Source organism: Blastococcus sp. TF02A-30 (assembly GCF_003319185.1).
GTDB lineage: Bacteria > Actinomycetota > Actinomycetes > Mycobacteriales > Geodermatophilaceae > Blastococcus.
In genome coordinates, this window is sequence record NZ_QOHJ01000004.1 from 399,476 (window position 1) to 455,598 (window position 56,123).

Here is a 56,123-nt window from a genome sequence, read left to right on the forward strand (position 1 = left end):
CGGGGCGAGGAGGGCCCGTGCGTGGCGGCCGCGTCGACCGGCCGGCTGTCCCTCCTCCCGGACACGCACCGGCCCGACGCCTGGCAGGAGTTCGGCGCGCACGCCGCCGCGAGCGGCTGCAGCAGCGTGCTGTCGATGCCGCTGCCGGTGCAGGAGGGCGTCGGGGGCGCGCTGAACGTGTACGCCCGCGCCGCCGCACCCGCCGACCAGGCGACCCGCGACCTCGTGTCCCGGTTCGCCGCCTACGCCGTCGTCCCGGTCTCGAACATGTTCCTGTACCGGGCGGCGGTCGAGCGCGCGGAGCACCTCGAGGCGGCGCTGGACTCGCGCGCGGTCATCGACCAGGCCAAGGGCATCCTCATGGAGCGGCACAAGCTCACCGCGGACCAGGCCTTCCAGGTGCTGGCGCGGGTGTCGATGGAGACCAACACCAAGGTCCGCGAGGTCGCCGTCCGCTTCGTGGAGACCGGCGAGCTGCCGGCCGGCTGACCTCTGCGAATGACCGCGACCCGGCCGGGGCACTGGGACGCCACGGCCCGCCGTGCGGCCGGCAGCACGGGAGGTCGAGGTCCAGCGGTCGAATACGGCGGCCGCTGGGCCGCCCCCGTTTGCGCGGCGGCGTCGCGGCGCCCACGGTGACGGGGTGGATCCCTTCCGCGGGCTCGGCATGCCCCGCATCCCCGGCTTCGGCGACCTGCTCGCCCTGCTGCAGACCCAGACGGAGGCGCTGGCCCAGCTCCCCCGCACGCTGGCCGACCTCAACGGCACCGTGCGGCAGCTGACCGAGGCCACGACCAGCGCGAAGGAGACGATCGCCGCGGCGCAGCGCATGGCCGAGCGCCTCGAGGAGCTGGTCGAGGAGCTGGAGGAGCCGGTGCGCGCGCTCAAGCCCGGGCTGGAGCGGGTCGGACGCGTGCTCGACGACCCGGCCGTCGACACCGTGCCCGACACGCTGCGCCGGATCCACGACGACCTGCTGCCGCTGATCCACGGGCTGCGGCAGGCGCAGTCCCGCGTCGGCTCGGTGACCGGCCTGCTCCGCCGCCGACCCCGGGACGACGCGGACGACGACGGGGGCTGGTGACGGTCCGTCAGGCCACCGGCACACGGGCGCTCTGCGCCACCCCGTCGAGGCGGTAGCGCCGCTGCGAGAGCAGGGACAGCCCCATGACGGCGGCGGAGATCACCGTGAAGCCCAGGAGCACGGCCAGCCGCGCGCCGTCGGTCTGCACGACGTCCTCGTCGGCGGTGCTGCCCACGAACCCGCCGAGCGCCAACGCCGCCGAGTACAGGTAGGGCCCGGCCGCGGCACCGACGGCCTCGGTCGCCGTCCACACGCCGGTGTACGCGCCCGCGCGGGCGAGCTCCGCCTCTCCCCCGGCCCGCACGGTGTCGGGCACCATCGAGAACGGGAACAGCTGCAGGCCCGCGAACGCGATCCCGAGCGCGAAGGTGGCGAGCAGGACCACGGCCAGGTGCACCCGGCTGCCGACCAGCAGCACCAGGGAGCCGATCACGAAGATCGCCTGGGCCGCCAGCAGGCAGCGCTGCTTGCCGCGCCGGCGGGAGACCCGGAACCACAACGGCGTGGTGAGCAGCGCCGGGGCCATGAACAGGGCCATGAGAACCGTGGTGAAGGCCGGCCGGTCCAGCTCGTACTCCGCGAAGTAGGGCAGGCCGGCCAGCACCAGGTGCGTCGTCGTCGACATCAGCAGGTAGCTCGTGACCAGGATCCGGAAGGACGGGTTGGCCCTGAGCACGCTGATCGACTCGCCGAGCGCCTGCCGGGCCGGCGTGTGCTGCTGGACGCCGGCGGCCGGGGCGGTGGCCGGGGCCAGCCGGCGCACGCCACCGACGCCCACGACCTGGAACACGAGCATGAAGGCGCCCAGCGCGGCAGCCATCACCACGTAGCCGCCGATGCCGCTGTCCTCGTCGGCCAGCAGCGGGGCGAGCGCGCCGGAGAGGAGGATGCCGACGGTCAGCACGATCATCCGGAAGCTCATGATCCGGGTGCGCTCGTCGTAGCCGACCGCCACGTCGGTGGGGGTGGCCAGGTAGGGCACCTGGTAGCTGGCGAACAGCGTGTTGCCGAGCACGAACCAGCCACCCACCCAGAGCGCGGCGAGGTACTGGGAGCCGGCCACCACGCCGGGGACGGCGAAGGTGGCGAGGAACGCCGGACCGAGCAGGCAGCCGACGAGCAGCAGCCGGACGCGGGTGCCGCGGCGGCGCCGGTCGGTGTCGGACAGCGTCCCGATGACCGGGTGGAGCACGACGTCGACGACCTTGGGCACCAGCAGCGTGAGGCCGGCCAGCCACGGCGAGACGCCGAGCGTGTCGGTGAGGAAGTAGAGGAGCAGCAGCCCCGGCACGGTCACGTAGACGCCCATGCCGGCCGAGCCGAGCGCGTAGCGCACCAGGGTGGCGCGCTCGACGGCCGGAGCCGGCGCCGTGGCCACGGACGGGGAGACAGTCCTCATAAATCCTTCTCTCGCTTGATTGCGCGGCGTGATGGTAGCCACACTGGACGGCGTGAGGAAGACGTCTCCGGAAACTGCCGCCGCGACGCGACGGGGGCCCGGCCGGCCACGGCGCGACGCCGGCGCACCGCCGACCCGCGAGCGGATCCTCGTCGCGGCCACCGACCTGTTCGCCGAGCGGGGAGCCGACGGGGTGGCGATGCGCGACATCGCCGAGCGCGTGGGGATCGACGTGTCCAGCGTCCACCACCACTTCCCGACCAAGGCCGGGTTGCTCGACGCCTGCTTCGCCCGGGTCTTCGCCGCCGAACGGGACGCTCTGGACGCCGACGTCGATGCGCTCCGCTCGGCCCTGGTGACCGGCGACCGCGCTGACGCCCTCGCCGCGCTGCACCAGCTGGTGGAGACCTTCGTGACCTTCCTCGAGGACCACCCGCACACCACGTTCCTCTGGTTGCGCCGCTGGCTGGACCCGACCGCCGACACGCCGCTGGACGAGGCCTACGCGCTGCCCATCTACTCCCGCGTGGAGGACGCCCTCCTGGCCGCCGGTGGCCGGGGGCTGCTCGCCGAGCCGACGCCGCACGTCACCGTCCGCAGCCTCGTCTGGGCCACGCACGGCCACGTCACCAGCCTGGCCGCCGCGGGCAGGGACGGGGTCGGCGCGGCCCGGGAGCGCCGCGAGTTCCGCGCCTTCGTGCACCGCTTCATCGACCGCCTCTACCCGGACGCTTCCCCCTCCTGACGGCGCGTGGTTTTATTCCATCGCCCGATGGATTGAGGAGACCCGTCATGCCGCGCACCACCCCTCCACCCCGCACCGCCGTCGTCGGCGGGGGTGCCGCCGGCATCGCCGCGGTGAAGGCGCTCCTGGAGGCCGGCGTCCCCGTCGTCGGCTTCGAGCGCGCCGCCGAGCTCGGGGGGCTGTGGCGGATCGACGCGGGCACGGCCGCCTACGAGGGCCTGACGCTCAACACCAGCAAGCCGCGCACCCAGTTCGCCGACTTCCCGATGCCGGAGGAGTGGCCGGACTACCCCAGCCGGGCGCAGATGGTCGAGTACCTGCAGGGCTACGCCGACCGCTTCGGCGTGACCGGCGCCTACCGGCTGCGGACGACGGTGGACACCGCGCGCCGCTCGGGCTCCGGCTGGGAGATCACCGCGACCGGCCCGGACGGGACGACGACGGAGCGCTTCGACCACCTCGTCGTCGCCAACGGGCACAACATCGAGCCGAAGCTGCCCTCGCCGCCGTACCCGGGCGAGTTCGCCGGGGTGCAGGAGCACGCGCACGACTACCTCTCCCCCGCCCGGTACGCCGGCAAGCGGGTGCTCGTCGTGGGTACCGGCAACTCGGCGATGGACATCTCCGCCGAGCTGGCCGGAGTCGCCGACCGCGTGCTGCTCTCCGCCCGCCGCGGCGTGTGGATCGTGCCGAAGCGCCTGCTGGGCAAGCCGTCGGACCAGCTCAACGGCGCGCTCGCGGCGCTGCTGCCGTGGAAGGTCCGGCAGACGGTGTCGCAGACGATGCTGCGGTTCGCCGCCCCGCTGCCGGCCGGCCCGTCGCTGCCGCCGCCGGCGCAGGGGCTGCTGCAGGACCACCCGACGCTCAGCGACCGGGTGCCGGCGCTGGTCGCCGAGGGGAGGATCCTCGCCCGACCGGGCATCAGCCGCTTCGCCGGGGACCGGGTGGAGTTCGCCGACGGCAGCTCCGACGAGGTCGACGTCATCATCTGGGCGACCGGCTACCGCGCCGTCGTCCCGTTCCTGGACGACGACGTCGTCGGGGATCCGTCCTGCCTGCTGCTCTACCGGCACGTCTTCCCGATCGAGGACCGCTCGCACAGCTTCATCGGGCTCATGCAGTCCACCGGCTCGGCGCTGCCGGTGGTCGAGGCGCAGTCGCGGCTGCTCGCCGCGCACCTGACCGGGACCTACCCGGTGCCGGAGCCGGCCGAGGCGCGGGTCGCGGCCGAGGCGGAGCTGGCCGCCGCCCGGGAGCGTTGGGGCGACCGGCGCCCGCACATGCGGCTGGACATCGACGCCTACCTGCGCGCGGTCGGCCAGGAGCTGGCCGCGGCCGGTTCCGATGTCCTGGCCGGGCGGCGGATCGTGGTCACCGGCGGCGCCGGCACCTTCGGCCGGGCACTGGGCGCGCGGTTCACCGCGCACGGCGCCTCGGTCGTGGGGCTGGACCTGGTGGCCCGTGACGACCTGCCGTTCCCGGTCCTCGCCTGCGACCTCACCTCGGCGGAGTCGGTCGAGGCCGCGGTGAAGCAGGCAGCCGAGCTGCTCGGCGGCATCGACGCGCTGGTGAACAACGCCGGCCGCGGCGGACCCGCACCGGCCGAGTTCGCGCCGGACGAGGAGGTGCACGCCCAGCTGGAGCTGAACCTGCTCGGCGCGTGGCGGGTCACCGCCGCGGCGATGCCCCACCTGGAAGCAGCCCGGGGCCGGGTCGTGTTCATCGCTTCGCGCATGGCGGTGCTGCCGCTGCCGCTGGCCGCCGCGTACGGGGTGTCCAAGCGCGCGCTGGCCGCGTACGCCGACGCGCTGCGGCTGGAGGTCGGCACGCACGTCGGCGTCTCGACGGTCTACCCGAGCATGGTGCGCAGCCCGATCCACGACAGCACCCGCCAGGCCGGGCTCTCGCTGGACAAGGTCTCCCGGCCCGAGCCGCTGGAGGGCGTCGTCGACGCGGTGGAGAAGGCGCTGACCGCGGCGAAGGCCCCGCGGGACGTGGCGACGACGCGGCGCGGCCGGATCGAGATGGCGGTCGGACGGCACCTCCCGTCGCTGGCCGACCGGGTGGTGTCTCGCACCGTGGGCCAGCGGGTGGCGGCCGGCGACTTCGCCGGCGCCCGCCTGGCGTCGGGGCTGCTGCGCCGCCACGGTCGGTCGTCGTGAGCACTCGTCGGGTCGCCGTCGTCACCGGGGCGTCCAGCGGGATCGGCGCGGCCACCGCGCGGGCGCTGGCCGGGGACGGGTACGACGTCGTCCTCGGTGCCCGGCGGCTGTCCGCGCTGGAGGAGGTCGCGGCGTCCTGCGGCGGCCGGGCGCTGCCGCTGGGCGTGACCGATCCGCGGTCCGTCGCGGCGTTCGCCGCGGAGGTGCCCCGCTGCGACGTGCTGGTGAACAACGCCGGCGGGGCCAAGGGGGCCGATCCGGTGGCCACCGCCGACGAGGCCGCCTGGTACTGGATGCACGAGACCAACGTGATGGGCACGCTGCGGGTGACCAAGGCGCTGCTGCCCCGCCTGATCGCCTCGGGCGACGGGCTGGTGCTCAACGTCGGCTCGATCGCCGCGCGCGAGCCGTACTCCGGTGGCGCCGGCTACAACGCGGCGAAGCACGCGGTGGCGGCGATGACCCGGGTCCTGCGGATCGAGCTGCTCGGGCAGCCGGTGCGGGTGACCGAGATCGACCCCGGCCTGGTGCGCACCCAGTTCTCACTGGTGCGCTTCGACGGAGACACCGAACGGGCCGACGCGGTCTACCGCGGGATGACGCCGCTGACCGCCGAGGACGTCGCCGACTGCGTGCGCTGGGTGGCCTCGATGCCGGCGCACGTGAACGTCGACTCGATGCTCGTGCTCGCCCGCGACCAGGTGTCGGCGCAGGTCGTGCACCGGGTGTGACGCGTCAGGGGCGGTGCTGACCGTCGGTCCGGCGCTCGCCGCTGCGGACGAAGTCGCCGACGGCCTCCTCCAGGCGGGCCCAGGTGGCGCTCCACTCGACGAGCGGATCGAGGATCCGCTCGAGCACCTCGAGCTGCTGGTCGAAGGCGTCGAGCTGGGCTCGCATCGCGGCGATGGAGGTGCGCTGGGCACCGACCACGTCGGCGATGGCCTTGACCTGCGCAGCCGACAGCGCGCCGGGCGGGCTGGGCAGCGCCGGAAGGGGCAGCCGGGCCGTGGCGCTGCCCGCGAGGTGCCGGGCGCGGTCGGTGAAGGTGCGCAGCTGGTGGGCGAACTCGTCGATCGACCGGCCGACCAACCGTCCCGTGACCGTCCGCTCCCCCGCCTCCGGATGCTCGCTCATGCCCCCAACGTAGGGCCCGTCGACGAGCGGACGCGACAGCGGTCAGTCCTCCGTCGAGGGAAAGCGCGCCGGTGTGCCGGTGTAGTGCCGCCGCCGCTGGAAGTAGGCCCGTTCCAGCGCGGGCAGCTCGCCCAGGACCGACAGATCACCGTCCTGCACGTTCGTGGACCCGTAGAAGTGGAGCCGGCGGAGACGGCGGCACCGTTCGACCGGTCGGAGGCCTTCGACGGCGCCGCAGTCGCTCACGCCGAGGACCTCCAGCCGCGGCAGACCGCTCAGGAAGTCCAGATCCGTGACGTGCCGGCACGCCTCGAGGTCCAGTTCCACCAGCGAGTCGAACCGGGCGAGCGCCTCGAAGCCGGACAGGTGGGGGGCCAGCCGGATGGACAAGCTCCTGAGGCGGTCCGCGAGCCCCGCCAGCGCGGCCACCGACCGCAACCGCGCGGAGGTCAGGGTCAGCCGCTCCAGCGCCGGAAGTCCCGAGATGAGGGCAGCGACCTCGTCCGATACCTGGTGCACGTGCAGGTCCCGAAGCCGTTCGAGCGCGGCGATGCCCGGGGAGAGCCGATCCGCGTCGGTGAACACGTGCGTGAGCGAGCGGAGCGACTCCCACGGGGCCGCGCCCCGGCAGTCGGTGCCGAGGTTGAGCTCCTCCAGGTCGGCGCACGCCGCGACGTCGCTGTCGTCGTCGAAGGAACCGACGACCTCCAGGCCCACGAGGCGGTGGCCCACCTCGCGGAGGACCCGGCAGTCCTTCTCCTCGAATCCCAGTTCGCGGTTGAGCACGAGCAGCGGCCGGGGTGTCCCCACGATGCGCCGGACCAGCTGCTCGTCCGCTCGTCCCTTCGCGACGACGACGTTCCCGGGGACCCGGAAACGCGAGGGGTCGACGGGCTCCACCCTCGCTCCACCTCCGTCCCCGGTAGCCGCTCCACCCCGACGTGCCTCAGGCGACCGACATGTCGATCTCGGGCAGTCTGCCGTGCATCGCCGCAGCCCGGGGCAACGGCGCGAGGGTGGCCACTCCCCCTCGCCAGGCGACGGCGTGCAGGAGGCCGCGCAGATCGTGCCAGTTCCCGCGCAGGTCCACGCCGGCCTCTTCGAGCACCGCGCCCCCGGAAGCGTCGCGGACCCGGACCACCACGTGCAGGCCCGCGTCGCCGACGTGCCCCTCCGCTTCGACCGTCCACCGGCCGTCGGGGTGCGCTCGCGGGCCCGTCCGCCGGCGGGCCACGATCCCCTCGCGCAGCGCCGCGGCGCGCGCACCGTCCACCGCGCCCCGTCCCAGCCGTAGCGCCCGCACAGCGCCCGGAGCGCCTCGTGGTGCAGGTCGAGCAGCCGGCGTGCCCGGGTCTCCGCATCGAGGCTCGCCAGCTGTGCGGCGTCGATCCGCCGGCCGATCTCGAGCACGTCGTCGTCGCGGGTCAGCCGTCCCGGCAGCGACTCGTCACGGCGCGGAACGCGCTCGGCCCACAGCGCGACGACCACCTTGCGGACGGGCCCGGTGTCGAGGGCCGGCAGCCCCGCGTCGAACGCGCTGGCCACGCGGATCCCCGAGGCCCGCAGCACCCGCCGCTCGTCGACGTCGCGGAGGTCCACGGGCAGGATCGCGGTCTCACGCAGCACGGTCGTCAGGCGGGAGCCGGAGCCGCGTCGCTGGCTCCCGACCGGACGACCTGCGGCTCGTCGCGCCGGCCGGGGCGCTCGCGGTGGTCGCCGAGCTCGTGCCGCACCCGGGCCAGGCCCTCGGCGGTGCGGACGTCGGCGCTCGCACGCATCCGTGCGGTCATGGCTCTCGCCCTCCCTGCCGCCCACCAGCCGGTTCAGGGCGACCCTACGTCGGTGGCTCGGATCGCCGGACGGTCTCGGCTCGTCCCGCGCTCCCCCGCTGTCGCATGCTTCCCGCGCCGGTTCTGCCGCCGGGCCGTCCGGTCGGCAGAGTGGTCGCCATGCGCTCCCCGGCCCTCCGCACCGTCGCTCTCCTCGGCCTCGTGGTCGGGGGTCTGCTCCCGGCGTGCGGCAACGGCTCCGAGCCGGCCCAGGGCTCGGGCGCGACGACCTCCTCCACGACGACGACCACCACTCCTCCGGCCGACGACCCGGAGTCCGCCGTCGCCGCGGCGCTGGAGAGCCTGGACCGGCGCGCCGAGATCGCCCAGCTCTTCGTCGTCGGCCTCGCCCCCGAGGAGCTCGACCGGGGCCCGGACCTCGCCGCCGAGGGCGTGGGCGGGCTGTTCCTCCGCGGCCGGCCGGAGCAGTCGGTGACCGACCTCGCCGGCATCACCGGCGGCTGGCAGGAGCAGGCACCAGGTCCGGGGCTGTGGATCGCCGCCGACCAGGAGGGCGGCAGCGTCCAGACGCTCAAGGGCGAGGGCTTCGAGCAGCTGCCGCCGGCCACCGAGCAGGGCGACCTGCCGGCCGACCAGCTGCGCGCGCTCGCCGACGGCATGGGCGCCGCCCTGAGCGCGGCCGGCGTCAACCTCAACCTGGCGCCGGTCGTCGACGTCGTCCCCGCGGGCACCGAGGCCGGCAACGAGCCGATCGGCTACTACGACCGGCAGTACGGCAGCACCGGCGGCGAGGTCACCGCCGCCGCGAGCACCGTCGTCGACGGGCTGGCCGCGGCCCGGGTGACCGCCACGCTCAAGCACTTCCCGGGGCTGGGCAGGGTCCGGGAGAACACCGACACGAGCGCCGACGTCGTCGACCCCGTCACGACCGCCGGCGACGACCAGGTGACCGCCTTCGCCGGCACGCTCACCCGGACGTCCGCGGCGCACCCCATGGTCATGATGTCCAGCGCCACGTACCCGCAGATCGACCCGTCCGCGCCGGCCGCCTTCTCCCCCGTGGTGATCGGCGACCTGCTGCGGGGCCGGCTGGCCTTCGCCGGGCCGGTCATCTCCGACGACCTCGGCGCGGCCGAGGCGCTGGCCGCCGTGCCGGTCGGCGAGCGCGCGGTCCGCTTCCTCGCCGCCGGGGGGACGCTGGTCCTCACCGTCGCGGTCGACACCTACGCCGAGATGCTCGACGCCGTCGAGGCGGAGGCGGAGAGCGACCCGGCCTTCGGCGAGCAGGTCGACGCCGCCGTGCGCACCGCGCTCCTGGCCAAGGCCCACGCCGGGCTGCTGGGCTGATCCAGCCGACGTCGAGCCCGACCGCCCGGGAAACGCCGGAGGCGCCGAGATCGCGGGATCTCGGCGCCTCCGGGGGCTGGTGCGCCGAGATCACGGGATCTCGGCGCGGCAAGGGCCCAGCGGGTCAGTACCAGCCCTTGGCCTGCGAGTGCGCCCACGCGCCGCAGGGCGAGCCGAAGCGGTTGTTGATGTAGATCAGCCCCGCGTCGATCTGCCGGTAGCCGTCCGAGGTCTTGGCGATGCCGGTGCCGGCCCAGGTGCTGTCGAGGAACTGCGCGATCCCGTACGCGGTGCTCGAGGGGTTCTGCGCGTTCGGGTTCCAGCCGCTCTCCTTGCCCCACAGGTTCTCGAGGCAGGTGAACTCCGACCCGGCGCCGCCCAGCTTCTGCATGGCGTAGTCCTTGTAGGACCCGGCCGGTGCGACGGCGGCGGTGGTGCCCCGGCCGGGGCGGGCGGCGGCGGCGGCGGCCTGGGCCTCGGCCTGGCGGGCGGCTTCCACGCGGGCGGCCTCCGCCCGGGCGGCCTCCTCGGCGGCGGCGCGGGCGGCGGCCTCCTCGGCGGCGATCCGGTCGCGCTCGGCCTGCTCGGCGACGGCCTGCGCCTCGGCGGCGGCGGCCTGCTGGGCGTCGCGCTCGCTGCGGCTGGCGGCCAGTTCCTCGAGCGGCGCGACGTCGTCGGCCGGGGCGGCCTGAGCGTCGACGCCGAGCGCCTGCGCGACGCTCGTCGTCTCGGTCGGCGCGTCGGCGTGGGCGGCGGGCTCGCCGGCGGTGAACGCGCTGGCGGCGATGGCGCCGGCAGCGGCCACGGCCAGGAGGGCGGCGGGACGGCGGCGCGCGGTCATGGTGGTGCGGAGGTTCATGGGGAGGGTCTGCTCCGGGGCTCAGGGCGCGGCAGAGCAGCCGCCCACCAGGGGGCGGCGACGCGCTGCAGCTGTCCAGTTCTTCCGTGAGCCGCCTACCGAGTTAGCTGACGGGTTCGGGCGGGAAGCAGCCCTACCGCCGGCGGACTGGTGGCCCGCGGGCGTGATTCACCCCAGTACTGCGGTGGGTCCCCGGCTCGCCCGTGCTGGGCGACTCGGCGGCGCCCGGGAGCCGGCCCTCGGTCGAGGACGGCGGCGCACCGGACCGGGCCAACGTAACCGCTGTTATCGATCCGTGACAACGTCGGAACCGGAATTCCGGCCGTGACGCATCTCCCCTTCCGGGGAACCCGCAGGTCGGCGAGCCGTCAGGGCATCCGCCAGACCGTGGTCCCGCGCACCCTGGCGGGCTGGGCGGGCGAGGACTCGGTGTCGGCGACGTCGTACGCGGCGGCCTCGGCGAGCCGGTGGTGCGGCAGGTAGGGCCGGCCGGGATCACCGATGTACACCTCGGCGCCCGCCGCGCGGGCGGCGTCGAGGAACGGCAGGACCCGCTCGGTCATCGTGCGGTCGTAGCAGACGTCACCGGCCAGGACGACGTCGACGGCCGGAGGCGTCTCCCCCAGCAGGTCACCCACGACCTGGATCCCGCCGACGCCGTTGAGCTCGGCGTTGAGCGGGACGGCGGCCAGCCCGAACGGGTCGACGTCGCTGGCGACGACCCGGGACGCCCCGGACATGAGCGCCGCGACCGACACCAGCCCGCTGCCCGCGCCCAGGTCGAGCACCGAGCGGCCGGCCACCACCTCCGGGTGGTCGAGCGCGAAGCGGGCCAGCGCCTGGCCGCCCGGCCAGGCCGCCGCCCAGAACGGCGGGTCCTGCTCGGTGCGGCCCTGCTCGGTCTCCATCGCCTCCCACAGGGCCACGACGTCGTCGGCGACCAGCAGCCGCACCTCCGGCACCAGCGAGCAGGCGACCGGCCGGGTGTGCCGGCGGATGAACTCGGCGGGCACGGTTCGGGAGGGCTGCACGGGCTCAGTCTCGCGCAGCGGCCTTCGGGCGCGCGCCGGCCCCGCGGGCGATCAGCCGCCAGTAGCGGCCGGGCGCCAGCCGGACGAGGCGGTCGGGCACCGTCGCGCTCCAGCCGATGAGCAGCCGCGGCCGCCGCTTCTCGATGGCGGTGACGATCTGCGCCGCCGCCTTCTCCGGCGGCATCCGCAGCAGCTTGGCGAACTGCTCCCGGCCCTCCTCGTACTCGGCGACCGACACCCCGGAACCGGTGCGCGCCGACTCGGCGATGCGGGTGCGGATGCCACCGGGGTGCACGACGGTCACCCCGACCTCGTTCTCGGCCAGCTCGTGCCGCAGCGACTCGCTGAAACCGCGGACGGCGAACTTGCTCGCCGCGTAGGCCGCCTGCCCCGGCGGGGCGAAGATGCCGAAGACGCTGGAGACGTTGACCAGGTGCGCGCCCGGGTGCGACTTCAGCGTCGGCAGCAGCGCGGCGGTGAGCCGGACGACGGCGCGGAAGTTGATCGCCAGCACCCAGTCGAACTCCTCGAGGGTGACCTGGTCGAAGCGGCCGCCCAGCGCCACGCCCGCGTTGTTCACCAGCAGCGTCGTGCCCGGGTGCTCGGTGGCCAGCCGCGCGCCCAGCGCGTCGGTCGCCGCCTCGTCGGAGAGGTCGACCACCTCGGTCGCCACGGCCAGCGCCGGGTGCGCGGTCCAGATCCGGTCGGCGACAGCGGCCAGCCGGTCGGCGTCGCGGTCGACGAGCACCAGGGAGCTGCCCCGGTCGGCGAGCTGCTCGGCCAGCGCCTCGCCGATCCCGCTGGCGGCGCCGGTGACGACCGCGGTTCCGCCCGCGAACGCGTACGGCCGCATCAGGCGGCCGCCTGCTCGGTGCGGGCGGGTGCGGCGGAGAACCGGATGCCCTCGTCCTCCACGGAGCCGTGCCGCATCAGCCGCACGTCGCGGATGTAGTTCTGGTGCAGCCGCCACGGCGTGCGGCGGCCCTGCTTCGGCAGGTCGGCCAGGCTGCGCTGCACGTAGCCGGCGGCCAGGTCGAGGAAGGGCTGGTCGGCCCCCTCGGGCGGGGCGACGGCGGTGGCCACGGCCAGGCCGCGGGCCTCCAGGTGCGCCAGCAGCCGGCACAGGTACCGGTTGACCAGGTCGGCCTTGAGCGTCCACGAGGCGTTCGTGTAGCCGATGACCATCGTGAAGTTCGGGACGCCGGAGACCATCATCCCCTTGTAGGAGACGGTGTCGGCGAGCTTCACCTCGCCGCCGTCGACGCTCAGCGTCATCCCGCCGACCGGCAGCAGGTTCAGGCCCGTGGCGGTGACGATGACGTCGGCGTCGAGCTGCTGCCCCGACTCCAGCGCGATCCCCCGCTCGGTGAAGGAGGCGATCCGGTCGGTGACGATCGAGGCCCTGCCCCGGCGCAGGCTGCGGAACAGGTCGCCGTCGGGCACCAGGCACAGCCGCTGGTCCCACGGGTCGTACGGCGGGTTGAAGTGCGTGTCGACGTCGACGCCGGCGGGCAGCTGCTTCTCGGTCAGCCGGCGGATGAGCTTCCGCGCGGCCGACGGCCAGCGCCGGCTGAACTGGTAGAGCGCGGTGGAGCCCAGGACGCTCTTCCACCGCACGATCGGGTAGGCCCAGCGCTGCGGCAGCCGGCTGCGCAGCTTCCTCGCGAGCGGGTCCTCCCCGGGCAGCGACAGCACGTAGCTCGGCGTGCGCTGCAGCATCGTGACGTGCTCGGCGTCGTCGGCGAGGTTGGGCACCAGGGTGACCGCGGTGGCCCCGCTGCCGATGACCACGATCCGCTTGCCGGTGGCGTCGAAGTCGGCCGGCCAGTGCTGCGGGTGGATCAGCTCGCCGGTGAACCGCTCCTCGCCCGCGAAGTGCGGCCGGAAGCCCTCGTCGTAGCGGTAGTAGCCCGAGCAGACGTGCAGCCATGAGCAGGTCAGCTGCCCGGTGGCCCCGGTGTCGGTGCGCTCGACGGTCACGGTCCAGCGGGCGTCGGCGCTGGACCAGTCGGCCGACAGCACCTTCGTGTGGAACCGGATCTTGTCCACGACGCCGTACTCGCGCGCGGTCTCCTCGATGTAGCGGCGGATCGAGGCGCCGTCGGCGATCGCCCGGTCCTCGTTCCACGGCCGGAAGGAGTAGCCGAGGGTGAACATGTCGGAGTCCGACCGGATCCCCGGGTAGCGGAACAGGTCCCAGGTGCCGCCGATGGCGCCCCGGGACTCCAGCACCGCGTACGTCGTGCCGGGGCGCTCGGTGGCCAGGTGGCAGGCCGCGCCGATGCCGGACAGGCCGGCGCCGACGACGAGCACGTCGAGGTGCTCCGGGAGCGCGGCGGAGCCGGGCGCGGGCGCGGGGGACGGGACCTCGGTGGCCATGCAGGCCCTCCAGGAACGGGCCGGCCGGAGCCGGCGGACGGGGATCGGCGCTGCCGCGGGACGATGCGGCAGCGACGCTATCGACGCACTGTCGAACGAGTCAACGCGGTGTTGAGATACGGCCCGCCGCGGGTAGTGTCCGGCCCGTGTCGGCAGCCCCGGACGACGCCCCGCCCCCGGCGCGCGGGCGGCGCGCACCGCGCCCCTCGGGGGACGACCGCGAGCTGGCCATCCTGGCCACCGCTGAGCGGCTCCTCGCCGACCGCCCGCTGAGCGCCATCTCGGTGGACGACCTGGCTCGTGGCGCGGGCATCAGCCGGCCCACGTTCTACTTCTACTTCCCGTCCAAGGACGCCGTCCTGCTCACGCTGCTCGACCGCGTGGTGGCCGAGGCCGACGCGGCGATGCGGGCGGCGTTCGAACACCCGGCCGCGAGCCCGCGCGAGGGCTGGGAGCGGGCGATCGGCGCCTACGCCGGCACCTTCCGCGCGCACCGGGCCCTCAGCGTCGCCTGGGCCGAGGCCCGGTCGACCAGCCCGGAGGTGCGCGCGCTGTGGGCCGAGGTGTTCGAACGCTGGGTGCAGCGCTGCGCCGTCGCCATCGAGGGCGAGCGGGCCAGGGGCGCGGCGCCGGCCGGGCCGGCGGCGCGCGACCTGGCGATCGCGCTCACCTCGATGAACGAGCGGGTGCTCTACGGCGCCTTCACCGGCGACGGCCCGGCCGTCGCCGAGGACGACGTCGTGCCGGTGCTGCTCCGGGTGTGGCTCACCGCCGTGTACGGCGACGAGCCGGCCTGAACTCAGGCGTCGACGGCGGCGTTCTCGCCGGTCACCGCGTCCAGCTCCCGGCCGGTGGCCCCGGTGCGGACGACCGTGACCGGGCACGGCGCGTGGTGCACCAGCTTGTCGCTGACCGAGCCGAGCAGCAGGCCGGAGAAGCCGCCTCGGCCGCGGGCGCCGACGACGACCAGGCTCGCGCCCTCGGCCGCCTGCATCAGCGCCTGCTCGGCCGGGCGGTGGACGACGTGGCAGGTCACGCGCACCTTCGGGTCGAGGCCGAGCGCGGCCACGTGCGCGGTGAGCTCGTCGTGCACCGCCTGCGCGAAGTCGGCCAGCGGCGGCACGTAGCCCGGCGACCAGCTCGGCGGCTGCGGGGCGGACGTGATCGACCAGGCGCGCACCACGTGCACGTCGATGTCGGCGCGGGCGGCCAGCTTGCCGGCCCAGGCCAGCGCCCCCTGCGCGCACTTGGAACCGTCGTGGCCGACGACGATCCCGCCGTCGATCCGCACGCTCGTGGCGACCTCGTCCACCGCTGACCTCCCTGTTCGGCTCCGGCGGCTCGCAACCGCCACCGGAAGACTCTCACCTCTCCGACGAACGGATCACGGCAGAGGTGCCCGGACCGCCCGGAGGGGTCAGGACGCCGACGACGCCATCGGCGAGGACCGAGCGGTTCCCACCCGGCTCCTCGTGACCCGGCCGTGACCGCAGGGAATGATCCGGGGCGCGACACGTTGGACCGACCAGTAGTTGCACTCTCAACTAGACGGAGACGGTCATGCAGTTCGGCATCTTCACGGTCAGCGACATCACGCAGGACCCCACCACCGGGCGCACGCCGAGCGAGGCGGAGCGGATCAAGGCGGTCCTCACCATCGCGCAGAAGGCCGAGGAGGTCGGGCTCGACGTCTTCGCCCTGGGCGAGCACCACAACCCGCCCTTCTTCTCCTCCTCCCCCACCACCACGCTGGCGTGGATCGCGGCGAACACGTCCACGCTCCAGCTCTCGACGTCCACGACGCTGATCACCACCAACGACCCGGTGAAGATCGCCGAGGACTACGCGATGCTGCAGCACCTCGCCGACGGCCGGGTCGACCTGATGATGGGCCGCGGCAACACCGGCCCGGTCTACCCGTGGTTCGGGCAGGACATCCGCAACGGCATCGAGCTCGCCGTCGAGAACTACGCGCTGCTGCGCCGGCTGTGGACCGAGGACGTCGTCAACTGGGAGGGCCGGTTCCGCACGCCGCTGCAGGGTTTCACCTCCACGCCCCGTCCGCTGGACGGCGTCCCGCCGTTCGTGTGGCACGGCTCGATCCGCTCCCCGCAGATCGCCGAGCAGGCCGCCTACTACGGCGACGGCTTCTTCCACAACCACATCTTCTGGCCGCCGGAGCACACCCAGCGGATGGTCGAGTTCTACCGCCGCCGGTACGAGCACTACGGCCACGGCAGCGCCGACCAGGCGATCGTCGGCCTCGGCGGGCAGGTGTTCATGCGCAAGCGGTCGCAGGACGCGGTGGACGAGTTCCGGCCGTACTTCGACAACGCCCCGGTCTACGGCCACGGCCCCTCGCTCGAGGACTTCAGCACCCAGACGCCGCTGACCGTGGGCAGCCCCCAGCAGGTCATCGAGCGCACCCTGGGCTTCCGCGACTACGTCGGCGACTACCAGCGCCAGCTGTTCCTCATCGACCACGCCGGCCTGCCGCTGAAGACGGTGCTGGAGCAGCTGGACCTGCTCGGCGAGGAGGTCGTGCCGGTGCTGCGCAAGGAGTTCGCCGCGCTGAAGCCCGCGCACGTGCCGGACGCGCCCACCCACGCCTCCCGCGTCGCCGCCGCCGGCGGGGCCAAGGACAGCACGGTCCACGCCCCCGCCGACGACGTCACCGGGCAGGCCCGCGAGGAGGTGGAGGCCTGATGAGCACCCGGACGATCGCCGTCGTCAGCGCCGGGCTGAGCAACCCGTCCTCGACCCGGTTGCTGGCCGACCGGCTGACCGCCGCCGCGCAGGCGGCGCTGGCCGAGCGCGGCATCACCGCGACCGTGGAGGTGGTCGAGCTGCGCGAGCACGCCCGCGACCTCGCCGACAACCTGCTGACCGGCTTAGCGAACAAGACGCTGCAGGCAGCCGTCGACACGGTCGCCGGCGCCGATGCGGTCATCGCCGTCACGCCGGTGTTCTCCGCCTCCTACAGCGGCCTGTTCAAGACGTTCTTCGACGTCCTGGACAAGGACGCGCTGGTGGGCAAGCCGGTGCTGCTCGGCGCCACCGCCGGCACCGCCCGGCACTCGCTGGTGCTCGAGCACGCGATGCGCCCGCTGTTCGCCTACCTCCGGGCCACCGTGGTGCCGACGGGGGTGTTCGCCGCCTCGGAGGACTGGGCCGGGGGGACCGAGGCCGGCCGCGGGCTGGCCGACCGGGTGGACCGCGCCGCCGGCGAGCTGGCCGACCTGGTCGCCGGCCGGCCGCCCGCCGCCCCGGCCGACCCGTTCGCCGACCCCACGACGTCCTTCGAGGACCTGCTCCGCGGCACCCCCTAGGGGGATCTCGCCCGTCCTGCCCGTGACGACGGCGCGCCTCGCCCTAGACTCGCCGGCCATGCCCGTGACGCAGATCGCCCGCCGGATCACCCAGCAGGCCCGCGACCGGGGGCCGGTCCCCGTGGTGGCCGACTGCGCCACCTGGGCGGCTCTGTGGGTCGCCGGCCGCCTCTCCGCGGGGCGTCCGGGCGGCCCCGCGTTCCGGCACGACGGCACCGAGCACGCCTACCTGCGGGCGCCCTACCACTACACCTGGCTCAACGAGCGCGCCGTCGAGGTGCCCCTGGCCGCGAGCGCGCTCGCCGAGTCCGGTCCCGACGCCCGCGTCCTGGAGGTGGGCAACGTGCTGGCCCACTACCTGCCGGTCACGCACGCGGTCGTCGACAAGTACGAGCGCGCCCCCGGCGTCCGGAACGTCGACGTGGTCGACGTCGACCTCCCGGGGCCGTTCGACCTGGTGCTCGCCATCAGCACGCTGGAGCACGTGGGGCTGGACGAGGAGGTGCAGGACCCCGGCAAGCCGGCCCGCGCGATCGCCCACCTGACCTCGCTCCTGGCACCCGGCGGGCGGCTCTGGTGCACCGTCCCCGTCGGCTACAACCCGGCGCTGGACGAGGGGCTGCGTACCGGCACCCTGGGCTTCACCCGGCTCACCGCGCTGCGCCGGACCGGTCGCCGCAACCGCTGGGTGGAGGTTCCGGTGGAGCAGGTGTGGGGCACCCGCTACGACTGGCTGCTCTACACCGCGCAGGCGATCGTCGTCGCCGAGCTGCGGCGCTGACCGCCCCGGCCCGCGCGGGCGCCGCCCTCAGCCGACGGCGTCCGGCGACGGCGGGGCGCTGCCGCCCTGCTCCGACTCGCCGGCCATGATCGCGGCGATCGCCGCCCGGTCGGACGGGGACGGCAGCCCCCAGCCGGGCTCGTAGCCGTACACCTCGTGCAGCGGACGGGACGCCGTCCGGCCGGTGAGCACCTCCACCGATCCGGTGCCGATCAGGCCGGGGTGCTCCACCCCGCACGCCTCGGCGACCTTGAGCAGGTCGCGGCGCAGGGTGCGCACGTAGTTGGCCAGCCGCACCGACTTCAGCGACGGGTCCAGCCCGTGGGCCAGCCACGGGTTCTGGGTGGCGACGCCGGTCGGGCAGGTGTCGGTGTGGCACTTCTGGGCCTGGATGCAGCCGATCGCGAGCATGGCCTCGCGGGCGATGCTCACCATGTCGCAACCGAGCGCGAACGCGACGACGGCGTTGTCGGGCAGCCCGAGCTTCCCGCCGCCCACGAAGACGACGTCGTCGGTGAGCCCGGCCCGCGCGAAGGTGCTGTAGACGCGGGCGAAGCCCAGCTGGAAGGGCAGGGACACCGAGTCGGTGAAGATCAGCGGGGCCGCGCCGGTGCCGCCCTCCCCGCCGTCGATCGTCACGAAGTCGACCCCGCGGCCGGTCGTGGACATCAGGCCGGTGAGCTCGTCCCAGAACGCCATGTCGCCGACCGCCGACTTGACGCCCACCGGCAGCCCGGTCTCCGCGGCCAGCAGCTCCACCCAGTCGAGCAGGCTGTCGACGTCGGAGAACTCCGCGTGCCGCGACGGGCTGATGCAGTCGACGCCGGCCGGCACGCCGCGGGCCTCGGCGATCTCCGCGGAAACCTTGGCGGCGGGCAGGACCCCGCCGAGCCCCGGCTTGGCCCCCTGGCTCAGCTTGATCTCCAACGCCCGCACCGGTGCGGAGGCGACCAGGTCCTTGAGCCGCTGGAGGTCGAACCGGCCGCGCTCGTCGCGGCACCCGAAGTACGCGGTGCCGATCTGGAAGACGAGCTCGCCACCGTGCCGGTGGTGGCGGGAGAGCCCGCCCTCCCCCGTGTTGTGCAGGCACCCGGCCATCGCCGCCCCGCGGTTGAGCGCCTCCACCGCGGCGGGCGACAGCGAGCCGAAGCTCATCGCGGAGACGTTGACGACCGACGCGGGCCGGAAGGCCGCCGCCCGGCCACGCGCGGCCCCCAGCACCTTGGCGCACGGCAGCCCGGCGCCCTCGCCGGTCTGGACCCGGGTGGCCGGCACCGCGCGGCCGAACGTGCGGTGCTTGATGACCGGGTAGCCGGCGGTGTACTCGAGGTCGTTGTCGGTGCCGAAGCCGAAGTAGTTGTTCTCGCCCTTCGCCGAGGCGTAGACCCAGCGCCGCTGGTCGCGGGTGAACGGCCGCTCCTCGTTGTTGCCGGCGACGAGGTACTGCCTCAGCTCCGGGCCGAGGGTCTCCAGCAGGTACCGGGCGTGCCCGACCACCGGGTAGTTGCGCAGCACCGTGTGCTCGCGCTGCAGCAGGTCGCGCGCGGCGACCGCCGCCAGCGCGGCCAGCCCCGCCACCGCCGTGCGCGTGGTGCGGGACATGCCCGCCTCCTCCCTCGGACCCGTCGTCCGGTCGCCGCCGGTCAGAAGATCAGGCTGAGCACCAGGGCCAGGGCGAAGCCGATCACGCCGAGCAGCGTCTCCATGACCGTCCAGGTCTTCAGCGTCGTCTTCTCGTCCATCTTGAAGAACCGGCTGACCAGCCAGAACCCCGAGTCGTTGACGTGCGAGAGCACCGTCGCGCCGGCCGCGATGGCGATGACGATCAGCGCCAGGTCCACGCTGGACAACCCGTCGGTGGCCTCCACGACGGGGGCGATCAGCCCCGCCGTCGTGGTCAGCGCGACGGTGGCCGACCCCTGTGCCACGCGCAGCAGGACCGAGATGACGAAGGCGGCCACGATGACCGGCAGGCCGATGTCGCCGAGCACGTCGGCGAGCGCCGCGCCGATCCCGCTCGCCCGCAGCACGCCGCCGAACATCCCGCCGGCGCCGGTGATCAGGATGATCGCGCAGACCGGGCCGAGCGCGCTGTTGACCACCGACTCCACCTCGGCGCCGGAGCTGCCGCGGTGCTTGCCGAGCACGTACATCGCGACCAGCACCGTGATGAGCAGCGCGACCGGCGTCGCGCCGACCAGCTGCGCCACCCGGACCGCGGTCGAGTCCTCGTCGACGGTGCCGTTGGTGGCCAGGGTGCTCATCCCGGTGTTCAGGAAGATCAGCACCAGCGGCAGCAGCAGCAGGCCGACGACGGTGCCGAACGCGGGCGGCCCCGGCCGGGTCCGCTCGGTCTCGGTGGCCGCCGCCGTGCCGCCCGACCGCCCGGCGACCTCGGGGGACGTGCCCGCCACCGGCGTCTCCCCCGGCGCGTCGCCGGCGGGGGCCGCGCCGCCGCCGCCCGGTCCGCCGCCGCCGGAGAGGATGTCGGGCACGGGCACGTCGTACCGGCGGCCGGCCCACAGGCCGAACAGGTAGCCGCCGAAGTACCACGTGGGCAGGCCGATGAGCAGCCCGAAGACCAGCACCAGCCCGATGTCGGCGCCGATCAGCTCGGCGGCGGCGACCGGGCCGGGGTGCGGGGGCACGAAGGCGTGCATGACCGCGAACGCCCCCGCGACCGGCAGCCCGTAGGTCAGCAGCGAGCCGCCGAGCCGCAGCGCCACCGTGAAGACGATCGGCAGGAAGACGACCAGCCCGGCGTCGAAGAAGATCGGGAAGCCGAACAGCAGCGCCGCCACCCCGAGCGCCAGCGGCGCCCGCTGCTCGCCGAAGCGGCGGATGAGGACGTCGGCGAGCACCTGGGCGCCGCCGCTGAACTCCAGCAGCCGGCCGAGCATGGCGCCGAGGCCGACCAGGAGGGCGACGCTGGCCAACGTGGCGCCGAAGCCCGTGGTCAACGTGGTCACCACGTCCTCCAGCGGCACCTGCGCGGCCAGCGCGGTCAGCAGGCTGACCAGGATCAGCGCGACGAACGCGTGCAGCTTCAGCCGGATGATGAGGAACAGCAGCAGGACCACGGCCGCTGCTGCGATCAGCAGCAGCGGCCCGGCGCCCAGCGTGGGCTCGACCTCGGTCATGGCACCTCCACGGCAGCTGCGGTCCGGCGGTGTCGCCACCCGCGATCATGCTCGCGGCGGCACCGCTCGGCGACCGGAGCGCCGGGTGGGGCCGGCTCGGCGGTGGGTGGGCCGGCTCAGCGGTAGGCGGAGCCGCCGCGCAGCCGTGCGCCGACCGCCACGTGCAGCGGGGCCAGGACGACGCCGTCCCGGGCCAGCCGCGCCCGCAGCTCCCGTCGGTGCCGGAGCACGCCGAACAGGCCGATCGCCCAGAACACGTACTGCACCGCGAACGCCGCGCGGAAGGCGTCCAGCGAGTAGTCCGTCGAGCCGCCGGGGGTGCGCAGGTCGAGCACCGCGCCGATGGCCAGGATGGTGAGCAGCGAGGCGACGAAGCCGCCGACGTTGACCACACCGCTGGCGCTGCCCATCCGCTCCACCGGGTTCTCCGTGCGGGCGTAGTCGAAGCCGATCATCGAGCCGGGACCGTTGGTCCCCAGGACGACGACGAGCGCGATCAGCAGGGCCAGCGGCGCCCGCCCGGGCCAGAGCAGCACGACGGTCCACGTGGTGGCGGTGAGCGCGAGAATGCCCAGCACCAGCACCGACCGGCGCAGCGGCCAGCGGCCGCACAACCGGCCGAGCAGCGGCCCGACGGCCATGCCCACGAGCACGAGCAGGGTGAGCAGCGCGGCCGCCGTCCCGGGCGAGAGCCCCTCCCCCACGGTCAGGAACGGGTAGCCCCACAGCAGGGCGAAGACCGTCCCGGAGAACTGGGTGACCAGGTGGGTGTACAGCCCGATCCGGGTGCCGGGCTCGCGCCAGGTCGCGGCCAGCGTGCGGCGCAGCTCGGCCAGGCCGACGGTGGCCGGCTCCGGCGTGCCGTCGGGGGCGTCCTGCAGCGCCACCAGCACCAGGACGGAGACGAGCAGCCCGGTGGCCGCCGCGCCGAGGAAGGTGGCCTGCCAGGAGGTGCCGTGCAGCAGCGCCACCAGCGGGTAGGCCGCGACGACCGACCCGATCTGGCCGAGGATGCCGGTCAGCTGGGTGACCAGCGGTGCGGTGCGGCCGGGGAACCACAGCGAGACCACCCGGAGGACGCTGATGAAGGTCATCGCGTCGCCGGCGCCCACCAGGACGCGGGCCGCGACGGCGGTCGGGACGTCGTCGGCCAGCGCGAGCACCAGCTGACCGGCGGCCATGGTCACCGCCCCGGCCAGGATCATCCGGCGGGACCCGAAGCGGTCCAGCGCGACGCCCACCGGGACCTGGAGCGCGGCGTAGACGGCCAGCTGCAGCACGAGGAACAGCGACACCGCCGAGGCGCCGGCGGAGAACCGCTCCTGCGCCTCCACGGCAGCCACCCCGAGGGAGCTGCGGTGGAAGACGGCCACGGCGTAGGCGAGGAGCCCGACCAGCCACACCGCGTAGGCGCGCCGGGTCGGCCGGTCGGTCATCGGCACGGTCACCTCCTGGACGACGCCCAGAGGGCGCCCGCGCCTTCCGGTGCCCGGCGGTGAGTTCGCTCACCCCTCCCCGCGCACGTGAGATCCTTCGGGGCGTGCACGAGCTCCTGGACCCGACCGGCGATCCGGCCGTCGACGACGGCCACCGGCGTGGCCGGATCCTGTGGGCGCTGGCCACCTGCATGGCCGAGAAGGGCTACCAGGCCACCACGATCGCCGACATCGCCCGCGAGGGCCGGGTGTCGAAGACGGTCGTCTACGCGCACTTCCGCGACAAGGAGCACTGCCTGCTGGAGCTCTACGCCCGGGCCAACGAGAAGGTCCTGGCCACGGTGCGCCAGGCCCAGGACGAGGCGCGCGCCGCCGGGCTGCCCTGGCGGGAACGGCTGCGGGCCGGCATCGCCGCCTACATGGCCACCCTGGCCCAGGGCCCGCCCGTGGCCTGGGCCGCGCTCGTCGAGGTGCAGGCGGCCGGCCGCACCGCGCTGGCGCTGCGCCGCCAGGTCTTCGACCGCTACGTCGACCTCATCACCGGAGTGGCCACCGAGCTGGCCGAGCAGCACCCCGACGAGATCCGCCCGGTCACCCGCCCCGCAGTGCTCGCGGCCGTGGGTGGCATCAACGAGCTGATGCTGGCCCGGGTCGAGCGGGGTGAGGCCGAGCGCTTCCTCGACGACGTCGACATCGCCACCGCCACCCTGGTCGACCTCCTGGAACGCCGGCGCTGAAGCCGGCTGCTCACCCCGCCGAGCGCTCCGTGCGATAGTTCCCCGCCATGTCCCTGCTGCAGAGCCTGCGCGTCTTCCACCAGCGCCGGATCGCGCTGCCCGTCGGCCCGGACGACCTGGTCCTCGACGTGGGAAGCGGCGACAAGCCGTCGTGGCGGGCCGACGTGCTCCTGGACCGCTACCTGGGCGCGGAGCACGCCGCGCAGCGCTCGGGTCGCGGCCGGGCGAGGGTGACCCGTCCGCTGTTCAACGCCGATGCTGCGCGGATGCCCTTCGCCGACGGCGTCTTCGACTACGCGATCTGCTCGAACCTGCTGGAGCACGTGCTCGACCCGGCCGCCGTCCTGCGCGAGCTGGTCCGGGTGGCGCGGGCGGGCTACATCGAGGTCCCCGAGGCGTCCAGCGCGAAGATCGTCGACTTCCCCAGCCACATCTGGTGGTGCCGCCTCGACGAGACCACCACCCCACCCACGCTGGTGCTGACCGCGAAGGACGAACCCGACTTCGACCGCGAGATCGCCGGGTACCTGCGGCGCTCCGGCACGCTGCGCGAGGTGGAGGCGGTGCTCAACAAGCGGTTCGAGCACCGCGTGATCATGCTGCACTGGCGGGGCAGCGTCCCGCACCGCGTTGAGGGCGCAGTGCCCGACGCGCTGGTCGCCCACGCCATGGCCCAGCCCGGGCACACCAAGGACCTGCAGGCGCGGCTCATCCAGCTGGTCACGGACGCGGTCACCTTCCGGGCGCAGCGCCGGCTGCGGCGGCGGCGCCTCCGGTACGACGACCTGGTGCTCCCCGAGTACCGCACGGGCGACGGCGCGGTGCTCGAGCGCCGCGTCTACTCAGACAGCCGGTGGACCCCCGACGCCGAGGCCGCTCAGTACGGGTCGTAGGGCGAGTCGTGGCCCAGCAACCGGGCCACCGGCCGCAGCCTGAGCCGCAGCAGCACCTTCAGGAGGACGTTGCGCGCCCACCACGGCAGCTCCGCGAGGATGCGGCGCCGGTCCCGGGCCGAGGGCGCGCCGACGCGGAGCAGGGCCAACGACCCCTCCCGGCGCTCGTAGCGCAGGTCGGCGGCGAAGAGGACGTGGCGCAGGATCCCGAGGGTCACCCCGATCGACGAGAAGCAGTCGTGGACCAGCACCGGCGCTCCCGCCGGGAGGTGCCCCCGCCATTTCAGGTCGTCGGAGAGCGTCCAGTAGTCGTGCTTTCCGTCGATGTACAGGAAGGAGAACGGACGGGTCCACTTCTTGCGCGCTTCGGTGGAGTAGTCGCACAGCAATTCGACCGTGCCCGAGACGCCTGCGGCCGCAATGTTGCGCTCGAATTCGATGCGCGTGCTGCTCCCCCCGAACAGGCGCCCGTCGACGAAGGGGTCGATGGCCACCAGACCACCGCCGCCTGCCGCCAGGGCCTGCGCGATGACCACGGTGGAGCGCCCCCGGTGGCTCCCGATCTCGACGGCGAGGGACCCGGCGGGGAGCGCGGCCGCCTCGGCGTGCAGCAGTTCCGCCTGGTCGCCGGTCAACCACCCGGGAATGCGGTCCGCGACGGCCCAGATATCGGAAAAGCGCCCGCCGGTGGACGGCATCGGGGAGTCCGGCACGCAATACCAATCACTCGACGGAGAACGGCTACACTCGCGCGGCACCCTACAGCAGCGGAACTGCGGATCGCGGAGGAAGCACATCAGCACAACCGTTCGGGGGAACGCGGGCGGCCGCCACGCGACACCGTTCCCCTCGCGGGCGTGGGGCAACGCCGGGGTCTGGCTGCTGCTGCTCCTGGGATCGGTGCTCCAGCAGCCGGGCCGGACGACCTTCGACACGAAGTTTGACCTCACGATCGACCCCGGCGGGTTCCTCGACCGGGCGCTGCACATGTGGATCCCCACCTCGCTGGGGCAGCTGCAGAACCAGGCGTACGGCTACCTCTTCCCGCAGGGCCCCTTCTTCCTGGGCGCCGACCTGCTGCACGTGCCGCCGTGGGTGGCGCAGCGCCTGTGGTCGGCCCTGCTGCTCGTCGCCGCGTACGAGGGCGTGCGGCGGATCGCGCTGGCCCTCGGGCTGCCCGGCCCGGCAGCACTCCTGGGCGGCCTGTGCTACGCCCTGGCACCCCGGCTGCTCGGCGCGGTCGGCGTCATCTCCGGCGAGGTGCTACCGACCGCCGTCCTGCCCTGGGTGGTGCTCCCCGTCGTGCTGGCCGTGGCCCGCCGGCTGACCCCCCGCCGCGCGGGCCTGCTGTCGGGCGTGGCCGTCCTGTTCATGAGCGGGGTGAACGCGGCCGGCACGATCGCGGCGCTGCCGATCGCCTTCTTCGTCGCCGCCAGCCGGTTCCGCGAGCGCGGAGGGCGCTCCTTGCTCGGGTGGTGGGCGCTGGGCACCGCCCTGGCCTGCGCCTGGTGGATCGGCCCCCTTCTGCTGCTGGGCCGGTACAGCCCGCCCTTCCTCGACTTCATCGAGACCGCCGCCGCGACCACCTCCCCGACCGGATGGGCCAACAGCCTGCGCGGGGCCGATCACTGGGTCGCCTACCACACCGTGGGCGGCCAGGGCTGGTGGCCGGGAGCGCACGCCCTGGTCACCTCCGACGTCGTCGCCGTCCTGGGTCCAGGCGTCGCCGCGCTCGCCCTCGTCGGCCTCGTCCACCCGCGCATGCCGCTGCGCGGTCCGCTGGCCACCTCTCTCGCCGTCGGCCTGCTCTGCCTCACCGTCGGCCACCCGTCCGCCGTCGGCTCGTTCGTCGACGGGCCGGTGCGCGCCCTGCTCGACGGCCCGTTGGCCCCGCTGCGCAACGTGCACAAGGTCGACCCGCTGGTCCGCCTCCCGCTTGCGCTGGGGCTGGCTCACGGAACCGTGCTGGCGGCCCGGTGGGCTCGGGCCCTCCTCCAGCGGCGTGGGCTGGCCGTCCACCAGCCGGCGGCACTGCGGGTCCTCGTCGGCGCGCTCGTCGCCGCGCTGCTGGTGAGTTCCTCGCCCCTGCTGACCAACGGGCTGCGGATGCCCGGGTGGACGCAGGTCCCCGGCGCGTGGACCTCGGCCGCGGGTTACCTGGAGGAGCGCCCGGGCAGCCGGGCGCTCGTGGTGCCGGGCGCCGGCTTCGGTGTCCAGACGTGGGGGTGGACGGTCGACGAGCCGCTCCAGGGGCTGACCGACGGCTCGTGGGCCACGCGCAGCCAGGTGCCGATGGTGCCGGGGGCCACCGCCCGCCTCCTGGACGCCGTCGAGAGCCGGCTGGCGAACGGGCAGGGTGGACCGGGGCTCGCGCAGACGCTGGCCCGCATGGGGGTCACCCACGTGGTGCTGCGCCGTGACCTCGACCGGCAGCTGACCGACACCGGCGGGCCCGACCGCATGGAACGCGCGCTGCGCGACAGCCCCGGGGTGCGGCGCGTCGCCGGGTACGGCAGCACCGGGTACGCCGACCAGAAGCTGGTCGAGGTCTTCGCCGTGGAGGGCGCCCAACGGGTGTCCGTCGTCGACGCGGACGACCTCGTCACGCTCGACGGCGGCCCCGAGGACGTGCTGACAGCCGCCGACGCCGGGCTGCTCTCCCCGGGCCAAGCAGCCCTCGTCGGCACCCCTGAGCAGCCGGCGGACGTGGTGGCCGACGGCCAGCGGTTGGTGGAGCGGCAGTTTGGTCGCATCCACGACGCCACCAGCGAGGTGATGACCGCCTCGGCGCCCTCGCGGGAGGACCGGCCGGCCACCGACTACGCGGGCGCCCCCACCCGCACGGCCGTCGCCGACTACCTCTCGCTCGACGGCATCACGGCGTCCTCTTCGCAGGGCTACACCGACGTCTTCGGGCCGGTGCTGCCGGCGCACGGGCCGGCCGCGGCGTTCGACGGCCGCCCGGAAACCTCGTGGCGCTCGGCCTCCCTCGCCCGCGCCCCGGGCCAGTGGCTCGACCTCGACCTCGCCGAGCCCGTCACCGGCGGCGTCCTCGCGGTCACCTTCGCCTCCGGGGCGGGCACCGCGGAGATCCGCGAGGCCGCCGTCGCCTTCGGGGGCGCCTCCAACGTGTACGGCGTCCCCAGCAGCGGCCGGCTGCTCGTCACCCTCCCCGAGGAACCGGTCGAGCGGGTGCGGATCACCGTCGTGTCGGTGGCGCCTGGGCTGGAGGAGAACTCCCCCGTCGCCATCTCGGAGGTGGAGCTGCCCGGGTTGCCGCCCGGGCGGACCCTGGACGTCCCCCGGAGGATCGGCGCCGGCACCAGCGTGGTCCTGCGGGCCGCCGAGCCGCGGCGGGCGTGCGTGGACGTCGGGTACGGCCCCCACTGCGAGACCTCGGAGATCCGGACCGGCGAGTGGGGTGGGCTGGACCGCCGGCTCACCGTGGCCGAGGGCGGCGCATGGGAGCTCAGCGGCACGGTGGTCGCGCAGCCCGGCGACGCGGCCGCCGCGCTGCTCGGTCCGCTCGGCGACGGCGCGGTCGTGACGGCCAGCTCGGTCCTGGGCGGAGATCCCTCGGTGTCCGGGGCGTTCGCCTTCGACGACCAGGAGGTCACCTCCTGGCTGGCCGACCCGGCGGCGGACGAGGTCACGCTGCGCGTCAGCTGGACCGGCGAGCGCACGATCACCCGGCTCACCACGGTTGCCCCGGCCGTCCCGGCCGCCGATCCGGTGCGGGCCCGGGTCGAGTCCTCCTCGGGGGTGCGGGAGGTCGATCTCACCGACGCCCTCGGCTTCTTCGAGCCGCTCCCGGCGGTCGACGGGGTCACGCTCACCTTCACGCGCTCGTCCGTCGACGCCGGCCTGCCGATCGGACTCGCCGAGGTCGGGCTGACCGGGGCGGAAGACCTCCGGCACCGGCCATGGGCGGAGAGCCCGACCGGCGCGGTGTGCGGCCTCGGACCGCAGGTGGTCGTCGACGGCACCGCCCACGCCACCGAGGTCACCGGCACCCTCGGCGACATCCTCACCGGCACGCCCCTCGCCTGGCGCGTGTGCGATGGGCCCGTCCAGCTCGCGTCAGGCACGCACCGCGTCGTCGCGCAGGGCACCCTGCAGTTCCAGCCGCTCTCGCTGGTCTGGTCACCGGTGCGCTCCGCCGCCAGCGGCGCCGGCGCGGACGGTCGCGGCGGCGACGTGGACGTCGGCGCCTGGACCGCGACCCGCCGGGTGCTCTCGGTGAGCGCCGAGCGTGACACGGTCCTGCGGATCGCCGAAAACGTGAACGACGGGTGGCGCGCGACGCTCGACGGCGCGGAGCTGGAGCCGGTCGTCCTGGACGGGTGGGCGCAGGGTTACCGGTTACCGGCGGGCACGAGCGGGGACGTCGTCGTCGAGTACACCCCCGACCGCGCGTACCGCCTCTCCCTCATGGTAGGGCTGTTGCTCGCCGGGGCGCTGGTCCTCCTCGCCGCCGACAGCGCACGGCCCCGGTACTCCGGCCGCGGGCTGCTCGCCGGGTCGCTGCGGTCCCCGCGCCGAGGGCTGCGGCCGGTGGCCGCGGCCGGTGCCGGTGCCCTCGCCCTGGTCATGGGCGGCATCCCGTTCGCCGCCGGCTGGGTCGCCGGGCTGCTGCCCCCGGTCCGCCGGCACGCCGCGCTCGTGGGGGCCGCGGCCGTCGCCGCTACCGGCGTCCTGGTCGCGCTGTCCCCGGGGACGGCCGGCGGACGGCCGGGCGTGTGGGCCGACACCGCCGCTGCCCTCGGGCTCGGCCTCCTGCTCTCCCGCCTGGTGCGGGTCCAGCCGCAGTCCGCGCACGAGCGAGCACGGGGAGAAGGATGAGCACACAGGACGGGTCGATCCGGACGCGTTCCCGCCTGCGCGCGGCGCTGCCGCCGGATGCCGCCCTCGTGGGCGGGCTCCTCCTCGTGGCGCTGCAGACGGTGGTCCGCACGGGCGTCGTGTTCGGGTCCTACTACTGGCACGACGACTTCCTGCACCTGGAGATGGCCCGCCGGATCGGGTTGTCGTCGGACTTCCTGGTGCGGGACTACGCGGGGCACCTGGAGGTCGGGCAATACGTCGTCTACTGGCTCTTCTCCCGTTCGCCCGGGATGTCGTTCGCCCCGGCCGCGCTGAGCCTGGTGATCATGCAGCTAGTGGCCTCGCTGCTGCTCCTCGCCGTGCTCAGGGAGCTCTTCGGGAGGTCGCCGTGGGTGCTCCTTCCCTTCGCCGGCTACCTTTTCACGCCCCTGGGACTGCCTGTGGCCACCTGGTGGGCCGCCGGGCTGCAGGCCATGCCCCTGCAGATCGCGATGCTGCTCACCGTCCTCGGGATCGTCCGCGCGGTCCGGCGCCGGTCGTGGCGGTGGGCGGTCGTCTCCGTTCTCGCTCAGGCGGTCGGCCTGGTCTTCTGGGAGAAGGCCGTGCTCGTGCTTCCGGCAGCCCTGGCCGTGCTCCTCCTCGTGGAGTGGGGGCAGCAACCGGTCCGCGAGCGGCTGCGGCTGCTGGCGCGTCACTGGCGGGTGCTCGTGCCGCACGTCGTGGTGCTGGCCGCCTACGGCGCGGTCTACCTGACCGTGGTCAACTCGTCCTCGGTGCTGGGCCAGGAGGCCCAGGACGTCGGCCGCAACACGGGTCAGACCGTCTTCCGCATGCTGCTGCCGGGCATCTTCGGCGGTCCCTGGAGCGAGACCGGCGCGGTCAGCACGGTGTACCCGTACGTCGGCGACGCCCTGGCCGTGTTCTTCGCGGTGCTCGTCGCCGCGATCGTGGCGGCGAGCGTCTGGCTGCGCGGCACCCGAGCGCTGCAGGCGTGGCTGCTCGTGGCGGGGTATGTCGCGGTCGACCTGCTGCTCCTCCAGATCGGCCGCGCCGACTTCATCGGCCTTCTCGCGCGCGACCCGCGGTACATCACCGACGCACTGCCGATCCTCGCCATCGGCTTCTGCGCCGCGTTTAGTGGCCGACGGGTGGCGCGTCGGACCCCGGCGTGGCTCACGCGCGCGACCGCCTCGGCCGACTCCCCCACCGCGGCCGTGGCCGTGCTGGTGGCCAGCTGCCTGCTCACGACGTTCCTGGTCGACGGCGTGCTGCAGCACGACTACGCACGGAACTACGTCCGCGGGGTGGTCCAGGCGCTGGAGGACAACCCGGACGCCTCGGTCCTCTCCACGCCCGTCCCGGCGACGGTCAGCGTCAGCACCGACCACGAGGGGCTGCTCCGGGCGGTCGGCGAGGACCGCGAGTTCGACCAGCCGGGGACCGATCTGAGGATGCTCGACGAGGCGGCTCAGCTCCGACGGATCACCGTCATCGAGCCCTCGCTGCGGACCGCAGGCCCGGTGCCCGACTGCGGGTGGGTGGTGACCCAGAGGTGGCAGTCCGTGGGCACGGTGCGCCAGGCCTCCCCCGGCGCGCAGGTCATCCGGCTCGGTTACCTCACCGGGCAAGAGGCCACGCTGCACCTGTCCATCGACGGGGAGGAGCAGGCGGTGGCCCTTCCGGTGGGCGTGGGCTACGCATACTTCGTCATCACCGGCCGAGAGGGCCGGGTCTCGCTCCGGATCTCCGACGTGGAGCTGGGCGGGCTGTGCGTGACCGACGCACTCGCCGGGATGCCGTGGCCCGCCGACTGAGCCCGACGGCTGCCCCGGGTCCCGGCGACGACCGGCGGGGGCAGGGACGACGGACGGCCGGCACGTGATCCGCGCCGGCCGTCCGGTCGAGCAGGTGGTGCAGGGCCCGCAGGCTCGGGATCAGCGGACCCCGATCTCCTCGGTCTGCTCGGCGTGGCGCGCGTCGCCCTCGTCCCGCGCAGCCCGGTCCGCCCGCAGCGAGAGGACCACGCCGCCGGCCAGCGCCAGGACGCCCAGCACGAGCAGCAGCAGCGGCAGCACGTTGGTGATCAGGTTGATTTTGCCCGCGGTGTCCTCGGCCCGCTCCACGCCGTCGGCGATGGTCTGCTCGTCACCGGCGAAGCTGCCCGCGAGCACGGTGGCGCCGGTCGCGCCGTCGGGGCCGCGAAGCACGGTCCGTGGCTTCTCCGAGGCGGTCACCTGGACACCGCTGCGCGGCTCGATCCACATGGTCCGCTCGTTGCTGTACACGACCTCCGCCTCGACGGTGGCCTCGTCGGAGCCAACCAGGTTGCCGGGCACCGCCGTCTCGCGGATGACGGTCTCGGGCACGACCTGCACGAACTTGTAGACCTCGAGCCCCTCGATCTCCTCGACCTCCTCGAAGCGGGCCGGGAAGGTCTCCCCCGTGGTGGGGTTGAAGACGTCGTAGTCCCTCTTCTCCGTGCCGAAGGGGAAGGTGAGGGTCAGGCCCTCCACCGACCGGTCCTCGTCGTTGTCGATGTGGTCGGACTCGCACTCCACGGCCACGGCCTCGCGCCGGTCGAGGCAGACGCGGTAGGTGTAGGCGTTCAGCAGCTCGCCGTCCTCGTCGACCATCGTCGACCCGAAGTTCCAGACGGCGACGTCGTCGCTGGCCTCCTCGGCGGCGGGCTCGCCGGCGACGCGCTGCTCGACGGTGGCCTCCAGGCCGCGCAGCTGGCGCATCTCGCTCAGGTCGAGGAAGCTGACATCCGTCCCCAGTGCCCGCGGGCTGGCCGTCTGGTCGAGGGGCAGGCGGACGAGGGTGTCGACGAGGACCAAGCGCACCAGCAGGGCTGCGACGAGCGCGAAGGCCCCCAGTCCGACCAGGCCCAGTCCGATGGCACGACGTCGCATAGCGGGTGGTCCTCCAGGTTCGGGCGTGACGGCTCCGGCGCCGCCGCGGCGCGCGTCACACTACTGGCCGGTAGGCACCGTTCCAACAGGGGTGGTACCTGCCAGTACCGCCGCAGGGGGTCTTTCTGCGGCGATCCGGCGATCACCAGCCGCGGCATTCACCCGAAAGGGACGGAAACGGCTCGGGCCCGGAACGCTGCACCGCGCCGCGGCCCTTCCGTCGCCCGACATCACGCTCACCGCCGGCGCATCACCAGGACCAAGTTCCACGACGCGACCTCCCGAACGAGCGGCACGCGGACCACCCAGCGAGCCCACCACGGGTGGTAGCGCGGGTAGGAGGCGAGGAGCTCCACATCGGGGCACCGCCGGGCCCAGCGCAGCGCCGAGCCCACCGAGACCGCGAAGAGGGACTCGCCGAACCGGTTCTTCGGCTCGTGCCCGTGCCGGCGCCGGTACCGCCGGCGCGCGCGGTACCCGCCCAGGTAGTGCCACGGACCGGTCTCGTGCCCTCCGTGAGGCGACCACCAGGGCGTGAAGGAGAGGTACACGGTCCCCCCGGGCTTCGTCACCCGCACCATCTCTGCCGCGAAGACCCACGGCCGGCGCACGTGCTCCAGCACGTTCGACGAGTAGCAGACGTCGACCGAGCCGCTCAGGACCGGCAGCGCCTCACCGCTCCCCCGCACCGTCCCCGGCTCCGGCACACCACGGGCCACCATCTCCCCCGCGTCCGGCTCCAGCCCGACGTAGGTGGCCCCGGCCTCGCGGAACCGCTGTGCGAAGTAGCCCGGGCCACCTCCGACGTCGAGGACCGTCGCCCCGGACAGCGGGACGTGGTCGGCGAGCTGCTCGACCGAGTCGCGGGCCAGTGCGTCGTAGAAGAGATCCGGCTCCGTCTGCTCGCGCAGGAATACCCGGAAGAGCGCGACCGATCGCGCCAGCGTGGCGGTGCGTGCCAATTCCTGGGCACCCCTTCCTACTGGTGAATGGCTGGTGGAAAGGCTGGTACCCGTAGGTACTCTCCCGCGGTGCCCATGCAATCAACGGCGATTGACGTCCTGTTCGTCAACTGGCGGGACGCGAGCCACCCCGAAGGCGGAGGCTCCGAACGCTACGTGCACCGGATGGCCGAGGGTCTGGCGGCCACCGGCCTGCGCGTCACGCTGTTCTGCGCGGCACACGGTCGCGCTCCGGCGGAGGAAACGGTGAAGGGCGTCCGGGTGGTCCGCCGGGGCGGCCGGCTGTCGGTCTACCCCCGCGCCCTGGCGTTCGTCCGCAGGCACCGGCCCGCCCTGGTCGTCGACGTCCAGAACGGCCTGCCGTTCGCCAGCACCCTGGCGACCGGCGCCCCGGTCGTGAACCTGGTCCACCACGTCCACCGGGAGCAGTGGCCGATCGTGTTCGGCCGGTTGGGCGGGGCGGTTGGCTGGTGGCTGGAGTCGAGGATCGCCCCGCGCCTCTACCGGCGCTCGCGCTACGTCACGGTCTCCGGCGCCACGGCCGCGGAGCTGACCACCCTCGGCGTGGATGCCGAGCGCATCACGATCGTGCCCAACGGCATCGAGCCGGCTCCCGCGGTCGCCGTCCTCCGCTCGGCGACCCCCCGGCTGGTCGTGCTCGGGCGGCTGGTGCCGCACAAGCGCGTGGAGCACGCCCTCGAGGTCGTGTCGCGGCTGCGCCCCCGCTGGCCGGGCATCCGGCTCTCGGTGGTCGGCGAGGGTTGGTGGCACGAGGAGCTGCAGGCGGCGGCCGAGCGGCTCGGCGTCACCGACGTGGTCGAGTTCCACGGCTTCCTCGACGAGCAGGCCAAGCACGAGGAGCTGGCCCGGGCCTGGGTGCACCTGTGCCCGTCGGTGAAGGAGGGCTGGGGCCTGGTCGTGAGCGAGGCCGGGCACCATGAGGTGCCGACCGTGGGCTACCGGTCGGCCGGGGGCCTGCGGGAGTCGGTCCTGGACGGGCGCAGCGGCGTGCTGGTGGAGGACCTCGACCAGTTCACCGCAGCGGTGGAGGGGCTGCTGGCCGACGGGGACGCCCGGCGGACCATGGGGCGGGCCGCGGCCCGCCACGCGGCGTCGTTCAGCTGGCCGGCGAGCGTCGCTGCGCTCGCCGGGGTGCTCTCCGGCGCCGCGGAGGGTTCAGCTGCGGTCGCCGTAGACCATGACGTTCGGCGTGCCCTGGCTGCTCTCCTCGACGACGCCGCGATCCGGGTCGGCGACGGCCTGGACGCCCACGACGACGGCGGCGCCGACGGCCGCCCCGCTGCCCAGGGACAGCATGATGGCGATGAGCGTCTTCATTCCAGGTCTCGCTTTCGTGACGGTGTGCGACGGAGCGGAACCGTAGACGCCCGGGCGATCATGCACAACACCGCCGCACCGACCAGACCGAGCGCGCAAGCGTGAGCCACCACCACCGCGATCACCCGGAAGAGGGGGACGTCGTGCTCCCCCGGGACCCCCGGCACCCGGTGCAGGGTGAGCTCCGGGGCATCCACGACGACCGGCAGACCACCCACGGCCCCGGGCGTGTCGGGACCCGGCGTGCCGTGCTCCACCAGCACCCAGCCAATGCCGAGCGCGGCGAGGCGCTCGGGGTCGGCCGACGCGGCGCCGGCCGCTCGGGCACGGGGGTCCTCACCCTCCACCGCCCGCCCGCCGACCACCAGCGTGTCGTCCACCACCGCCGGCCGGGGCAGCCACCGCGGTGCCGGGTCCAGCTGCGGGCGCCGGTCGTTCCAGTCGAAGGCCCGGTAGGCGCCGAACGGCAGGACCAGCACGTCGCCCGGGCGGTCGTCCTCCTCGAGGGCCTCCCGCACCTCCTGCCAGGCGGCCGGGTAGGACACCGGCTCGAGCCGGCCGGCGACACCCCACGCGAGGTCGGGGACGGCGAGCACGGGCAGCAGCAGCGCGGCCCCCGTCACCGGCACCGCGCCTGCGTCGCCCACCCGGGCGCCCAGCCACCGGCCGAGCCGGCGCACCCCCAGGCCGGCACCGAGCGCCAGGGGAAGCACCCACCAGGCCGCCCACTTCTGGGCGTCGCGGAGCAGACCCGCTCCGGGGACGACGTCGACCGTCAGCTCCAGCAGCTGGCGAAGCCCGGGGACGGTGCCGGCGACCGCCAGCAGGAGGCCCGCACCACCGAGGAGCAGCAGCCGCGACCCGGCTCGATCGCGCCACGCGTCCGCTGCGCGCCACCCCGCGACGGCGAGGGCGAGCAGCAGGGCGGTGAGCACCGGCACGAGCGCGGTGCCCCGGCTCCCGGGCACGGCGTCGCCGTTCCACAGGCCGCCGCCGCCGAGCACGGCCACGACGGGGCCGCCCCAGTTCTCACCCCGGGCGGCGAAAGCCGCCACACCCGCGACGTCGGAGCCCCCGCCACCGGGGTGCAGGGCGCCCGCCACGACCCAGGGCGAGGCGAGCACGGCGACGGCACCGACCACCGCGAGCAGGCGGTGCCGGCCGATCAGGACCAGCGCAGTCCCCGAGCCGAGCACCGCCCCGGTGGGGGTGAGCGACGCGGCCGCCACGGTGAGCAGCAGCGCGGGCAGCGCACTGCGCTCGCCGGCGCGCACGCGCAGTGCGTGCCGGGCGATCCACGGCAGGGCCGCGTACCCGACCAGCAGGCTCCAGTGCCCGATCAGCAGCCGCTCGGCGACGTAGGGGTTCCACCCGTAGACCAGCCCGGCGGCCAGTCCGGCCACACCCCGGCGGCCGTCGTCGTCGGCCGGCACGAGCCGCGCCGCGCCGAGCACGGCCGCGAACACGACGGCCAGCAGCACCACCTTCTGCACGACGTCGCCGGGCACCACGGCGGTCAGCAGCGCCATCGCGGGGTCGACCGGGACCGCGCGCGGCAGCGTCCCGCCGAGGCCGAGCGCATCGGCGTCCAGGTCCTGGCGGGGCACGAACACCATGTCGCGGAGCAGCACGAAGCCGGGTGCCAGCGCGGGTCCGGTCACCACGAGCGCGACGACGGCGGCGAGGACGCGGGCGGGCCAGGGCGAGCTCTCCGGGCACGTCCAGCGCTGCGTCCCGCTCACGATCCCCGTTCCCGTCGCCTGAGGCCGGGTTCCCGGCCGATGAGCGCAGGGTAGGGGCCGTGCCCGTGGAACCGGAGTCCCCACCGGTGGATCGCCCCGCGTCGCGGCGCGGCCGCCAGGAGGAGGGACGGCTGCTCGCGCCGGCCGCAGCCGTCTCCGCCGCCTTCCTCGGTGCCAACGCGCTGGCCTACGTGCTCACCGTGCTCGCCGCCCGCCTCCTGGCGCCGTCCACCTACGGCGAGCTCGCCTCGCTGCTGGGCCTGCTCCTGGTCGGCTCCGTTCCCGCGACCGGGGTGCAGACCGCGATCGCGCTCTTCCTCGGGGGCCGCCGCGGCACCCCGGAGGTCGTCGCCCGGCTGCACGCCGCAGCGCTGGTGGTGGCCGCCGTGGTCTGCCTGGTGGGGGCGCTCCTGGTGCTCCCGCTGCGCGGCCTCCTGCACCTCGACGGCGCAGCGGCGGTGGTGTGGCTGGTGGCGCTGCTGCTCCCGCACACCCTCGTCCAGTGCTACCAGGGCCTGCTGCAGGGGCAGAGCCGGTACGCCGGGCTCGCCGTGGTCACGGTCGCCTTCGCCGCGAGCAAGCTGGCCGGCGGCGTGGCGGGGCTGCTGCTGGGCGGCAGCACGGCCTCGACGCTGGCCGGGATGACCGCCGGCTGCAGCCTGGGCGCGCTCGCCGGGTGGCTCGGCGCGGGGCGCCCGGGGGTCGCCGGCCGGCTGCGCGCACCCCTCCGGGCGACCGCGCGCGCCTCCGGTGCCCTGCTCGGCCTCGTGGTGCTGGTCAACCTCGACCTGCTGCTGGCCCGCCACCACCTCCCCGCCCGGCTCGCCGGCGAGTACGCCGTCGCGGCGATCTTCGCCAAGGTCGCCTTCTGGCTGCCGCAGGGCGTGGGCGTGGTGCTGCTCCCCCGCCTGGCCGAGGCCGAGCGCCGGCACCGCGTGCTGCCCGTCGCGGTGGGGGTGGTCGGCGGCGTCGGCGCGCTGCTGGTCCTCGGCACCGCCGCGCTGGGCCGGCACGCCCTGCCGCTGGTCGGCGGCTCCTCCTACGGCGGCTCGATCGGCACCGCCGCCTGGATGTTCGCCCTGCTCGGCACGCTGATGGCCGTCGCCCAGCTGCTGCTGTACTCCGGCATCGCCGCGGCCGACCACCTGGCCACGGCCGCGGTCTGGGCGGCCGTCGTGCTCGAGGTCGTCGTCGTCCAGGTGCTCGCCGGCACAGGTCGGCTCTCGCTGGTGACCACGGTCCTCACAGCCCTCGGAGCCGCCCTGCTGCTGGTGGCCACCGGGCTGGTGCGGCTGCGGCGGGCGCGGACCGCGGGGGTGCCCGGGGCGGTCCTGCCCGCTCCCGGCGGGGTGCCCGGGCCGACCGGCGCGTGATCACCGTCGCGGGTGAACGGAGGACTACTCCACCGCCCGCGGGGGCAGGAGGAGGCCGGTCGCCGGTCCGGCCCAGCGCCGGTCCGGCCGCAGGTCGAGCCCCCGAGACGAGAGGAGCGACGCCCATGGCGTCCGTCATCCACTACACGATCGCCACCGAGGCCGAGAAGAGCCCGGACTTCCGCCGCGTCCTCTGGACCGGGGAGCACACCCAGCTGGTCATCATGACCATCCCGCCGGGCGGCGAGATCGGCGAGGAGGTCCACGAGGTGGACCAGATCCTCACCTTCGTCAGCGGCACCGGGAAGGCGATCATCTCCGGCTCGGAGAAGGCGGTCGCCCAGGGCGACCTCGTCGTCGTCCCCGCCGGCAAGAAGCACAACTTCCTCAACACCGGCGAGAACCCGCTGATCCTCTACACGGTCTACGGCCCGCCGGAGCACGCCGACGGCGCGGTGCACACGACCAAGGAGGAGGCCGACCGGCTCGAGGAAGAGGGCAAGGACGAGCCGCCGACCTCGAGCTGAGCTCCGGGCGCAGGACGGGCCGCCACCCCCGCGGGGTGGCGGCCCGTCGCGTCCCCGGGGCGGTCAGCGGCCGTGGGCGCCCCGCTCGCCCCGCGTCTCCGGGGGGACGACGACGACCGGGCACGGCCCGGCCACCACGCAGTGGAGCGCCACCGAGCCCAGCAGCATGCCGCGGATGGCGCCCTGCCCGTGCCCGCCGACGACCAGCAGCTCCGCCCCCTGCGCCGCGCGCACGAGGACGTCACCGGCCGGGCCCTGGCCGGTCTCCACGCGCACGGGGACCCCCTCGGGCAGCGCCGCCGCCTCCACCATCGCCTCGGCGCCCGTCCGGGCGTCGGCCTCCAGCCGCTCCGCCGGGGGGATGACCACGTCGTACACGTCGCTCCAGTAGGAACCGGGCGAGTAGGCGGCGACCGCCACCACCTCGCCGCCCAGCAGGGCGGCCTCGGCGGCGGCCCGCTCCAGCGCCCGCGCCGACTCGGCCGACCCGTCCAGCCCGACGACGACCCGCGGCGGGTCGAGCGCGGCGTCGGCGCGGGGGTGCACCACGACCACCGGCACCCGGGCGTGCGTCACGCAGTGCAGCGCCACCGAACCCAGGACCGAGCTGCGCACCGCACCGCGGCCCCGGCTGCCCACCACGAGCAGGTCGGCGTCCTCCGCCGCAGCGAGCAGCTGCGCCGCCGGGGAACCGGCGGCCACGGTGACCCCGACCTGCACGTCGGCGTGGCCGGTCTCGGCGCGCACCTCCTCGACCTGGGCGGTCGCCCGCTGCAGCATGTCGGCGCGCACGGCCTCGATCCGCCGCTCGTCCAGCAGCTGCGGGTCGCCCCAGTACACCTCCACCGGGAACGTGGTGACGACGTCGAGGCGGGCGCCGCGACGGGCGGCGTCGGCCAGCGCCCACACGAGCGCGGCCCGCGCACCCGGCGAGCCGTCGATCCCCACGACCGTCCGCCTGCTGCCGTCCTGGCCGGTTCCCGTCACGTCCGCTCCCGTCCTCGTCCCAGCTGGTCCGCCCCGGAGGCTGCCCGGATCGGGCGGGGGGCACAACCCCGGCAGTGACGGTCAGACCGCGGCGAGCAGCTCGCCGACCTGCCGGCGGATCTCGAGGTCCTCCCGGGAGGTCACCACGACCGTCCGCACCGCGGCACCGTCGGCGCTGATGTCGGCGTCCCCGGTGGCGGCCCGGTTGCGCGCGTCGTCGACCGCCACCCCGAGGTAGCCCAGCGCCGTCCCCGCGGCCGCGCGGACCGGCGCCGCCCGCTCCCCCACGCCACCGGTCATCACCAGCAGGTCGAGGCCGCCGGTCGCGGCGGTCATGGCGGCCGTCTCGCGCACCAGCCGGTGCAGGTAGACGTCGAGGGCCAGGGCGCAGTCGGGGTCGCCGCGGTCGCGGCCGGCGAGCACCTCGCGCAGGTCGCCCGAGGTGCCCGACAACCCCTTGAGGCCGGCGTGGTGCTCCAGCACGTCCCCGAGCTCGGCCTCCGGCACGTGCCCGTGCTCGAGCAACCAGAGCAGCAGGCCGGGGTCGAGGGTCCCCGGCCGGGTGTTCATCACCAGCCCTGCCAACGGGGTGAACCCCATGGTGGTGTCCACCGAGATCCCGCCGCGCACGGCCGCCAGCGACGCCCCGGCGCCGAGGTGGCAGGAGACGATCCGCAGGTCCTCGACGGGGCGGCCGACCAGCTCCGCGCCCCGGCGCACCGCCCAGGCGTGGGAGAGCCCGTGGAACCCGTAGCGGCGCAGCCCCCAGCGCTCGTTCCACTCCCGCGGCACGGCGTACGTGGCCGCCGCGGGTTCCAGCGTGGCGTGGAAGGTGGTGTCGAAGCAGGCGACCGCGGGCACGCCGGGCAGCAGCCGGCGCGCGGCGTCGATGCCGGCCAGCGCCCGCGGGTTGTGCAACGGGGCGAGGTGGCTGATCGACCAGAGGTAGGCGACGAGCAGGTCGTCGACGACCGCCGGGCCGCTGTGCCGGGGACCGCCGTGCACGACGCGGTGCCCGACGGCGTCCAGCTGACCGCAGCCGGCCAGGAACCCCTCGAGCGGCGCCAGGTCGCCCGCTCCCTGCCAGTGCTCCAGCGTGGTGGCGGCGGCGACCGCGCCGTCGTCCTCGAGCACCGCCAGCTTCAGGGTGCTGGACCCCGCGTTGACGACGAGCAGCCTCACGCCTCGGGCTCCCGCAGCGGGTGCCCGCCCTCGGTGGCCGGTCCGCGCGCCGCGCCCCACTGCCAGTCGCGGACCTCGGGCAGGTCCTCCCCGTGGGTGCGCACGTGCTGCCGGTGGTCGATGAGCGCGTCGCGCAGCCGGTCCCGGGCGTGTGCTCCGACGTCGCGCAGCCGCGGCACCCGGTCGATGACGTCGATGGCCAGGTCGAACCGGTCGATCCGGTTCATGACGCACATGTCGAAGGGCGTGGTCGTCGTCCCCTCCTCGACGTAGCCGCGGACGTGCAGGTTGTCGTGGTTGGTGCGGCGGTAGGTCAGCCGGTGGATCAGCCAGGGGTAGCCGTGGTAGGCGAAGATCACCGGCTTGCCGGTGGTGAACAGGCTGTCGAACTCGGCGTCCGACAGGCCGTGCGGGTGCTCGCGGTCGTCCTGCAGGCGCATCAGGTCGACGACGTTCACCACCCGGATCCGCAGGTCGGGGAAGAAGCCGCGCAGGATCTCCACCGCGGCCAGCGTCTCCATGGTCGGGACGTCGCCGGCGCAGGCCATCACCACGTCGGGCTCGGCGCCGGCGTCGCTGCTGGCCCACTCCCAGATGCCGATGCCCTTGGTGCAGTGGTCGACGGCGGCGTCCATGTCGAGGAACTGCAGCGCCGGCTGCTTCCCGGCCACGATGACGTTGACGTACTGGCGGGTGCGCAGGCAGTGGTCGGCCACCGAGAGCAGCGTGTTCGCGTCCGGCGGCAGGTAGACCCGCACCACCTCGGCCTTCTTGTTCACCACGTGGTCGATGAAGCCCGGGTCCTGGTGGGAGAACCCGTTGTGGTCCTGCCGCCACACGTGCGAGGTGAGCAGGTAGTTCAGGGAGGCGATGGGCCGCCGCCACGGGATGCCGTTGGTGGTCTTCAGCCACTTGGCGTGCTGGTTGACCATCGAGTCGACGATGTGGATGAACGCCTCGTAGCAGGAGAAGAACCCGTGCCGGCCGGTCAGCAGGTAGCCCTCGAGCCAGCCCTGGCAGGTGTGCTCGGACAGGATCTCCATGACCCGCCCGTCCGGCGCCAGGTGGTCGTCGCCGGGCAGCCGCTCGGCCATCCACGCCCGGTCGGTGACCTCGAGCAGCGCGCCGAGCCGGTTGCTGTTGTTCTCGTCCGGCGAGAACACCCGGAAGGTGGCCGTGTTCTCCCGCATGACGTCGCGCAGGAACGTGCCGAGCACCCGCGTGGCCTCCACCGCGCCGGTGCCCGGCTCGGGGACGGCGACGGCGTAGTCGCGGAAGTCGGGCATGCGCAGCGGCTGGAGCAGCGTGCCGCCGTTGGCGTGCGGGGTGGCGCTCATCCGCCGCTCCCCCGCCGGGTGCAGGTCGCGGACCAGCGGCACGGGGGCGCCGTCGGCGTCGAACAGCTCCTCGGGCCGGTAGCTGCGCAGCCACTCCTCCAGCACCCGCCGGTGGCCGTCGTCGCCGCGGGCGTTGGCGAAGGGCACCTGGTGCGAGCGCCACGAGCCCTCGACGTGCACCCCGTCGACCTCGGCCGGGCCGGTCCAGCCCTTCGGCGAGCGGAGCACGATCACCGGCCAGCGCGGTCGCCGCAGGTCGCCGTCCTCCCGTGCGGCGCGCTGGATGGCGGCGATGCGGTCGAGGCAGGCGTCCAGCGTCGCGGCGAACTGCTGGTGCATGGTCGCGGGGTCGTCGCCGGAGACCAGGTGCGGCTCGTGGCCGTAGCCGCGCAGCAGCTCGAGCAGCTCGTCGTCGCCGATCCGGGCCAGCACCGTCGGGTTGGCGATCTTGTAGCCGTTCAGGTGCAGGATCGGCAGCACCGCGCCGTCGCGGGCGGGGTCGAGGAACTTGTTCGAGTGCCAGCTGGTCGCCAGCGGCCCGGTCTCGGCCTCGCCGTCGCCGACGACCGCCGCCACCACCAGGTCGGGGTTGTCGAAGGCCGCGCCGTAGGCGTGCGACAGCACGTAGCCCAGCTCGCCGCCCTCGTGGATCGAACCGGGCGTCTCCGGTGCCACGTGGCTGGGGATGCCGCCGGGGAAGGAGAACTGGGTGAACAGCCGCCGCATCCCCGCCTCGTCCTGCGAGACGTCGGGGTAGACCTCGCTGTACGTGCCCTCCAGCCAGGCCGCGGCGACCGGGCCCGGCCCGCCGTGGCCCGGTCCCATCAGGTACATCATCGACAGGTCGCGGGCCCGGATCGCCCGGTTGAGGTGGGCGTAGAGGAAGTTCAGCCCGGGGGTGGTCCCCCAGTGGCCGAGCAGCCGGGGCTTCACGTGCTCGGGGCGCAGCGGCTCGCGGAGCAGCGGGTTGCCCATCAGGTAGATCTGCCCGACCGACAGGTAGTTGGCGGCCCGCCACCACGCGTCCAGCGCGGCGAGCTCGTCGTCGGTCAGGGGTCCGGTCAGGTCAGCGCGCACGTCCGCCGAGATCGCCACGCCCGCACGCTAACGACATCGGCGTCGGTCGCGCGAGGGTTGCCCGCCCCTGGTTGCATGGGCGCATGGCGGGGATCAGCACGCTGGACGTCACCGCGTCGCTGCGCGCGGCGGGCCTGTCCGACGTCGATGGCTCCGGGCTGGCCCGCGCGCTCTATTCCTCCGACGGCTCGCTCTACCGGGTGCTGCCGCAGGCCGTCGTCCGCCCCCGGCACGCCGACGAGATCGACGCGACGCTCGCCGTCTGCCGCGAGCTGGGCGTGCCGCTGACGGCGCGCGGCGCGGGCACCTCGATCGCGGGCAACGCGGTGGGCCCGGGCGTCGTGCTCGACACCAGCCGCTACCTGCACCGGGTGCACGCCGTCGACGCGGAGGCGCGCACCGCGACGGTCGACCCGGGGGTGGTGCAGGCCTCGCTGCAGGCCGCCGCCCGGCCGCACGGGCTGCGCTTCGGCCCCGACCCCAGCACGCACAACCGCTGCACGGTCGGCGGGATGATCGGCAACAACGCCTGCGGCTCGCGCGCGCTGGGCTACGGGCGGACGTCGGACAACGTCGTCGGCCTGGACGTGGTCACCGGGTCCGGCACGCGGCTGGACCTGCCCGGCACCGAGGGCAGCCTGCTCGACGACCTGCGGACGCTGGTCGACGGCGCGCTGGCCCCGATCCGCACCGAGCTCGGCCGGTTCGGCCGCCAGGTGTCGGGCTACTCGCTGGAGCACCTCCTCCCCGAGCGCGGCTTCGACGTCGCCCGCGCGCTCGTGGGCAGCGAGGGCACGCTGGCCCTGGTCCGCCGCGCCACGGTGCGGCTGGTCGCCGACGCGCCGTTCCGCGGCCTCGTCGTCCTCGGCTACCCGTCGATGGCCGACGCCGCCGACGCCACCCCCGGGCTGCTGCGGCACTCCCCCACCGCCGTCGAGGGGCTGGACAGCCGGATCGTGCAGCGGCTGCGCGACGTCCCGGCCGCCGTCGTCCCCGACCTGCCCCGGGGCGAGGGCTGGCTCATGGTGGAGCTGACCGGCGACTCGGTCGCCGAGCTCGAGGCCACGGCGGCGCGCATCGTCGCCGACGCCGGCGCGCTGGACGCCCTCGTGGTCACCTCCGCCGCCGAGGCCGCCGCTCTCTGGCGGATCCGCGAGGACGGCGCCGGGCTGGCCGCCCGCACCTCCGACGGCCGCCCGGCGCACGCCGGGTGGGAGGACGCCGCCGTCCCGGTCGAGCAGCTGGGCGGCTACCTGCGCCGGTTCGAGGCGCTGCTGGTCGAGCACGGGCTGCAGGGCGTGCCCTACGGCCACTTCGGCGACGGCTGCGTGCACGTGCGGATCGACTTCCCCCTCGGGGCCGGTGCCGACTCCGGGCGCAGCCGCTACCGCGCGTTCGTGGAGGACGCCGCCGTGCTGGTCGCCTCCTACGGCGGTTCGATCTCCGGCGAGCACGGCGACGGCCGCGCGCGCAGCGAGCTGCTGCGGCACATGTACTCCCCCGAGGTGCTGGCCCTGTTCGGCCGGGTGAAGGCGCTGCTCGACCCCGACGACGTGCTCAACCCCGGGGTGCTGGTGCGCCCGGCGCCGGTCGACGAGGACATCCGGGTGGCGGCCGCTCCTCGGCTGCGGACCGGGCTGGCGCTGGCCTACCGGCACGACGGCGGCGACTTCTCCGCCGCCGTGCACCGCTGCACCGGCGTGGGCAAGTGCCGGGCCGACCTGCAGTCCTCCGGCGGCGTGATGTGCCCGTCCTGGCCGGCCACCCGCGAGGAGAAGGACACCACCCGCGGCCGGGCGCGCGTGCTGCAGGAGATGCTCGCGCCGGGCGGGCCGGTGCGCGACTGGCGCTCACCCGAGGTGCACGAGGCGCTGGACCTGTGCCTGTCGTGCAAGGGCTGCTCGCGCGACTGCCCGACCGGGGTCGACATGGCCACGTACAAGGCCGAGGTGCTGCACCAGTCCTACCGGCGCCGGCTGCGCCCCCGCCCGCACTACACGCTGGGGTGGCTGCCGCGCTGGGCCGACCTCGCCGCCCGCGCGCCCCGGCTGGTCAACGGCGTCCTCGGCTCGCGGCTGGGCGGACGGCTGGCGAAGTGGGGCGCGGGCATGGACCAGCGCCGGGAGGTCCCGCCGTTCGCCGCGCGGACCTTCCGGCAGCAGTGGGCCGACCGGCCGGAGGCGCCCGGCGACGCCGCTCCGGTCGCGCTCTGGGTCGACTCGTTCACCGACCACTTCGCCCCGGACGTCGCCATGGCGGCCGCCCGGGTGCTGGAGGCGGCCGGCTACCGGGTGCAGGTGCCCGGCGACGACACCTGCTGCGGGCTCACCTGGATCACGACCGGCCAGCTCGACGCCGCCCGGCGGATCCTCGGGCGCACCGTCGCCGAGCTCGCTCCGGTCGTGGACGCCGGCGTGCCGGTGGTCGGGGTGGAGCCCTCGTGCACCGCGGTGCTGCGCAGCGAGGCGCTGGAGGTCGTCGGGGGGCCGGAGGCCGAACGGGTCGCCCGCGGCACCCGGACCCTGGCCGAGCTGCTGGCCGCCACCCCCGGCTGGGAGCCGCCGTCGCTGGCCGGCCTGCGGGTCGTGGCGCAGCCGCACTGCCACCACGCGTCGGTGCTCGGCTGGTCGGCCGACGCCGAGCTGCTGCGCCGCGCGGGCGCGGAGGTGACCCGGCTGGGCGGCTGCTGCGGGTTGGCCGGCAACTGGGGCGTGGAGAGGGGCCACCACGAGGTGTCGGTGGCCGTGGCGCAGCAGCAGCTGCTGCCCGCCGTCGACGGGCTGCCCGACGACGCCGTGGTGCTGGCCGACGGCTTCTCCTGCCGCACCCAGCTCGACCAGCTCGCCGGCCGCCGCGGCCTGCACCTCGCCGAGCTCCTGGCCGACCGGCTGCCCTGACCCGGTCTGCCACGATGCCCGGTATGGACCTCGAGGAGACGCTGCTGCCCGGCGTCGGCGTGCGCTACGAGCTGGAGGTGGACTCCGGTCAGCTGCTCGGGATCGTCGTCCCCCGCGAGGGCGGCGCCGAGATCTCCGTGTACGACCGCCGTGACCCCGACCGCGCCCGCGGCGTCTTCCGGCTCAGCCCGGAGCAGGCCGACGCGGTCGCCGAGGTGCTCGGCGCGCCGCGGCTGACCCAGCGGTTCGCCGACCTCTCCAAGGAGGTGCCGGGCCTGGAGTCGGCGCGGATCCCCGTCCGGCCCGGCTCCCCGTTCGACGGCAAGGCGCTCGGCGACACCCGCGCCCGAACGCTCACCGGGTGCTCGATCGTGGCCATCGTCCGCGACGCCGACGTCGTCCCCTCCCCCGGCCCCGAGGACCCGCTGCACGCCGGCGACGTCCTGGTCGCGATCGGCTCGGCGACCGGCCTGGAGCAGCTGGAGCGCCGGCTGTCCGGGCAGGGCTGACCGCGGGTGGACCACGTCGCCGAACTGCTCGTCGAGCTCGGCCTGCTGTTCCTCGGCCTGTCCCTGCTCGGGCTGCTCGCCCGCCGGCTGGGCCTGTCCCCCATCCCGTTCGTGCTGCTCGCGGCGCTGGCCGTGGGCGAGGGCGGCGTCGTCCCGCTGAGCACGTCGGAACCGTTCCTGAGCGCCGCGGCCGAGATCGGCGTCGTCCTGCTGCTGCTCACCCTCGGCCTGGAGTTCTCCGCCGACGAGCTGTTCTCCTCGCTGCGCCGGCACGCCCCGTCGGGCTGGGTGGACCTGCTGCTCAACTTCCCGCCGGGGTTCGTCGCCGGCCTGCTGCTCGGGCTGCCGTGGCAGGCGGCGCTGGCCCTGGGCGGCGTCACCTGGATCTCCTCGTCCGGCATCGTCGCCCGGCTGCTCGGCGACCTCGGGCGGCTGGCCAACCGCGAGACCCCGGCCGTCCTCTCCGTGCTCGTGCTCGAGGACCTGGCCATGGCGCTGTTCCTGCCGGTGCTGGTCGTCGCCCTGGCCGGTGACGGGCCGCTGGAGGCGGTGGGCGGGATCGTGCTGGCCGTCGGCGCCGTCGTGCTGGTGCTGCTCGCCGCGCAGCGCCACGGTCACCGGCTGGGCCGGGTGCTCAGCTCCCGGGACGACGAGCAGGTCCTGCTGCGGCTGGTGGGCCTCACCCTGCTGGTGGCCGGGCTGGCACAGGCGGGAGGTGTCTCGGCCGCCGTCGGCGCGTTCCTCGTGGGCCTCGCGCTGCCGGCCTCCTTCGCCGAGCGGGCCCGCGACCTGCTCGGCCCGCTGCGCGACCTGTTCGCCGCGACGTTCTTCGTCGCCTTCGGGCTCAGCACCGACCCCGCGGAGATCGTGCCGGTGCTGCCCGCCGCGCTGGCCCTCGCCGTGGTCACCGCCGCGACCAAGGTGGCCACCGGCTGGTACGCCGCGAGGCGCGACGGCATCGCGGTCCCCGGGCGGCTGCGGGCGGGGACGGCGCTGATCGCCCGCGGCGAGTTCTCGATCGTCATCGCCGGTCTCGCCGTGGCCGCCGGGCACGAGGACCTGGGGCCGGTGGCCACCGGCTACGTGCTGCTGCTGGCCGTGGCCGGCCCGGTGCTCACCCGGTTCGTGGAGCCGGTGTCGGCCCGTTTCCTGCCCGTGCCGGCGCGCTGAGGTCAGGCGGCGGCGTCGTCCCGGCGGGCGCGCGCGGCCTGCAGGACGATCGGCCGCAGCGCCGCGGCGATGTGCGCGTAACCGGCCGACGACGGGTGGAACCGGTCGGCGGAGAACAGCGCCGGGTCGGCCCGGAAGGCGCGGGCGACGTCGGCCGCGACCGCCGCGACCGTGGCCCCGGCCGCGGCGGCGACGGCGGCCTGCCGCTGCTGGAGGAGACCGCACGCCGCCGAGACCACCGGGCGCAGGGCCGGCGGGACGAACGGCACCATCGACATGTCGGGGGCGGTCACCACCACCACGTCGGTGCCGCCGGCGCGCAGCCCGCGCAGCGCCTCGGCGAGGGCGGCGGTCGCCTGCTCCGCGGGGACGAAGCGGGCCAGGTCGTTGGCCCCGACGACGACGAGCGCGAGGTCCGCCGCCGGCGCGGAGGCGGCGCGCACCTGCCGCGGCAGGTCGGCGGAGACCGCGCCGGGGACCGCGTGCACGGACAGCTCGACGTCGAACCCGTCGTCGGCCAGGTCGGCGGTCAGCCGCATGCCGAGGGTGTCCTCGGCACGGGCGGCACCGGTGCCGAAGGCCAGGGAGTCGCCGAGGACGAGGAAGCGGAGACGAGGACGGGCCACGGACGGCACAACGCCGTCCGTGACCCGTCGATTTCGTGCGCTCAGTGCAGGAGAGCCGCCTGCTCCTCGGCAAGCCGCTCGGCACCCGAGGTGGTCTGGAGGGCCTTCTCCTTGATGAAGAGGACGACGACCAGCGCGAGCGCCGCCAGGGGCGTGGCGATGAGGAAGAGCTCCGCCGTCGCGTCGCCGTAGGCGTTCTCGACGACGGTGCGGACCTCGGCCGGCAGGGTGGAGACGTCGGGCACCGCCGCCTCCCCGCCACCCTCCGCGCCGCCGCCGAGGACGCTCAGGTCCTCGGTGACCCGGCTGGCCAGCAGCGCGCCGAGCGCGCTCACGCCGATCGTGCCGCCGAGGCTGCGGAAGAAGGACACCACCGAGGTGGCCGCCCCCAGCTCCGCGGCCGGGACGTCGTTCTGCGCGGCCAGCACCAGGTTCTGCATGAGCATGCCGACGCCGGCGCCCAGCACCACCATGAAGACGCCGAGCACCCACGGCGAGGTCCGCGCGTCGATCGTGGCGAACAGGGCGAACCCGGTGGTCATCAGGATGCCGCCGGCCACCAGCCAGCCCTTCCAGCGCCCGGTCTTGGTGATCAGGCCACCGGCGACGGTGGAGGAGACCAGCAGACCGCCGACCAGCGGCAGCGTGAGCAGCCCCGACTCGGTCGGCGAGTCGCCCAGCGAGATCTGCAGGTACTGGGCGAGGAACACGGTGCCGCCGAACATGGCGACGCCGACGAGGGCGCTGGCCAGCACCGACAGCGACACCGTCCGGCTGCGGAAGATGCCCAGCGGGATGATCGGCTCGGCCACGCGGCCCTCGACCACGACGGTCGCCGCGAGCAGCACCACCGCGCCGCCGACCATGAGCGCGGTCTCGGTCGAGGCCCACGCGAACCGGTCACCGGCGAAGGTGATCCAGATGAGCAGCAGGCTCACCCCGGCGGTGAGCAGCAGCGCGCCCCACCAGTCGATCCGCACCTCGCGACGGCGGACGGCGGGCAGGTGCAGCGTCTTCTGCAGCAGCACCATCGCCAGCAGGGTGAAGGGCACGCCGAGCAGGAAGCACCAGCGCCAGCCCAGCCACGAGGTGTCGACGATGACGCCACCGATGAGCGGACCGCCGACGGTGGCGACGGCGAAGATGCCACCGAAGACGCCGGCGTACCGGCCCAGCTCGCGCGGCGGGATCATCGCCGCCATCACGATCTGCACCAGGGCGGTCAGGCCACCGGCACCGGCGCCCTGCAGCACGCGGGCAGCGATGAGCATCTCCGGGTTCTGCGAGAACCCGGCCAGCAGCGAGCCGAGGACGAACAGCGAGAAGGACAGCTGGAGCAGCAGCTTCTGGCTGAACAGGTCGGCGAGCTTGCCCCAGAGCGGGACGGTGGCGGTCATGGCCAGGAGCTCGGCGGTGACGATCCAGGTGTAGATCGACTGGCTGCCGCCGATCTCCGGGATGATCACCGGCAGGGCGTTGGACACGATCGTCGCGGCCAGGATCGCCACGAACATGCCCATGAACAGGCCGGACAGCGCCTGCAGCACCTCGCGGCGGCTCATCGGCGCGGGCGCCTCCCCGGGCGCGGCGCCGCCCGGCTGCGGGGACGTCAGCGCGACGTCGTCGGTGGTGGACACGGTTCTCCTCGGGACGTGCGGGAACGCGCCGGCGGTGGCCGGCGCGGTGGTCAGCGGGGGGCGGGCAGCCCGGCGGCGACGGCGTCGAGCGCCTCGTCCAGCAGCGCGGCGAGCGGGCCGCGGGCGGCAGGCCCGTGCCAGCGGGACAGGGCGACGCGCACCGCGCAGCCGAGGACGGCGGCGAGGAGCTGGGGGTAGAGGTCGCGCTCGGCGTCCAGGCCCGTGCGCCGGGCGAGGGCCTGCGCCATGCGCCGCTCGTTGGCCGCACCGAGCTCGACCAGGCGCGGCAGCAGCTCCTGGTCGGCGGCGATGACGGTGAGCCGCAGCTGCCAGTCCTCGCGCTCGGCCTCGACGACGGCGAGGTCGGCGTGCAGCGCGGCGCGAGCGGCGGCCAACGGGGGCAGCGCGGCGTCCTGCTGGTCGAGCAGCGTGCCGAAGCGGTCGTCGTCGGCCCCGTCGGGGCGCAGCAGCGCCTCCTCCTTGCCGGAGAAGTGGTTGAAGAACGTCCGGTAGGAGACGCCGGCCTCCGACGCGATCTGCTCGACCGTGATCGCGGAGAGGCCGTGCTCGCCGGCCAGCCGCAGCGTCGCGGCGGCCAGGGCACGGCGGGTGTCGAGCTTCTTGCGCTCGCGCAGGCCGGTCTCGGTCACCGGAGCACTCCACCACGTTCGCTGCACACTGTGCAACGTTGCACGCTGTGCAGTCAGTTACACCGAGCCCGGCCCAGAGACGGCGAGTGCGACGAACTCGTGGCGATCAGCGGGTGATGGCCACGAGTTCGTCGCACTCGGGGGTGGTGCGGCTCAGGCCTTGGGGCCACCGGCGGCGTAGACGACCTGACCGGAGATGAACCCGGCCCCCTCGCTGGCGAAGAACGAGGCGAGGTGCGCGATGTCCTCGGGCTGGCCGACACGGGCCACCGGGATCTGCGAGGCGGCGCCCTTGATGAAGTCGTCGAAGGGGATGCCGACGCGCTCGGCGGTCGCCTTGGTCATCTCGGTCTGGATGAAGCCGGGGGCGATGGCGTTGGCGGTGACGCCGAACTTGCCCAGCTCGATGGCCAGGGTCTTGGTGAAGCCCTGCAGGCCGGCCTTGGCGGTGGAGTAGTTCGCCTGGCCGCGGTTGCCCAGCGCCGAGGTGCTCGACAGGTTGATGATCCGGCCCCACTTGGCGTCGATCATGTGCTTCTGGGCCGCGCGGGTCATGAGGAAGGCGCCCCGCAGGTGCACGTTCATGACGATGTCCCAGTCGGAGTCGGACATCTTGAACAGCATGTTGTCGCGCAGCACGCCGGCGTTGTTGACCAGCACGACCGGCGGGCCGAGCTCCGCGGCGATCCGGTCGACGGCGGCCTGGACCTGCTCGGCGTCGCTGACGTCGGCGCCCACGGCCAGCCCCCGGCCGCCGGCCGCCTCGATGGCCTCGACGGTGCCCTTGGCCGAGCCCTCGTCCAGGTCCAGCACGGCGACGGCGAAGCCGTCCTGCGCCAGCCGGATCGCCGTGGCGGCCCCGATGCCGCGGGCAGCCCCGGTCACGATGGCCACGCGGGCCCCGTTCGACTCGCTCATGAAGGTTCCTCTCGTCTCGTCGCCCGGTCCGCGCCCGTGCGGCCGGCGAGCTGCTCGACACGTTACGGGCGGGCCCCGTGGCGGCCGTCACGAGGTCGGCGGCGTCGTCCTCAGGGCCAGATCGAGGCGACGATGATCGCCGCGACGGCCAGCTGGCCGGCCGCGCTGACCAGGCTGGCGGGGTGGAAGCGCACCTCGATCAGCGCCTCGCCCAGGCGGCCCGGGGTGACCAGGTTGAGCACCAGGAAGGCGACCGCCTGCAGCAGCACGCCGAGGACGCCGAACACCACGGTCCACCACAGCGCGCGGCCGAACCCGTCGGTGGCGTTCGTCCAGATGGTGGTGAAGGCGATCGCGCCCTGCCCGAGGAAGCCGGCGGCCAGCACGATCCCGGCGTTCACCGACCGCTCCTGGTAGATGTGCCGCCCCAGGTGGCCGGGGGTGAGCAGGTCGAGCGCCAGGAAGCCGAGCATCAGCAGCGCGATGCCCACCCCCGTGTACGCGGCTGCGTAGCCGATGCTGGCCAGCACTGGAGCGACCTCCGGGGTCCGGGTGGAACGGGCCTGCCGTGTCTACCGCACCGCCGGTCCGGGCGCACCCGGCGCCCCCGGGCGGACGACGTCGACGCGCGCGAAGCCCTCGTCCGTGGTCGGCGGCACGAACCGCGCCACCGCCGCGTGCAACCCGACCGGCGGTACGCGCGTCGCCTCGGGGCGGGCGTCGTTGCGCTCGCGGCAGAGCTCCAGCGGCGTGTCCAGCCAGACCGCGCGGACCGGCACCCCCGCCGACCGCGCCAGGGCGATGAGCGGTGCCCGCTCGGCCGGGGAGGCGTTCGTGTTGTCGACGACGACGCTGCGCCCCGCGGCGAGCTGCTCCGCCACCACCCGCTGCTGCCGGGCCTCGCGGCGGCGCGCCCGCGGCCAGTGGTCCTTGCTCACGACGGCGTGGGTGCCGGCCAGGTGCTGCGCGACCCAGCGTGACTTGCCCGCGCCCTGCAGGCCGACCACCACGACGACCTCCTGGCCGGGCACCCCGGTTCAGGCGGTGCGCCGCAGCGGCGTCACCGCGTCGTCCTCCAGCGCGGGACGCGGTGCGGGGTGCTCCACGAGCGCCAGCACCCGGCCGGCCATGAACCGCGCGGTGCGCACCGGCGTGCCGCCGCGGGTCACCTCGGTCACCTCGACGACGCCGCGGCCGTGGGTCACCTCGACCCGGCGGCCGGCGCGGGTGGCCGCGACGTCGTAGGTCCGCGTGCCGCCACCGGCGTCGATCACGATCTCGACCCGATCGCCCTTCATCCCTGCTCCCCTCCCGCAGGGCGGTCCGGCCCTGCAGTGGTGGAACGCCGCAGGGCCTGCGCCGATTCCGCCGCACGGACCGACGACGGCGCCCTGACCAGGGAGTTCGCGCTCAGGGAGCGGGATCGTCGTGCTTCTCCGGCGGCGTGGGGGGCTCCCCGTCCGGAGGCGGCACCGCCGCCGCGCGCCGGGGGTGGTGCAGCCGCTGGACGGCGGCCATCGCCGCCTGGCGGGCGTGCACGCGCTCCCGGCCGCGCGAGGTCCGGGGCGCGCGGGGCTCCTCCCGGAGGAACGCGTCCAGCCAGTGCCCGCGCGGGTCGACGTCCACGAGCAGCGCCTTCACCAGCAGGGTGAGCGGGATGGCCAGGAAGGCGCCCAGGGCCCCCAGCACCCAGCCCCAGAAGAGCACCGCGACGAAGGTGACCGTGGTGGACAGACCCACCGAGTCACCGACGAAGCGCGGCTGGATCAGCGTCTGGATGACGAAGTTCAGCCCGGCGTAGACCGCGACGATGACGCCGAACTCACCCCAGCCGCCGCCGAGCAGCCCGAGCAGCGCCGGCGGGGCGAGCCCCAGGACGAAGCCGATGTTCGGGATGTAGTTGGTGACGAACGCCAGCAGCCCCCACAGCACCGGCAGCGGGACGCCGAGCACCCAGAGGGCGATGCCGTCGCCGACGGCCACGATCGCGCCGAACAGGGTGCTCACCCACAGGTAGCTGCGGGTGCCGCGGACGAACAGGCCCAGGGCGATGCGCAGGTGCGGCCGCTCCTGGGCCACCAGCCGGAGCCGCAGGCCGAAGCCGCCGGACTCGATGACGAGGAAGACCAGCGCCAGCATGAGCAGGAGCAACGTGCTGCCCGCGTCGGTGAGGGCCGCGAACAGCCCGGTCGCGATGCTCACGACCTGGCCGTAGTCGATCTGCTCGACGAGGTCGGAGACCTGGCCGGAGACGATGCCGGCGTCGTTGAGGTCGGAGACCACCCCGTTGATCAGCGCTTCGGCCCGGTCGGCGTACGCGGGCAGCCGGTCCGCCAGCTGGCCGATGGAGACGATCAGCAGGACCACGAAGCCGAGCAGCACGCCCCAGACCAGGACGAGCAGCACGGTGGCGGCCAGCCAGCGGGGCAGCCCGGCCCGGCGCAGCCAGCTCTGCACCGGGGTCAGCGCGAGCACCACCACGAACGCCAGCAGCAGCGGCGCGATCAGCCAGGACAGCGCGCGGATGCCGGCGACCGCGACGGTGGCCGCGGCCACGCCGGCCACGAGCAGGAACCACCGCGGGATGCCGCTCGCGGGCGCGAGCGGCCCCAGCGCCACGTCGGGATCGGCGGAGGTGGCCGGCGATCCGGTCGTCGGGACGGCGTCGTCCGGCGCCGCACCGTCCGCGGGCACCTGCGGTCGCGCCGTCATGCCGTCCCCTCCCCGGTCGCCTCCGTGCGGAACGATGCCCGCCCGCGGGCGGCGGGGCCAGACGACACGGTCAGCGCGCGGCGTCGAGCAGCGCGGTCATCTCCTCGAGCTGGAAGAACTGCGCGGTCAGGCGCGCGCTCTGCCCACCGAGGTCGGGGTCGGCGCCGGCGGCCAGCAGCGCCCGGACGGCGTCGGCGGCCTGCTTGAACACGGCCGCGGCCAGCGGCGTCTGCCCGCGGTCGTTGACCCGGGCGTGGTCGGCGCCGCGTTCCAGCAGCGCGGCCACCGTGCCGCCGTGGCCGTAGTAGGCGGCGAGCAGCAGCAAGGTGTCGCCCTTGTCGTTGGTGAGGTCCACCGGGACGCCGGCGTCGAGGTAGGCCGCCAGCTCGTCGGTGTGCCCGAAGCGGGCGAGGTCGAAGACCTTCCCCGCCAGCTCGACGACACCGGGATCGATCGGTCCACTGCTCACGCCGTCCAGCCTAGGAGCCGTCGAGCGCGAGCTTGTAGCCCACGTGCGAGGCGGTGAAGCCCAGCCGCTCGTAGAACCGCTGCGCGCCGGACCGGCTGCGGTCGGTCGTCAGCTGGACCAGCGCGCAGCCGCTCCGCCGGGCCTCCGCCACGGCCCAGCGGAGCAGCGCCTCGCCCAGGCCGGCGCCGCGACGGTCGGCGCGCACGCGCACCGCCTCGATCTGCCCGCGCGACGCACCACCGCGGGACAGGCCCGGCAGGACGCTGAGCTGGAGGGTGCCGACGACGTCGTCCCCGTCGACCGCGACCACGAGCAGGTGGGCGGGATCGGCGGCGACCGCCGCGAAGGCCCGGAGGTAGGGCGCCAGCCCCTCCTCGGGTCGCTCCCGGCCGGCGCCCAGCGGGTCGTCGGCCAGCAGCGCGACCAGCGCGGGCACGTCGTCCGCGGTGGCGGCGCGCACGACGACGGGGCCGGCGCCGGGCAGCGGCCCCCACGCCACCCCGACCATCAGCGCAGCGCGACGCGGTCGGTCAGGGCCAGCACGTGCTCCCAGGCGTCGCGGCAGGCCTCGGCCCACTCGTCGTGCGCCCGGTCGAAGAAGGAGTGCGGGGCGCCCTCGTACACCGGCGCGTCCACCTCGGCGCCGGCCGCCCGCATCCGGTCGGCGAGCGCCAGCTGCTCGGCCACCGGCGTCGCCGCGTCGGCCCCGGCCACCACCATGACCGTGGGCAGGTGGGCCCGGTCCGCGGCCTGCCCCACGAGGGCCGGGCGGCCGTAGAACCCGGCGCACCCGGCCAGGTCGAGGTCCCCGCCGGACTGCCGCCAGGAGTGGCTGCCGCCGAAGCAGAAGCCGACGGTGACCACGGGCAGGTCCGGCCGCGTGCGCCGGCGCAGCTCCGCGACGGCGGCGGTCAGGTCGGCGTCGATGCCTGCCTCGGTGGTCTGGGGGACGTGCGGCTGCCAGTCGAAGTCCTCGCCGCGCGTGCCGGCCTCGGGGACGCCCGCCGTGCGCCCGAACCAGTCGACCGCCAGCGCCGCGACGCCGGCACGGGCGAACTGCTCGGCGAGCGCCGCGTAGAACGGGTGCAGCCCACGGATGTCCGGCAGCACCACGACCCCGACGCGGGCGTCGCCGGCCGGTGCCGCCCAGGCCGCGGAGAAGCGGGTCCCGTCGGCGGCGGTGAGGGTGAGGGGCTCCCGGTCACCGACCTCTCCGCTGCGCGGCGGGGCGGGCGGGCGGCTGTCGTGGTCGTGGCACACGGCTCAGGTGTCGGCCGCGTCGCTGGCCGCCTGGGAGCGGCCCCCGAAGATGCCGGCCGCCACCTCGCGGCGCGCCTCGGCCAGCCACTCGTGCTGGTCGTCGGCCTGGTCGATCAGCCGTTCCATGAGCGTCGCGTCCACCCGCCGGTCGGACTCGCCCAGGGCCCGCAGGGTCTCGAACCCCGCGCGCTTGGCCAGCACCGCGGTGGCGATGAACTCGAACTCGACGAGGTCGCTCAGCGGCGAGCGGCTCAGCAGCCGGCCGTTGAGCTTGACCCGGCTGAGCTTCTCCGCGACCCAGCTGGCGGCCAGCTTGTAGCTGCGGACGGGCAGCCCGAGCGACTCCATCGTCGACCGCAGCCCGGAGCGCTCCTCGCGCAGCTCGTCGAGCAGCTGCTCGAGCGGCTGCTCGTAGGACGTGCCGCGCCAGCGCCCGATCATGCGGCTGACCAGCTCGATGCCGCCGGTGGCGGCGGCGAGGTGGTCGTTGCAGTAGACCGTGAGCAGGTCGGGGTTCTGCAGCGCGCCGCCGGTGGACGACTCGGACACGGGGCCTCCTGGGGACGACGGACGGGACGGCCGGCTCTCGGCGGTCATTGTCGTCGCCCCGTGATCACCGCGCGCGGTGGCGCCCGGTCAGCCGCGCAGCAGCACCGCGACACCGGCGCAGGCGGCGGCCCACAGGGCACTGGCCAGGGTGCCGACGATGAACCGTTCCGCCGCGGCCGACGAGGCCCGCAGCTCGGAGAACCGGCCGAGGCCCTTGAC

53 protein-coding genes and 1 riboswitch (2 of these 54 running past the window's edge) are annotated in these 56,123 nt (G+C 74.8%); of the genes, 20 read left to right on the forward strand and 33 right to left on the reverse strand.

Translation table 11 applies throughout. The features are described 5' to 3' along the window. Together DQ241_RS11515 and DQ241_RS11520 are read left to right on the forward strand one after the other, a co-directional pair. Positions 1-489 carry the 3' portion of a GAF and ANTAR domain-containing protein gene (locus DQ241_RS11515; RefSeq protein WP_233492377.1) on the forward strand. Its footprint begins 252 nt before the window's first position, so the window shows 489 of its 741 coding nt (coding positions 253-741); its start codon lies off the left edge, out of view; the stop codon is at positions 487-489. Between the two features lie 154 nt (positions 490-643). After that, on the forward strand, positions 644-1,084 hold the full coding sequence (locus DQ241_RS11520; RefSeq protein ID WP_113830297.1) for a hypothetical protein: 441 nt from the start codon (positions 644-646) through the stop codon (positions 1,082-1,084). A gap of 7 nt (positions 1,085-1,091) precedes the next feature. On the opposite strand, the gene DQ241_RS11525 is transcribed toward DQ241_RS11520, so the two are convergent. Continuing rightward, positions 1,092-2,483 (reverse strand): MFS transporter, encoded by a 1,392-nt coding sequence (locus tag DQ241_RS11525; RefSeq protein ID WP_113830298.1) that lies wholly within the window; start codon positions 2,481-2,483, stop codon positions 1,092-1,094. Between the two features lie 52 nt (positions 2,484-2,535). Here DQ241_RS11525 and DQ241_RS11530 point away from each other — a divergent pair, with 52 nt between their 5' ends. The 3 genes from DQ241_RS11530 to DQ241_RS11540 are packed head-to-tail and all read left to right on the forward strand — an operon-like array spanning position 2,536 to position 6,121. Continuing rightward, the gene (locus DQ241_RS11530; protein ID WP_199584418.1) at positions 2,536-3,228 is read left to right on the forward strand and encodes a TetR/AcrR family transcriptional regulator; all 693 of its coding nucleotides are present in this window, start codon (positions 2,536-2,538) and stop codon (positions 3,226-3,228) included. Positions 3,229-3,275: 47 nt separating this feature from the next. Further along, a complete protein-coding gene (locus tag DQ241_RS11535) occupies positions 3,276-5,390 on the forward strand; it encodes an SDR family NAD(P)-dependent oxidoreductase (RefSeq protein ID WP_113830299.1) in 2,115 nt (704 codons plus the stop codon). Beyond that, positions 5,387-6,121, forward strand: a complete 735-nt coding sequence (locus DQ241_RS11540) for an SDR family NAD(P)-dependent oxidoreductase (RefSeq protein ID WP_113830300.1) — start codon at positions 5,387-5,389, stop codon at positions 6,119-6,121. The genes DQ241_RS11535 and DQ241_RS11540 overlap by 4 nt, the downstream gene beginning before the upstream one ends. 4 nt (positions 6,122-6,125) lie before the next feature. Here DQ241_RS11540 and DQ241_RS11545 read toward each other — a convergent pair whose 3' ends face one another. The 4 genes from DQ241_RS11545 to DQ241_RS20585 form a co-directional block, all read right to left on the reverse strand. After that, the gene (locus DQ241_RS11545; RefSeq protein WP_113830301.1) at positions 6,126-6,524 is read right to left on the reverse strand and encodes a hypothetical protein; all 399 of its coding nucleotides are present in this window, start codon (positions 6,522-6,524) and stop codon (positions 6,126-6,128) included. A gap of 42 nt (positions 6,525-6,566) precedes the next feature. Beyond that, positions 6,567-7,424, reverse strand: a complete 858-nt coding sequence (locus DQ241_RS11550; RefSeq protein ID WP_113830302.1) for a leucine-rich repeat domain-containing protein — start codon at positions 7,422-7,424, stop codon at positions 6,567-6,569. 46 nt (positions 7,425-7,470) lie between these two features. Beyond that, positions 7,471-7,797, reverse strand: a complete 327-nt coding sequence (locus DQ241_RS11555) for a hypothetical protein (RefSeq protein ID WP_147252367.1) — start codon at positions 7,795-7,797, stop codon at positions 7,471-7,473. 358 nt (positions 7,798-8,155) lie between these two features. Beyond that, entirely contained in the window at positions 8,156-8,314 is a 159-nt protein-coding gene (locus DQ241_RS20585; protein ID WP_158545921.1) for a hypothetical protein, read from the reverse strand. A 159-nt stretch (positions 8,315-8,473) separates the two neighbouring features. Between DQ241_RS20585 and DQ241_RS11560 the strand changes: the two genes are divergently transcribed. Further along, a complete protein-coding gene (locus tag DQ241_RS11560) occupies positions 8,474-9,661 on the forward strand; it encodes a glycoside hydrolase family 3 N-terminal domain-containing protein (RefSeq protein WP_113830415.1) in 1,188 nt (395 codons plus the stop codon). A gap of 124 nt (positions 9,662-9,785) precedes the next feature. On the opposite strand, the gene DQ241_RS11565 is transcribed toward DQ241_RS11560, so the two are convergent. The 4 genes from DQ241_RS11565 to DQ241_RS11580 all read right to left on the reverse strand — a co-directional run bounded on the left by DQ241_RS11565 (position 9,786) and on the right by DQ241_RS11580 (position 13,930). Next, the gene (locus DQ241_RS11565) at positions 9,786-10,520 is read right to left on the reverse strand and encodes a transglycosylase SLT domain-containing protein (RefSeq protein WP_113830304.1); all 735 of its coding nucleotides are present in this window, start codon (positions 10,518-10,520) and stop codon (positions 9,786-9,788) included. A gap of 77 nt (positions 10,521-10,597) precedes the next feature. After that, positions 10,598-10,751: riboswitch (cyclic di-AMP (ydaO/yuaA leader) on the reverse strand. Between the two features lie 137 nt (positions 10,752-10,888). Then, the gene (locus DQ241_RS11570) at positions 10,889-11,551 is read right to left on the reverse strand and encodes a methyltransferase (protein WP_113830305.1); all 663 of its coding nucleotides are present in this window, start codon (positions 11,549-11,551) and stop codon (positions 10,889-10,891) included. 4 nt (positions 11,552-11,555) lie between these two features. Next, positions 11,556-12,404 (reverse strand): SDR family oxidoreductase, encoded by an 849-nt coding sequence (locus tag DQ241_RS11575; RefSeq protein WP_113830306.1) that lies wholly within the window; start codon positions 12,402-12,404, stop codon positions 11,556-11,558. Continuing rightward, the gene (locus DQ241_RS11580; RefSeq protein ID WP_113830307.1) at positions 12,404-13,930 is read right to left on the reverse strand and encodes an NAD(P)/FAD-dependent oxidoreductase; all 1,527 of its coding nucleotides are present in this window, start codon (positions 13,928-13,930) and stop codon (positions 12,404-12,406) included. The genes DQ241_RS11575 and DQ241_RS11580 overlap by 1 nt, the downstream gene beginning before the upstream one ends. A gap of 146 nt (positions 13,931-14,076) precedes the next feature. Here DQ241_RS11580 and DQ241_RS11585 point away from each other — a divergent pair, with 146 nt between their 5' ends. After that, entirely contained in the window at positions 14,077-14,727 is a 651-nt protein-coding gene (locus DQ241_RS11585) for a TetR/AcrR family transcriptional regulator (RefSeq protein ID WP_113830308.1), read from the forward strand. A 2-nt stretch (positions 14,728-14,729) separates the two neighbouring features. On the opposite strand, the gene DQ241_RS11590 is transcribed toward DQ241_RS11585, so the two are convergent. Next, entirely contained in the window at positions 14,730-15,242 is a 513-nt protein-coding gene (locus DQ241_RS11590; protein ID WP_113830309.1) for a universal stress protein, read from the reverse strand. 248 nt (positions 15,243-15,490) lie between these two features. Here DQ241_RS11590 and DQ241_RS11595 point away from each other — a divergent pair, with 248 nt between their 5' ends. The 3 genes from DQ241_RS11595 to DQ241_RS11605 are packed head-to-tail and all read left to right on the forward strand — an operon-like array spanning position 15,491 to position 18,040. Then, positions 15,491-16,636: an LLM class flavin-dependent oxidoreductase gene (locus DQ241_RS11595; RefSeq protein ID WP_113830310.1), complete on the forward strand. Its 1,146-nt coding sequence runs from the start codon at positions 15,491-15,493 to the stop codon at positions 16,634-16,636. After that, positions 16,636-17,259, forward strand: coding sequence for an FMN reductase (locus tag DQ241_RS11600; RefSeq protein ID WP_113830311.1), 624 nt, complete (start codon positions 16,636-16,638; stop codon positions 17,257-17,259). Before DQ241_RS11595 ends, DQ241_RS11600 begins: the two co-directional genes overlap by 1 nt. A 58-nt stretch (positions 17,260-17,317) precedes the next feature. Beyond that, a complete protein-coding gene (locus DQ241_RS11605) occupies positions 17,318-18,040 on the forward strand; it encodes a hypothetical protein (RefSeq protein ID WP_113830312.1) in 723 nt (240 codons plus the stop codon). A 27-nt stretch (positions 18,041-18,067) separates the two neighbouring features. Here DQ241_RS11605 and DQ241_RS11610 read toward each other — a convergent pair whose 3' ends face one another. The 3 genes from DQ241_RS11610 to DQ241_RS11620 form a co-directional block, all read right to left on the reverse strand. Next, the gene (locus DQ241_RS11610; protein WP_113830313.1) at positions 18,068-19,642 is read right to left on the reverse strand and encodes an FMN-binding glutamate synthase family protein; all 1,575 of its coding nucleotides are present in this window, start codon (positions 19,640-19,642) and stop codon (positions 18,068-18,070) included. Between the two features lie 41 nt (positions 19,643-19,683). Then, on the reverse strand, positions 19,684-21,180 hold the full coding sequence (locus tag DQ241_RS11615) for a GntP family permease (protein WP_113830314.1): 1,497 nt from the start codon (positions 21,178-21,180) through the stop codon (positions 19,684-19,686). 116 nt (positions 21,181-21,296) lie between these two features. Next, positions 21,297-22,616 carry a nitrate/nitrite transporter gene (locus tag DQ241_RS11620; RefSeq protein ID WP_113830416.1) on the reverse strand — a complete coding sequence of 440 codons (1,320 nt, stop codon included), beginning with the start codon at positions 22,614-22,616 and terminating at the stop codon, positions 21,297-21,299. A gap of 104 nt (positions 22,617-22,720) precedes the next feature. On the opposite strand from DQ241_RS11620, the gene DQ241_RS11625 reads away from it, so the two are divergent. Together DQ241_RS11625 and DQ241_RS11630 are read left to right on the forward strand one after the other, a co-directional pair. After that, positions 22,721-23,353 carry a TetR/AcrR family transcriptional regulator gene (locus DQ241_RS11625; protein WP_113830315.1) on the forward strand — a complete coding sequence of 211 codons (633 nt, stop codon included), beginning with the start codon at positions 22,721-22,723 and terminating at the stop codon, positions 23,351-23,353. A 47-nt stretch (positions 23,354-23,400) separates the two neighbouring features. Further along, positions 23,401-24,246, forward strand: coding sequence for a class I SAM-dependent methyltransferase (locus tag DQ241_RS11630; protein WP_113830316.1), 846 nt, complete (start codon positions 23,401-23,403; stop codon positions 24,244-24,246). Here the strand turns inward: DQ241_RS11630 and DQ241_RS11635 are convergent. Then, complete coding sequence (locus DQ241_RS11635) at positions 24,231-24,944, reverse strand: class I SAM-dependent methyltransferase (protein ID WP_113830317.1); 714 nt, start codon at positions 24,942-24,944, stop codon at positions 24,231-24,233. The two genes, DQ241_RS11630 and DQ241_RS11635, sit on opposite strands and share 16 nt — an antisense overlap. Positions 24,945-25,146: 202 nt before the next feature. Between DQ241_RS11635 and DQ241_RS11640 the strand changes: the two genes are divergently transcribed. Both DQ241_RS11640 and DQ241_RS11645 read left to right on the forward strand, forming a co-directional pair. Continuing rightward, a complete protein-coding gene (locus DQ241_RS11640; RefSeq protein WP_158545922.1) occupies positions 25,147-29,088 on the forward strand; it encodes an alpha-(1->3)-arabinofuranosyltransferase family protein in 3,942 nt (1,313 codons plus the stop codon). Further along, the gene (locus DQ241_RS11645; protein WP_113830319.1) at positions 29,085-30,884 is read left to right on the forward strand and encodes a hypothetical protein; all 1,800 of its coding nucleotides are present in this window, start codon (positions 29,085-29,087) and stop codon (positions 30,882-30,884) included. Before DQ241_RS11640 ends, DQ241_RS11645 begins: the two co-directional genes overlap by 4 nt. Before the next feature lie 120 nt (positions 30,885-31,004). On the opposite strand, the gene DQ241_RS11650 is transcribed toward DQ241_RS11645, so the two are convergent. Beyond that, positions 31,005-31,982, reverse strand: coding sequence for a DUF3068 domain-containing protein (locus tag DQ241_RS11650; RefSeq protein WP_113830320.1), 978 nt, complete (start codon positions 31,980-31,982; stop codon positions 31,005-31,007). Between the two features lie 236 nt (positions 31,983-32,218). Further along, a complete protein-coding gene (locus DQ241_RS11655; RefSeq protein ID WP_113830321.1) occupies positions 32,219-32,944 on the reverse strand; it encodes a bifunctional 2-polyprenyl-6-hydroxyphenol methylase/3-demethylubiquinol 3-O-methyltransferase UbiG in 726 nt (241 codons plus the stop codon). A 75-nt stretch (positions 32,945-33,019) separates the two neighbouring features. On the opposite strand from DQ241_RS11655, the gene DQ241_RS11660 reads away from it, so the two are divergent. Next, a complete protein-coding gene (locus DQ241_RS11660) occupies positions 33,020-34,387 on the forward strand; it encodes a glycosyltransferase family 4 protein (protein ID WP_233492386.1) in 1,368 nt (455 codons plus the stop codon). Here the strand turns inward: DQ241_RS11660 and DQ241_RS11665 are convergent. After that, complete coding sequence (locus DQ241_RS11665) at positions 34,279-36,024, reverse strand: hypothetical protein (protein ID WP_113830322.1); 1,746 nt, start codon at positions 36,022-36,024, stop codon at positions 34,279-34,281. The genes DQ241_RS11660 and DQ241_RS11665 overlap by 109 nt on opposite strands. 86 nt (positions 36,025-36,110) lie before the next feature. Here DQ241_RS11665 and DQ241_RS11670 point away from each other — a divergent pair, with 86 nt between their 5' ends. Continuing rightward, positions 36,111-37,397 carry a polysaccharide biosynthesis protein gene (locus tag DQ241_RS11670; RefSeq protein ID WP_113830323.1) on the forward strand — a complete coding sequence of 429 codons (1,287 nt, stop codon included), beginning with the start codon at positions 36,111-36,113 and terminating at the stop codon, positions 37,395-37,397. Between the two features lie 125 nt (positions 37,398-37,522). Then, positions 37,523-37,924: a cupin domain-containing protein gene (locus DQ241_RS11675; protein ID WP_113830324.1), complete on the forward strand. Its 402-nt coding sequence runs from the start codon at positions 37,523-37,525 to the stop codon at positions 37,922-37,924. A 63-nt stretch (positions 37,925-37,987) separates the two neighbouring features. Here the strand turns inward: DQ241_RS11675 and DQ241_RS11680 are convergent, their stop codons facing one another. The 3 genes from DQ241_RS11680 to DQ241_RS11690 form a co-directional block, all read right to left on the reverse strand. Then, entirely contained in the window at positions 37,988-38,911 is a 924-nt protein-coding gene (locus DQ241_RS11680) for a universal stress protein (protein ID WP_147252368.1), read from the reverse strand. An 81-nt stretch (positions 38,912-38,992) separates the two neighbouring features. Beyond that, a complete protein-coding gene (locus DQ241_RS11685; protein ID WP_113830417.1) occupies positions 38,993-40,093 on the reverse strand; it encodes an acetate/propionate family kinase in 1,101 nt (366 codons plus the stop codon). Then, on the reverse strand, positions 40,090-42,525 hold the full coding sequence (locus DQ241_RS11690) for a phosphoketolase (protein ID WP_233492378.1): 2,436 nt from the start codon (positions 42,523-42,525) through the stop codon (positions 40,090-40,092). The genes DQ241_RS11685 and DQ241_RS11690 overlap by 4 nt, the downstream gene beginning before the upstream one ends. 65 nt (positions 42,526-42,590) lie before the next feature. Here DQ241_RS11690 and DQ241_RS11695 point away from each other — a divergent pair, with 65 nt between their 5' ends. The 3 genes from DQ241_RS11695 to DQ241_RS11705 are packed head-to-tail and all read left to right on the forward strand — an operon-like array spanning position 42,591 to position 47,083. Next, positions 42,591-45,404, forward strand: coding sequence for an FAD-binding and (Fe-S)-binding domain-containing protein (locus tag DQ241_RS11695; protein ID WP_113830326.1), 2,814 nt, complete (start codon positions 42,591-42,593; stop codon positions 45,402-45,404). A 23-nt stretch (positions 45,405-45,427) separates the two neighbouring features. Further along, positions 45,428-45,913 carry a cation:proton antiporter regulatory subunit gene (locus DQ241_RS11700; protein ID WP_113830327.1) on the forward strand — a complete coding sequence of 162 codons (486 nt, stop codon included), beginning with the start codon at positions 45,428-45,430 and terminating at the stop codon, positions 45,911-45,913. Positions 45,914-45,919: 6 nt separating this feature from the next. Then, positions 45,920-47,083 carry a cation:proton antiporter gene (locus tag DQ241_RS11705; RefSeq protein ID WP_113830328.1) on the forward strand — a complete coding sequence of 388 codons (1,164 nt, stop codon included), beginning with the start codon at positions 45,920-45,922 and terminating at the stop codon, positions 47,081-47,083. Between the two features lie 2 nt (positions 47,084-47,085). On the opposite strand, the gene DQ241_RS11710 is transcribed toward DQ241_RS11705, so the two are convergent. From DQ241_RS11710 to DQ241_RS11770, 13 genes are all read right to left on the reverse strand, one after another. After that, on the reverse strand, positions 47,086-47,709 hold the full coding sequence (locus DQ241_RS11710; protein WP_113830419.1) for an SGNH/GDSL hydrolase family protein: 624 nt from the start codon (positions 47,707-47,709) through the stop codon (positions 47,086-47,088). Between the two features lie 41 nt (positions 47,710-47,750). Further along, positions 47,751-49,346, reverse strand: a complete 1,596-nt coding sequence (locus tag DQ241_RS11715) for an MDR family MFS transporter (RefSeq protein WP_233492379.1) — start codon at positions 49,344-49,346, stop codon at positions 47,751-47,753. A 50-nt stretch (positions 49,347-49,396) separates the two neighbouring features. Beyond that, complete coding sequence (locus DQ241_RS11720) at positions 49,397-49,996, reverse strand: TetR family transcriptional regulator (protein WP_147252369.1); 600 nt, start codon at positions 49,994-49,996, stop codon at positions 49,397-49,399. A gap of 153 nt (positions 49,997-50,149) precedes the next feature. After that, complete coding sequence (gene fabG / locus DQ241_RS11725) at positions 50,150-50,914, reverse strand: 3-oxoacyl-ACP reductase FabG (RefSeq protein WP_113830330.1); 765 nt, start codon at positions 50,912-50,914, stop codon at positions 50,150-50,152. A gap of 110 nt (positions 50,915-51,024) precedes the next feature. Then, on the reverse strand, positions 51,025-51,444 hold the full coding sequence (locus DQ241_RS11730) for a DUF350 domain-containing protein (protein WP_113830331.1): 420 nt from the start codon (positions 51,442-51,444) through the stop codon (positions 51,025-51,027). A gap of 42 nt (positions 51,445-51,486) precedes the next feature. Further along, positions 51,487-51,945 (reverse strand): ATP-binding protein, encoded by a 459-nt coding sequence (locus DQ241_RS11735; protein WP_233492380.1) that lies wholly within the window; start codon positions 51,943-51,945, stop codon positions 51,487-51,489. Positions 51,946-51,951: 6 nt separating this feature from the next. Continuing rightward, positions 51,952-52,212 (reverse strand): hypothetical protein, encoded by a 261-nt coding sequence (locus tag DQ241_RS11740; protein ID WP_113830332.1) that lies wholly within the window; start codon positions 52,210-52,212, stop codon positions 51,952-51,954. Positions 52,213-52,324: 112 nt separating this feature from the next. Further along, positions 52,325-53,626, reverse strand: a complete 1,302-nt coding sequence (locus tag DQ241_RS11745; protein WP_113830333.1) for an AI-2E family transporter — start codon at positions 53,624-53,626, stop codon at positions 52,325-52,327. A gap of 70 nt (positions 53,627-53,696) precedes the next feature. After that, positions 53,697-54,095: an ankyrin repeat domain-containing protein gene (locus DQ241_RS11750; RefSeq protein ID WP_113830334.1), complete on the reverse strand. Its 399-nt coding sequence runs from the start codon at positions 54,093-54,095 to the stop codon at positions 53,697-53,699. A 10-nt stretch (positions 54,096-54,105) separates the two neighbouring features. Continuing rightward, positions 54,106-54,603 carry a GNAT family N-acetyltransferase gene (locus DQ241_RS11755; RefSeq protein ID WP_113830335.1) on the reverse strand — a complete coding sequence of 166 codons (498 nt, stop codon included), beginning with the start codon at positions 54,601-54,603 and terminating at the stop codon, positions 54,106-54,108. Next, positions 54,603-55,355, reverse strand: a complete 753-nt coding sequence (locus DQ241_RS11760; protein ID WP_113830336.1) for a dienelactone hydrolase family protein — start codon at positions 55,353-55,355, stop codon at positions 54,603-54,605. Before DQ241_RS11760 ends, DQ241_RS11755 begins: the two co-directional genes overlap by 1 nt. 3 nt (positions 55,356-55,358) lie before the next feature. Beyond that, complete coding sequence (locus DQ241_RS11765) at positions 55,359-55,904, reverse strand: hypothetical protein (protein WP_113830337.1); 546 nt, start codon at positions 55,902-55,904, stop codon at positions 55,359-55,361. Between the two features lie 87 nt (positions 55,905-55,991). Continuing rightward, on the reverse strand, positions 55,992-56,123 hold the end of the coding sequence (locus DQ241_RS11770) for a hypothetical protein (RefSeq protein ID WP_113830338.1). Its footprint extends 390 nt past the window's final position; only the last 132 of its 522 coding nucleotides appear in the window; the start codon falls outside the window, past its right edge — the gene reads right to left on this strand; the stop codon is at positions 55,992-55,994.

What these genes read in the sequence shown, in the direction of transcription:
- DQ241_RS11605 (WP_113830312.1), top strand. Translation starts at nt 17,318, where the DNA reads ATGCCCGTGACGCAGATCGCCCGCCGGATCACCCAGCAGGCCCGCGAC.
- DQ241_RS11755 (WP_113830335.1), bottom strand. Translation starts at nt 54,603, where the DNA reads ATGGTCGGGGTGGCGTGGGGGCCGCTGCCCGGCGCCGGCCCCGTCGTC.
- DQ241_RS11620 (WP_113830416.1), bottom strand. Translation starts at nt 22,616, where the DNA reads ATGACCGACCGGCCGACCCGGCGCGCCTACGCGGTGTGGCTGGTCGGG.
- DQ241_RS11535 (WP_113830299.1), top strand. Translation starts at nt 3,276, where the DNA reads ATGCCGCGCACCACCCCTCCACCCCGCACCGCCGTCGTCGGCGGGGGT.
- fabG (WP_113830330.1), bottom strand. Translation starts at nt 50,914, where the DNA reads ATGAGCGAGTCGAACGGGGCCCGCGTGGCCATCGTGACCGGGGCTGCC.
- DQ241_RS11645 (WP_113830319.1), top strand. Translation starts at nt 29,085, where the DNA reads ATGAGCACACAGGACGGGTCGATCCGGACGCGTTCCCGCCTGCGCGCG.
- DQ241_RS11650 (WP_113830320.1), bottom strand. Translation starts at nt 31,982, where the DNA reads ATGCGACGTCGTGCCATCGGACTGGGCCTGGTCGGACTGGGGGCCTTC.
- DQ241_RS11575 (WP_113830306.1), bottom strand. Translation starts at nt 12,404, where the DNA reads ATGCGGCCGTACGCGTTCGCGGGCGGAACCGCGGTCGTCACCGGCGCC.
- DQ241_RS11675 (WP_113830324.1), top strand. Translation starts at nt 37,523, where the DNA reads ATGGCGTCCGTCATCCACTACACGATCGCCACCGAGGCCGAGAAGAGC.
- DQ241_RS20585 (WP_158545921.1), bottom strand. Translation starts at nt 8,314, where the DNA reads ATGACCGCACGGATGCGTGCGAGCGCCGACGTCCGCACCGCCGAGGGC.
- DQ241_RS11615 (WP_113830314.1), bottom strand. Translation starts at nt 21,180, where the DNA reads ATGACCGAGGTCGAGCCCACGCTGGGCGCCGGGCCGCTGCTGCTGATC.
- DQ241_RS11700 (WP_113830327.1), top strand. Translation starts at nt 45,428, where the DNA reads ATGGACCTCGAGGAGACGCTGCTGCCCGGCGTCGGCGTGCGCTACGAG.
- DQ241_RS11695 (WP_113830326.1), top strand. Translation starts at nt 42,591, where the DNA reads ATGGCGGGGATCAGCACGCTGGACGTCACCGCGTCGCTGCGCGCGGCG.
- DQ241_RS11525 (WP_113830298.1), bottom strand. Translation starts at nt 2,483, where the DNA reads ATGAGGACTGTCTCCCCGTCCGTGGCCACGGCGCCGGCTCCGGCCGTC.
- DQ241_RS11740 (WP_113830332.1), bottom strand. Translation starts at nt 52,212, where the DNA reads ATGAAGGGCGATCGGGTCGAGATCGTGATCGACGCCGGTGGCGGCACG.
- DQ241_RS11600 (WP_113830311.1), top strand. Translation starts at nt 16,636, where the DNA reads ATGAGCACCCGGACGATCGCCGTCGTCAGCGCCGGGCTGAGCAACCCG.
- DQ241_RS11635 (WP_113830317.1), bottom strand. Translation starts at nt 24,944, where the DNA reads ATGCCGTCCACCGGCGGGCGCTTTTCCGATATCTGGGCCGTCGCGGAC.
- DQ241_RS11565 (WP_113830304.1), bottom strand. Translation starts at nt 10,520, where the DNA reads ATGAACCTCCGCACCACCATGACCGCGCGCCGCCGTCCCGCCGCCCTC.
- DQ241_RS11545 (WP_113830301.1), bottom strand. Translation starts at nt 6,524, where the DNA reads ATGAGCGAGCATCCGGAGGCGGGGGAGCGGACGGTCACGGGACGGTTG.
- DQ241_RS11745 (WP_113830333.1), bottom strand. Translation starts at nt 53,626, where the DNA reads ATGACGGCGCGACCGCAGGTGCCCGCGGACGGTGCGGCGCCGGACGAC.
- DQ241_RS11630 (WP_113830316.1), top strand. Translation starts at nt 23,401, where the DNA reads ATGTCCCTGCTGCAGAGCCTGCGCGTCTTCCACCAGCGCCGGATCGCG.
- DQ241_RS11560 (WP_113830415.1), top strand. Translation starts at nt 8,474, where the DNA reads ATGCGCTCCCCGGCCCTCCGCACCGTCGCTCTCCTCGGCCTCGTGGTC.
- DQ241_RS11610 (WP_113830313.1), bottom strand. Translation starts at nt 19,642, where the DNA reads ATGTCCCGCACCACGCGCACGGCGGTGGCGGGGCTGGCCGCGCTGGCG.
- DQ241_RS11595 (WP_113830310.1), top strand. Translation starts at nt 15,491, where the DNA reads ATGCAGTTCGGCATCTTCACGGTCAGCGACATCACGCAGGACCCCACC.
- DQ241_RS11660 (WP_233492386.1), top strand. Translation starts at nt 33,020, where the DNA reads ATGCAATCAACGGCGATTGACGTCCTGTTCGTCAACTGGCGGGACGCG.
- DQ241_RS11580 (WP_113830307.1), bottom strand. Translation starts at nt 13,930, where the DNA reads ATGGCCACCGAGGTCCCGTCCCCCGCGCCCGCGCCCGGCTCCGCCGCG.